A 50,914-nucleotide genomic window follows, 5' to 3' on the forward strand; every position below is an offset into this window, starting at 1 on the left:
GGAAAGTAGAAGCAAATATCCATCAGGGCCAGAGGAGTACCTCAATAACAGGCCGAATATATGGGTGCAATGAACTCTTCTCAAAGTCGATATTAAATATCTTGCAAACCGGATGGGTCCATATATGGTGAATGTCACTAATGCAGGAGCATTTAATGACCTTGCCTCAAAACCGCTAAACTCTCGCTGAGTGACTTAATGTTTATACTGATTGGTATAAGACCGCATTGGTTATTCGAAAATGCATCAAGATAAAGCTAACCCGTCTAAAGAGTTAGCTTTATTTTTCGCCCCACATTGGTTAATATTTAAACATAACTTTTAGCGGGTAATATTATGTTAGTGGTGACCAACTATCCCAACGTGCCGATTGCAACATCTAATGCTGCAACCGATTCTGCGCGCACGGATAGCCAACAGCGACCACCGATTATCCCGCCTCAGCAGCCAACCAAAGGCCACGAAGAACGTGCTTTTAATCCGCAGCATGAACGCACAGCCGATCAAACACAGACCCAAGCTAAGCTTCGCGAGTCGGTGCAAGAAAAACAGCAGGGTCAGTCTCAACAAGAGCAATCTGGCCAACAAAAGCACAAACAGAGCTCAGCACTCAACCTAAAACAGCTTCTTAGCCAGCGCGGTCCACTCAAACGCAGCGATATAAAAATCCCAGAGCAAACGGTAGCCAGCCGCGAGGTGAAAAGCGACAACAAGCCAAGCTTGCCTAATGAAACATTGCAGTTTTACCAAGATTTTGGTGTGAGGATTGAAGCTTTTTACTACCAGCGCACTGAACCGAGTAGTCCTCCGGACTTTTTAGAAACCGCATAAAAAAACCGACAAACTCAGTTGTCGGTTTTTTTGTGTCTCGATTAACGCTGATTACTTTTTAAGTTTAGCGAAAGCGTCGGCAAAGGCATTACCCATTGCGGCATTAGCCTGCTGCTTTGGTTTGTGAGTCTTTTGCTGTGGACGTTGATTAGCGCCTTTATTAGGGCTACCTTTGTTTTGGTGGTTTGCTGGACGCGGTGCGCTCTTAGGTGCATCACCAGCTTTATCATCGAGACGCATACTTAGGCCAATACGGCGACGCTCAGCATCAACTTCCATCACCTTAACTTTCACGATATCGCCGGCTTTAACCACTTTATGTGGGTCGTCGATAAACTTGTCGGTCATCGATGAGATATGCACTAAACCATCTTGATGCACACCCACATCAACAAAAGCACCGAAGTTAGTCACGTTGGTGACCACACCTTCTAAAATCATATCCAGCTTAAGATCTTTAATCTCTTCAACGCCCTCTTTAAAGGTGGCGGTCTTAAACTCACCACGAGGATCGCGTCCAGGCTTATCCAGCTCAGCAAGAATGTCGGTTACTGTAGGTAGACCAAACTCGCTAGTAATAAAGTCTTTTGCTTCAAGCGCATTAAGTAGCTCTGTATTACCGATAATTTCTGCAACTGACACACCTTTTGCCGTCGCAATAGACTCTACCAATGAATAAGCTTCTGGATGCACTGAAGAGCTATCGAGTGGGTTATCGCCCTCTGTAATACGTAAGAACCCCGCAGCCTGCTCATAGGCTTTAGGCCCTAGACGTGCCACCTTAAGCAAGGCTTTACGGTTATTGAAACGACCTTGCTCGTCGCGGTGTGTCACAATATTTCGTGCTAGAGTTTTATTAAGACCCGCAACCTGCGCAAGTAACGCAGCAGACGCCATATTCACATCAACACCTACACCGTTTACACAGTCTTCGACAACGGCCTCAAGCGAGCTTGATAACTGACTCTGGCTCACATCGTGTTGATACTGACCCACACCTATCGCCTTTGGCTCAATCTTCACTAGCTCGGCCAATGGATCTTGCAGACGACGTGCAATCGATACCGCGCCGCGGATCGAAACATCAATATTTGGAAATTCTTCAGAGGCTAGCTCAGATGCTGAATACACAGAAGCACCTGCTTCACTAACCATGATTTTGGTCAGTTTAGGTAACTCAGCCTTTACTTGGCTAATTAAGTCGGCCGCAAGTTTGTCTGTTTCACGTGAGGCTGTACCATTACCAATAGCAATCAGCTCAACCTTATGCATCTTCACTAGGTTAGCCAAGGTTCTTACCGACTTGTCCCACTGATTCTGTGGAGCATGTGGGAAAATAGTGGTGTGTGCCATCAGCTTACCGGTGTCGTTGACGATAGCCACTTTAACACCGGAGCGTAGACCCGGATCTAAACCTAGTGTCGCTTTCGCGCCAGCAGGAGCTGCCATCAACAGGTCGCCTAAGTTGCGGGCAAATACTTTAATCGCTTCTTGCTCTGCGCTATCGCGGGTACGGCCAAGAAACTCAGTTTCCATCTGCAGCGCAACCTTCACCTTCCAAGTCGCCGCCACCACGGTTTTTAACCAAGTGTCTACTGCGCCATCGCCCAAGCCTAGCTTAAAGTGATCGATAATAATCACTTCACAGTAACTCGCCTGCTTAGCTTCCTGATCAGGATCGGCGTTAATACTTAGGCTTAGCGCGCCTTCGTTGCGACCACGCAACATCGCCAACGCGCGATGAGATGGCACTCTTGCAAGCTTTTCGGAATGCTCGAAGTAATCTCTAAACTTGGCGCCCTCTTTCTCTTTACCTTTAACCATACGGCTCTCAAGCACTGCATTTTGCTCTACTTGAGTACGGATTTTTTGCAGCAATTCGGCGTCTTCAGCGAAACGCTCCATCAAGATAAAGCGCGCACCATCGAGTACCGCCTTGGCATCGGCAAAGCCAGCCTCGGCATTGATATATTCAAGAGCCGCCGCGTCGCAATCAACCTGACGGTTTGCCAGCAGATAATCGGCCAAAGGCTCGATACCGGCTTCAATGGCGATAAGACCTTTAGTACGACGTTTAGGCTTGTAAGGTAAATAAAGATCTTCTAGGCGCGTCTTGCTATCTGCAGCATTGATTGCCGCTTTCAACTCAGGAGTTAACTTACTCTGGGCTTCAATGCTCGACAAAATCACGTTACGACGATCATTTAGATCGCGCAGATAGCCTAAACGGCTGTAAAGAGTACGCAATTGCGCGTCATCTAAGCCACCAGTGGCTTCTTTACGGTAACGTGCGATAAATGGCACAGTTGCGCCATCGTCGAGTAATGAAATGGTATCGATAACTTGTTGCTGACGAACATTAAGTTCCTCAGCGATGAGCTGTGCAATATTTTGCATAAATAGAGGTCGAGCCTAGTTAATAAAGGATATTGCGCCAAAGATACCACAGCCCATGGATTTGGTTAATCCACAAATAGGGTATTTTGTCGCAGAGCCGACCAGAGAAGAAGTGAGCAGCCTAAGACTGCCGTTAAGAAAAGGGTTAAAGGCCTATTCAAAACCTTGATAGGATATACGATTGATATACCAAACCTGTTCACCTGTCGGCGTCTTAATCACGGCTTCGTCATCAACTTCTTTCTTCAGTAAACCGCGGGCCATTGGCGAGTCGATAGAGATATAGTCTTTACGTCCAAAAATCTCATCATACCCAACAATCTTAAACGCTAGCTTGTTGCCGTCATCATTTTCAATTTCAACCCAGGCGCCAAAAAAAACCTTGCCCTCTTGCGCCGGTGAATAGTCAACAACTTGTACATTTTCTAGCGTCTTACGCAAATAACGGACTCTACGGTCTATTTCACGCAGCTTTCGCTTGTTGAAGGTATAATCAGCATTCTCGCTGCGATCACCTAAACTAGCAGCCCAACTCACAATTTTAGTGATCTCAGGACGATGTTCGCGCCAAAGGTAGTTCAATTCTTTTTGCAGTTTCTCGAAACCTTCACGAGTGACGATTGCGGTTCTCATAGCTTCTACTTTTTAAAGGGGGGATAAAAATTCATGGGCAAAAATAATAGCATAAATCCAGCAAAGCTTAGCTAAAAGCTATTGCGCTTATCGAGCCGGTAGCACGCTATGCCAATTTACTTACAATTTAAGCTAACCAACAATTAAGCATTAAATTTGCTTATATTCAAAAACTTAGGTCAAAGAGTCTTATGTTCAAGATGGGGCTTAGTGGCATTAGTAAAAATGCCTGCTAGTCATTAACATATTAAAACAGCTATATTAGAATGAATCACATTCAATATCAGCTATTTGCCTACTAATAAAGAGTTGGCCGCCGAGTTAAAAGGACCTTAAGCATGGGACAAGAAACCTCAAAAATTCTCGTCGTCGACGATGATATGAGACTACGCGCATTATTAGAACGTTACCTGATGGAGCAAGGTTATCAAGTACGTAGCGCCGCCAATGCCGAACAGATGGACCGCCTACTCGAGCGTGAAAACTTTCACCTATTAGTACTCGATCTTATGCTTCCCGGTGAAGACGGCCTCTCTATCTGTCGCCGACTGCGTCAAACTGGCAACCCAATCCCTATCGTGATGCTGACAGCCAAAGGCGATGAAGTAGATAGAATTATCGGTCTTGAGTTAGGTGCTGATGACTACTTACCAAAGCCCTTTAATCCACGAGAGTTATTAGCCCGTATTAAAGCCGTTATGCGTCGTCAAACACCCGACGTGCCTGGTGCACCAACTCAGCAAGAAGAAGAGATTACTTTTGGTGAATATTCTCTAAATCTTGCCACCCGTGAAATGCATCATGGCGAAGAGAGTATCGCATTGACGAGTGGTGAATTTGCCGTGTTAAAAGTGCTTGTCAGCCACCCAAGAGAGCCTCTTTCACGTGATAAGTTGATGAATCTGGCACGTGGCCGTGATTACTCTGCGCTGGAGCGCTCGATTGACGTACAAGTTTCACGCCTACGCCGACTCATTGAAAAAGATGCCGCCAACCCACGCTATATTCAAACCGTGTGGGGATTAGGCTATGTGTTTGTGCCTGACGGCCAGTCACGTAAATAGATAAGCTTTTTAACTAGATGTCGATAAACAGACGATGGTGGCAGCGCTTACTGCCACGCAGTTCCTTCAGCCAAACCGTAATGTTGATTGGCTGTTTGCTGCTAACTAACCAGCTGGTGTCATACATCTCTGTTGCCGTTTATTTCATTAAGCCCAGCTATCAGCAAATAAACCAGTTGATAGCAAGACAAGTAAAATTGCTGTTCGTCGATGGGGTCGATATCGGCCGCGAACACCTCACCATGGTTGACGCACTTAACGCAAAAGTGCGCGATGACACCATGCAGTTTTATAACCAAAAGCAAGCTCGAATAGCGGGCATTGATCGCGCAACCTACTACAATTTTTTATCTTCGCAAATGTCTGAATACTTAGGTGGCGAAGCCGAGGTCCGAATCGCTCAAGGTGAAGAGTTTGAGATCTGGATCCGCCCACCTCAGGCACCATCAATCTGGATTAAAGTGCCATTAACAGGCCTCAACGAAAAAAATCTTTCACCGCTGACGTTATATTTAATGGTTATTGGCGCGTTAAGTGTGGCCGGTGGATGGTGGTTTGCCCGCCAGCAAAACCGCCCGCTAAGGCGATTACAAAAAGCTGCCATTGCCGTATCTCGTGGTGACTACCCTAAACCGCTGCCATTAAGTGGCTCGACAGAAATTGTCGAGGTGACCAACACCTTTAACCAGATGTCTCACAGCATGAAACAACTGGAGCAAGATAGAGCCCTGTTGATGGCCGGGATCTCCCACGATCTTCGCACCCCTCTTACACGCATCCGACTCGCATCAGAGATGATGGTCGATGAAGATCAATATCTGAAAGATGGCATAGTCAGCGATATTGAAGATATGGACGCCATCATCAATCAGTTCATCTCTTATATCAGGCAAGATCAAGAAGGCACCCGCGAACTCGAGCAGATCAACGATTTAATTCAAGACGTGATTCAAGCTGAGTCTAACCGCGAAGGCAACATTGATTCAGAGCTCACTGAATGCCCAAGCGTGCCGATGCAGGGCATCGCCGTTAAACGCGTACTCAGCAATCTAGTCGAAAATGCCTACCGCTACGGTAATGGATGGGTACGCATTAATTCACAATTTAACGGCAAGTATGTTGGTTTTAGTGTTGAAGATAATGGCCCAGGGATTGACGAAGAACAGATCCCAAAACTGTTCCAACCTTTTACCCAAGGCGATACCGCTCGCGGCAGTGTCGGTTCAGGCTTAGGGCTTGCCATTATCAAACGTATTGTCGATAGGCACCAAGGCAAGGTGATCCTCACCAATCGCAGCGAAGGTGGATTACATGCTCAAGTTTGGTTACCGATTGAATAGTTATCCCCTGAATGAGTTTTGTTCAAGTCATTTCAATTAAGGGCTTAGCTGTAATTTTAGTGTAACGAAAAAGCCATACTCTAGCGCCATCTCAAGTATTTGGCGTGTAAGATGAAAATCTCAACTCTCTCCCTTTCGGCCTCAATTACACTGTTATTGATTGCGGCGTTACTGGCCTCAGTCGTGTTCTGGAGCAACGACAAGCGCCAGACCATCGAGCAACAGACCCTACAACTGCAACAGATCCAACAGAGTTTTTTAGTCGAGATAAGGCGTGAACTCGATAGCTATTTATCCAGCGGAGACAGCAGTAAGCTTAAGGCTGCCAAAGTTAAACTTGAGCATATGCAGGAGCAAATAGCCTCACTAGCCGATTTAAAAACCAAACATCTACAGCAAGTGGTCGGAACTTTTACCCAAGCATTAGATGGTGAGTATCGAGCGGCTGGAAAGTTAGCAGGCAACCCGAGGCAGCTATTATCTCACGCCGAATCAGAGATGTTAGATTACAACGCTCGTTTAGCCGATTACGCCATTATAGGCTTAGGCGAACACCCTGCACTCGCTGATCAATACTTAAGGTTAACCAGAGTGTTACCTCCGCTAGTCTATAGCTTGTCACAGATAAGTGACGGTTACCTTGTCGGCAAAGAGCAACGGCTCAAGTCCATATTAAAGAGTCAAATAGCAGAATTAGAAGAATGGAATGCTCAGCTCGACTCCCTTGCATTAATTGGTATCTATGAGGTACTTGAAGCAGATGAGTTTGCCCTTGGCGAAGATGAACCAGAAACCATAGAGATAGGTGAAGATGCGCGAGCGGAACTCCTTAGCCTAAGTAAACGCTACAGTAAAGAGATCGATAATACTCACGCGCTGATCATTGAGAACCAACAATCACAACTATCATTAATTCAAGATGTTAGCGTTATAGAGCAACAGTTATTAGCCCTAGGTGCTCAGCAGCAAGAGCAGAATGTACTCCTGAAACAGGGATTGATGTTTGCCATCTACACCATGGTTACCATCTTAATTATTTTTGCCGCCACTTACCTCATTTTATTACAGCAATGGGTAGTTAATCCGCTCAAGCAACTTAACAGAGCATTTCATAAACTCACCGAATCAAACAGTCGTGAACGTATCCCTATTCTCAGGCGCTGCGAAACAGGGCAAATAGCCAATTATTTTAATCAGCTACTCAATCGTTTTGAAAAAGAAGATGAGTTACAACGACAACAGATGACACAAGTTTCTGACTCGCTGAGCCAACTAGTGAATCGCATTGGTCATATTTCTGCAAGCACAGAGCAAACTCAGCAAGTCGTGCTAACCGCGCAGCAGCAGACTGAGCACATCCGCTCCTTAGCCAAAGAAGTATGTGACACCTCTGAGAAAGTTGAACAAAGCGCTCTGCAAACGCAACTGCAGATGCAGCAGAGCCAACAAGAAGCCCAGGCAGTTCTCGATGCGACCGACGAGACTCGCTCTGCCGTAGACCATTGTCATCAAGCCTTAACCAGTCTATCGACCTCAGTTGCCGATGTGTCACAAATCATCGATGTTATCGGAAATATTGCCGAACAAACGAATCTACTGGCACTAAATGCAGCTATCGAAGCGGCCAGAGCGGGAGAACAGGGGCGAGGGTTTGCCGTGGTGGCAGAGGAGGTGCGCAACCTTTCACAGCGCACTCAAGTATCTCTGCAAGAGATTATGGATATACTCAATCAACTCACTCAAGCCAACAACGACTTAGACTCCAGAGTGGAAGGGATTAAAGATGCTACCCAAGTACAGAAATCCCGCGCCAACAGCCTATGGCAAGTCGCCCAAAGCGTGCAGACACAAGCCAGTGAAATGGCGATTACCGCTCAACAAGGCGCCCAACATACTCAACAGCAAGTCCGACATTTAGATGACTTTGCCACTGCGATGATAAGCCTTAAAAATCACGCCAAGGCAGCATCAGATCAAAGTGAAATCATTGCACAGGAAGTGCAACAAAGTGTTGATAGTATAGAGATAAGCTTAGGGATTAAAGCTGCTTAATAAAAAAGAGCCATGCGGCCCTCTTTTACTTAAAGCAGTCCTACTTAAAGTGCTGCTAAAATCGCTTCAGCCGTGCTCACCTCAAAAGATTTCGGCGCTTCAATATTTAGCGTCGTCACTACACCATTATCTACCACCATGGCATAACGCTGAGAGCGCACTCCACCAAATGCAGCTGTGTCCATCTCTAGTCCCAGCGCTTTAGTAAAGCTGGCATCACCGTCAGCTAACATCATTAGCTCAGCTGCATTTTGAGTTTCACCCCAAGCTTTCATCACAAAAGCGTCGTTTACCGAAACACAAGCTATCAAGTCTACGCCCTTAGCTTTAAGTTGATCAGCGAATACGATAAAACCTGGCAGATGTGCTTCAGAGCAAGTTGGTGTAAATGCACCCGGCACAGCAAACAGTACCACTTTCTTAGCGGTAAATAGCTCAGCGACATCATGGTTAACCATGCCATCTTTAGTCAGCTCAGCGAGTGTGCCTGCAGGTAGTTTTTGGCCTTGTTCAATCATCAGATTATCCCTTCTTTATATAGCTAAGTTGAAAACAGTTGCCTAATCCTAGTTGAATTAACACCAAATAAACACTGATAGGAAGCAGGGGTATAGCGACATTAACCTCCACCCTAGCCTATGAATTTGGAATAACACTAAACCATATGTTCCCTTTCAACCCAGCTCTACCACATCAACACTGCAAAATGCTATTATTGGCATTAGCTAGACTTTAGTTTTAACTCTATAAAACTCATTGCGAGTTAACGATTTAATCAATATAGTTGCGCACTTTTTAAGCCTCTGTTTAAGGTCAGATAATCATGTCATTGCCAAAAGATGAACTCCCTATCGATAACAACCAACAACCAAGCGAGTCAGAATATGAAGCGCCTGAGTTATCTATGGTTGAAGTGAGCCAATCGGTTGAGCAACTGACTAATGCAGAAGGTGAAGAGCAAGCTGAGCTTTTCGATGAGATGCTAGAAGAGGCAGAGTCTGGTACCGTCGCGCTATTGCTAGAATCATTACCGCTAGATGAGCGTTACGAGCGTTGGTTGCAGGTTGATACTGACGAGCGCATTGCTGTACTAGACTTGATGCGCGCCGATCCGCGTAACGGCATTCTAGATGAGATGCCGGAACCTGAACTCGACCTATTATTCTCGCAGATTTCACCTGAAGACTTGATTGAGTGGAGTGACACTTTATCTGACGCGATGACCGAGCGCGCACTGTCACAAATGGGCGAGCGCCAACGTCAGCACTATGATCGCTATGACCAATACTCTGAAAATGAGATTGGCCGTTATGCTGAGCATCAATTCTTAGCGCTAAATCTGACTTCTACCGTGTCACAAGCCCAGCGTTTTTTCCGCCGGATCAAACTCGACTGTAATGACCATGTATTTTTGCTCGATGATGACGATAAATATATTGGTAGTGTACGCCGCCACGATGTATTTCGCGCCGCGCCCGAAAGCACTTTAGAAAGCTTACTCTGGGAAGACAGTCGCTCAATTCTTGCTGATTCTAGCTTGATTGAAGCCGCTGAAGCGATTGAGCACAGTAACGAATTAGAAATTGCGGTTGTTGATGCCAACGGCATCATGATTGGCCGTATGACGCTGCGCACCGCCACCGCTCTGGTGCGTGAACATTATGAAGCCCAGTTAATGGCTACCGCGGGTATGGACGAGGACGACGATTTGTTCGCGCCTATTACCGTAGGTGCTCGTCGCCGTGCTGTCTGGCTGGGGATTAACTTACTCACTGCCTTTTTAGCCTCGGCCACCATTGGCTTGTTTGAAAATGTGCTTGAAAAAGTGGTCGCTCTGGCGGTTCTGATGCCAATTGTAGCGTCCATGGGTGGCATCGCAGGTAGTCAGTCACTCACCTTGATGATCCGCGGCATGGCCATGGGACAGATCTCCTCGGGTAACGTCATATCACTACTCAAGAACGAACTTGGCATAGGCATATTAAATGGCGTGTTGTGGGCTATCGTAATTGGTTTGATTGCCGGATGGTGGTTTAGTGATCCGATTATCGGCACCGTAATCGGTGCAGCCATTTTGATTAATATGGCGGTGGCGGCCATTGCCGGTGTCATGGTGCCGATGATCTTGCAAAAGATGAATCAAGACGCTGCGCTGTCAGGCTCCGTGATATTAACCACGGTTACTGACGTAGTGGGCTTCTTCTGCTTCTTAGGTTTAGCTTCAGTACTGTACTTATACTAACGACTGTTACTAGCTGCTGTATTTTACCAAGCGCAGAAACAACAAAGCCTAGCTAAACAGCTAGGCTTTCCTTAATTTTTTCGATTGAAAAACCATAAGTAAACAAAGCCTTGAGTGATCAGGCCCATAAATGTACTTGGCTACTCGACTCTTAGCTGATTATCTTGCCGTACTAATCTCACTGGCAGCCCTAGTTTCACTAAATGATTGAGAATGAATCGCCCTCCCCACGCCCAACCGCTTAATGATATGAGATTAGTATCCACTCCAATCAGCTTTATATCACCGTCGATATATAAACGCGGTGGGCCTACATCTTCCGCCCCTGCTTGAACATCAGCCCAGCTGATGTGAGCCATTTCAGCGCGTAATATCTTTCTCGAATCGTGACCATTTACGCCCGGAGTTAACAACCAAAGCTCCTCTTTAGTTACACAAACCGCCTTAAAGGAGCGAGATTTAACCTCACTATAAAAGCAAAATACATAAGCCAAACAAGGTAAAGCGAGCATGATAAACATAATGACCATCATAAAGATCACTCCCCAATCTGACATAGATTCAGTTCGATAAATGACATCACCGAATTTGCTCCGATAACGGCCTATCGGAAACATAAACTTAAACAAGCTAGGCAGCCAAAAAACGTAAACGTATAGGCCAGCAAGTCCAAAGCAAAATGACTTGATACCATCACGCCACGACTTTTTAGTCATAGTGTATCCCGGCGTCATCGGCAAATGCTTATTTAGCTGTGTAATGATAGCCTTTGCATCATCACCTTCGAATGGGTCTTCTTCTAGATAGATAGTGCCAACAAACACAAGTTCCCGCTGTTTAGCTTCGTTTTGCTCCACTTCTCCAGCTGCAGGCTGCGGTAATATTTCAGCGGGCTGTTTTACTAAATAGATATCAAACCTTTGCAGTAGCAAACACTTAGACTGCTTGTTCTCGAGCAGAAAATACTTCTCAGCCAAGGGTAAAACAAACTCATCTTGGCCATGCAACCGTCTGTAAACCAATACAGATAGGCATATTTGATATGCCACAACACCAACCATTACCATGGTGATATTCGCCAAAGCATAGATATTGCTCACAGCGGCAATCGCTATCGAAAAACCAAAGACCCATTTATCAAGGCCAGACATTCGCGCCGACTTTGATACCCGTAATGAACCATCTTTAAGGTAAATATGCTGGCGTAGCTTAGGTTTAAAAGCAAAACTGACAATAACGTAAACCGTGACTAAACCAGTCAACACTATCGAGAAAGACTGAGCATCATAAAAGCAAGAGCAAATCAGTAACCCTAAACCGATAACTAGGGATGCTTTTTGATAAATACTTCGAGTAAATGGTGTTAATACTGCGTCTTGAATACTAGCCGTTCTGTTCACTTATTCTTCTCACATTAATCCCGCCGCTTGCTGTATTGCTTCTGCTGCAGACTCAAGTGCTTTGAATATAAGCATTATTTTTTATGTTCTCATAGTGTCAGCTAAACAATAATGCTTAACTGTTATCTAGCGCATGAATGACCTGACAATAAAAAGCCCCTTATTAGCTAATCTAACAAGAGGCAATCTTTACGGAAATTGGCAGATTCGAGTGTTATCAAATGCCAAAACGTTACGCTTTATTTCATCTAAACTAAGCCGTCATCGCCGCTTTCACATATACATCGAAGCGGTTTTTCTTAGTAGCGATCACCATGCTAGGTTTTGCGCCATCTAAGTCGTCGGCATAATCAGGGCGCTTAACCACGACGCGCTTTGTGGCGAGTGCCATAGCCGGTGCTAATAGGCCGTCAGCATCAAGATCGGCGCCAACTAAAGACTGAAACACACGCATCTCTTTTTTCACTAACGCGGATTTTTCACGATGCGGATACATAGGGTCGAGATACACCACATCCACTTCGGTATTTGACGCTTTAGCAGCATCAGCTAACGAATCAATACTTGAGCCATGAAACAAACTCATACGCTCACGCATCCAATCGCCAATTTCAGCATCTTCATAGGCGCGGCGCAAGCCATCTTCTAATAGTGCAGCCACAATAGGATGACGCTCAACCATCAGCACTTTACAGCCCAAGCTTGCCAGTACAAATGCATCGCGTCCTAGACCCGCTGTACCATCAACCACGGTAGGCATAACACCTTGCTTAAGGCCGACCGCTTTAGCGATTGATTGACCACGACCACCACCAAATTTGCGCCGATGGGCCACTGCGCCAGACACAAAGTCTACCGAAATGCCTTTTAATTTAGGCTCATCACGTTTGATTAATGTCAGTACATCGTCTTCAAATACCAATTCAAATTCTGCATCGGGATCGTAAACAAGCCCCCAGCGTTCACTGGCGGATTCGATTGTTGGGTAATGGCGATTAAAGAAAATGCTGGTCACAATTAGGCTCTAGTTAGAAATACTGACACTGTGATGATACCACTACACATGCGGAAACTATATCTACCACTTTAACCTCTAACAGTGATTTCAGAGGTATTTTGAACAATTATGCACCTCAAAACTCCTCAAAACGGCTCAAATCAACTGAAAAGCACCTAAAAACCTTCAAGATAACTATAAATAGGTATTTGTTCACATCCTAGTCAATCTGCATCAGGCACACTTTTTGCGCCATTGATAAATCAACTGGCTCTAAAAAGAAAATAAGCAGGGTAAAAATGATGATGACTCCAAAAACCTTTAATAAAAAGCTGTGCTATGCCACGCTTCTTGCTGCATGCTCAATGGGCATGACAGCCTGTTCTGGTGATGATGGTAAAGACGGCGAAGATGGCCAACCAGGCGGCAATACCACCACTCAAGCTGAAGTGCTGACACTAACGCTAACAAACACCGCTATTACCGATAATGTGCTGAGTATCGACTTCAGCGCCGAGAACGAACTGGCTATTCCGGTAATCAAAATTGCCGCGATTAAAGTCAATGCTGCGCAGCTATTGCCGCAAATTGAAGGCGAGCGTTCACAATGGCAAAAGCTAGCAGGTGAAACCTGTTCTCCAGCTAAAGGCTGCGAAGGTACCTTAGTTGACAATATGGACGGTAGCTACCGCTACACCATGAATGCCCCACTATCTATGGGCGGCGTAAGCCATAACGGCGACTTTACCCAACGCGTACTATTTAGCGTACTAGCAACCGATAATGTTCCAGCAACTGAAGTTACCTCTGACTTTAAAGTTGATGGCAGCGAAGTCACTGATAACCGCGGCATCATCGACGGTAGCTCATGTTTAAGCTGTCATGATGATATCGCCTCAATTAAACACGGCGGCGCTAACATTGAAAACTGCGCAAGTTGCCACACTAGCAACAATATGGACAACCCAGCTATGGTTTGGCCTGTATTAGCACATACCGCGCATATTGGCATTACCCCACAAGCACTAGGCAACTGTGCTAGCTGTCATGCTAAAGAAGTGAGCGAAACTGAGCTGCAAGCCACGAACTGGAATTTAGTACCGACCCGTGAAACCTGCTCTAGCTGTCACGACATGACAACCAACCCAGTTTACGACCACAGTACTCAACCAGATAATGGCAGCTGTTTGACCTGTCACTCGCCAGAAAATACTTATGAGGTACATTTAAGTAAGTCAGAAAAAGCCGTTGCTGAAGATGAGCGCAACATCGTTAACGTTAGCTTAGAAACCGCCAAGCTTGTTGAGCAAGACGGTGAGCATTATGCTGAAATCAGCTTTGCACTAATCGATCGCCAAGGCGAGCGCATTAGCGTGGCTAACAACAACCCTGCCGATGCTGATTGGATTAAGAACCTACAGCTATATGTTAACTGGGGCACCTCAGTCGACTTCACCACCAGCCGTGGTTACAGCATTTTCGTTAAGAGTAACAAGAAAGACATTACTCAAGATGGCAGTGTTAACACACCAGCTGGCGAACGTGAGCGTACACCGCTACATGGCTCACAAGACAATGTGTTTACTTACCTAATGGGCCCAATTGTTACTCAAGACGCTATCTCAGGCGACTTAATTGATGATGCAGGCTTTATCACTAACCGCTTTATTTACTGCTTCGATAGCGCACAAAACTTAGTGAGCTGTGACCAAGCCGGTCACACTAAAAATGCAGAAGCGAACAAGCGTTGGTTCTTTGATAAAAATGGCCTAACCGATGCACCAGAAGCTAAGCGCCCTGTAATTGTGAGCAACAAAACTTGTGGTACATGCCACGGTTACGATGAGTTTAACGATAACACTGAGCTAGCTTGTCGTAGCTGCCATAGCCGCAAAACAGAGATCAACAAAGAGCTGGCCGATACCACTTGTTTCTCTGGTCACGACCATGATGAGTTAGGCGAACATATTCGTCCGTTTGAAGAGCGCGCTATGATGCCAGGCGGCAAGCCAGGTTTCTTAAGCTCTACCGCTGATATCGTTGACCCATGTCTGGCATGCCATAACCCGAACACGCCACCGACTCAGGCTATTCGTGAAATGCACACTAAACCAAGCGACTGGGATTATGTTGAGCAGTTAACCGTAAGTCACCCAGATCACAAGGTATGGATGCACTCACTGCACACTAATCAACGTGCCACTCAAGACCGTGAAAATGGTGTGCGTAATATCGAGTTCCCAGCAGACAAAGCAAACTGTTACCGCTGTCACGAAGGTGACACCTTTGGCGTTGACCGTTTAACCGCTGTTGGTCGCCCATTAGCACTAGACTTGGACTACGATCCAGATTCACGTGCTCACCCAGCAACCGATATCACGGTTGATGCCTACACTTCACCTGTTTCGGCAACTTGTTACGCTTGTCATGCTAAGCAAGAAGACGCTAACGGTAAGATGGTAATCAACAAAGCCGTACGCGCCCATATGGAGCAAAACGGTGGTCGATTTGGCGTTGCTGCCAACGAGCTACAAGTTGAAGCGTGCGCCGTTTGTCACTCACTAGACAACCTTAAACAGGTACATAACCTTTAAGGTACAACCCAAAAGTAATTGATGTCCCTGCAAAAGATATCAAGCAGCCCAACGTTTTACGTTGGGCTGCAACTTTTGTACCCATAAAAATTACGCCACTATTAATCCGTAAAAGAGCTTACCTAAATTAAGTGTTTTTATGAATAAATGGACTTTCTCACGCCGCAACAATAGTTGAGCTAGCCTGCAAGGTCGCCATAAATCAGGAAGTCGATCAAAGTTTACAGGCTTAGATTTCCACCACAATGAACCTCAGAATATACTCAATTTGATATCTGTTTTATTAGAGAATGCCAGTGCAACTAACGTCAACGCTAAGCTTAAACGTGGTTCAGCAACATCTATTTGATGCTGAAGACTCGTCACGTATCGAACTCAGCTTCGCCGAGACTGCGGTGCTACAACTGATGCTCAAGCATCAAGGCACCCTAATTACCCGAGAAGCCCTACTAGAAGCTGGCTGGCACGACAGAGTCGTTTCAGCATCGTCACTACAACAGTGCATTAGCGTGCTCAGAAAAAAGCTAGTTAACTATCCAGAAGTCGAGCTAAAAACCATTCCAAGGCACGGCTATGTGCTGCACCTTGCAACGCAAAACCAAAGTAACCATCGCTTTAAAAAGCCAACAGCGGCACTGCTATTTGCCATAGCGGTTATCGCCTCCGTTATCTTGCTCAGTTACGCTTATCTTAACCATCATCAAGCGCCTTATAACGAGAACTTAGTACACAGTAAACTCAGTAACGTCAGTGGCAATGTCCGAGTGTTTACAGCCGCCGACCAAGTGCAGTTGTCGGCCGACATAGCTAATAAACGCCTTGCTAACCAAATAAGTAACGAACCCAATTGGCAAGCGCCATTCACTAGTTTTAGTAGCTTTGCACTGCTTAGCGACAAGATGGACAGCTTTGCTATTTGCCCTGACTACCAACAAGATCAATGCAGCGGCAACCAGCTGATCAATATCAGTAGCGAAACCGCACATGGTAGCCAACTAGAGTTATCTGATTTTCTAACCACTAAGATCAGGATGGAGCAGAAGACCTATAACAAGTTAGACCTACCAGAGCTTAAAAAGCATCAAGGCGATTTAAAAGAGCAGATTTATCATGGCGATCTGTACTTCTCGATTGATGATCACCGCTTAGTTCGCAGCGACATACGTATTTCACTGGTTGATCTAGCACCTGATAGCGGCATATTTTACTTCGCAGCCTGCATCACAGATGAAGACTGCTACACCACACCGATCCGTTACGAGATCCGTGGTCAATTTAAGCGAACAACTGAAAAGTGGCAGCAGCGCAGAGTTGAGCGGTTTGATATTGAAGTCAGTAAAACCAGCCTTTCATCGCCTAATGCATTGTCTGATACCGCGCAAATCATCTATTTGGCCCTAAGAAAACAGCATTTAACCCAAGAACAGTTAAGCTTCTACCGCGTCTATCAAGACGATGGCACCGCCATTTGGCAACTGCCGTTAGTAAATGACAATATTATGTGGATGCAGCGGCAAACCCTTAAGTTGTAAGCGGCTATTTGCGCTAACCTGCAGTCAAATAACCGCTTTGGCTGCTTTCCCGCCTCTCGATTAGCACTGAGTTCTGCACATCCGTACGGTTTGGGTATATAATCAGCGTTCTTTCCATCTTTGGTTTTAAACGCAATGTTAAGTTATCGTCACGGCTACCACGCAGGCAATTATGCCGATGTTCTCAAGCACGCAATTTTGCTACAAGTGCTTAAACTCATGCACAAAAAAGATAAGCCAATGGCTTATATCGACACCCATGCAGGTGCTGGCGGTTATGCGTTAACTGACGAGTTTTCAAAGAAAACCGGCGAATACCTAGATGGCGTAGCCAGACTATGGGAAAGAACCGACTTACCAGAATCTTTAGTGCAGTACATTGAAGATGTAAAACACTTCAATCAGGGCAAACAAGAGTTAGAGTTCTACCCAGGCTCACCTGCTTTTGTTGATATGAACATGCGTGAGAAAGACCGCATGGTATTACACGAGCTACACGGCACCGACTTTTTAACCTTGGACGAGCAGTTTAGCGGCGATCGCGCTGTACGCGTTATCAAGGGCGATGGTCTTAAAGGCCTAATTGCAGCCGTACCACCGCTTGAGCGTCGCGGCGTGGTTTTGATTGACCCAAGTTACGAAATCAAAACAGACTACCAAGATGTAGCCAAAGCGATTATTAAAGCGCATAAGCGTTTTTCTACCGGCGTATTTATGCTGTGGTATCCGGTTGTTGATCGCGACCAAACTGAAGGCATGCTTAAATTATTAGCTGAAAGCGGCATTAAAAACCAGTTACGTATCGAGCAAGCAATCAAGCCTGATAGCAATGAATTCGGTATGACAGCAGCAGGCCTGTGGATAATCAACCCACCATGGCAGCTAGATACTACCGCCAAAGAGATGCTAGATTATTTAGAGCGCCGCATCGGCCATAACGGTGGCAAGACAACCGTTAAGCAGGAAGTGCCGGAATAAAGAAAAAGCTGAGACGAGGTCGGGCTTCGCCCTGCGAGACGTGACTTCGTCACTTCTAGGAAAAGCTAAGAAAGGTTCGAGGTCCTAGGCCGTAGGAAAAACTAAGACGGTTACAGCCGGGTAAGGCCGGAAAAGCAAAAAAGTAAAAGATAACAATGTGCCTGTTTTTGCTTGTATAGCAGGACGAAGTCCGCTCTAGCAGCGAAGCGTCCTCGCAGGTGCGTAGCACCGTCCTAGTACCTTTTTTATAAGTGAGCCTGCGAACGTCCTAGAAACGAGCTTGCGAGTGCCCTATCTTAAATGTTGGCGTCCTCGTAGGTGCGTAGCACCGTCCTAGCAGTGAGCCTGCGAACGCCCTAGTACCTGATGCCTATAAACACTCTTCATCATCGTTAACCTGACGTGTAAACACGCCCAAAATGGCATTGATGATCCCCACCTCAGTATCTCTATTATTCGCTGATGCTTCCGAACTGCCACCAATCACTTGTCGCTGTTCTCTTTGCTCCGCATTACCATGTGCGCCACTGACAAAATCACAGCCAGCATTTGCCACTGAGTTTGATGAACACCCTGCACTGTTTAACACCAGTAAAATCAACAACACAAACGAATTCCGTTTCATAGCTTCCCTTTTTAATGACTGCATTATCAAACATTAACACTTTGCAGTGATTAGATTCTAGGTTCGAATAAAAACTAAGACGAGGACGGGCTTCGCCCTGCGAGAGCGTGACTGCGTCACTTCTAGGAAAAGCTAAGATAGATTCGAGGTCCTAGGGAAAGCTAAGACGGTAAAGCAAAAAGATGTAGAGCTGTTATCTTTAAGCTTTTCCTAGTAGCCAACTTGTTGGCGTCCTCGTAGGTGCGTAGCACCGTCCTAGCAGTGAGCCTGCGAACGCCCTAGTACCTTCTTTATTATCATTGCAACACCGAATGCAACTCATCAAATAGCCAGTGCATCACTGGGCCTATTTGTTTATCGCGGCGATTCACCACGCCCATCTCCACCAGTAATGGCTCGGTAATATACTCGCTTGAAAGCTCTTTTAAATCTTCAATGTACCATTCTGATTTAGCCACATGCTCAGGCACTAATGCCCAGCCTACGCCCTGCAACACCAGAGCGACGATGTAATAGTAGCTGTCGATATACCAATAATTTGCCGACAAAGGCGGTATTTGCGACTGGCCAGTAATATCGCAAATGGCCAGCTGCCGGTATTGCATTAACTCCTCTAAGGTTGGCGCAGGGTTAGACGCTAATGCATGAGTCGGCGCTACGACTAAGCTCTGCTTGAACTGGCCTATTGACATAAAATCGAGCGAGTCAGGTAGTAATGTCGAGGTGTGGAATAAAATGCCTATATCTGCGCGCCCTGCATCCACCCATGCTGCAATATCCTCTTGGGAGCCATTGATAATAGTGAGTTTAAGCAATGGATATTGAGTCGATATACGCTGAAACAGCGCCTCAAAAGCGGTAACAGGTACCGCTTCATCCATAGCTACGGTAAGGCTTATCTCCTCACCCGAGGTTATTGTCATCGCCCGCGCATTAAGGCGTTGGCACTGAGCCAGAACTGACTGCGCCTCAATAAACATCTCTTCGCCAAGCGTAGTGAGCACTGGAAGCCTTGCGCTGCGGTCAAACAGCTCAAAGCCTAAGCCAGCCTCTAAGTTACTAATTGCAGTACTAATACGTGACTGCGCTTTACCCATTTTGCGCGCCGCCGCAGAAAACGAGCCTAGCTTTACCGAATTTACAAAGGCGTTAAGCTCATCAATTGTCCAATTCATACTCAGCCTATTTAAATACCCGCTCAACACCTATCTCAAAAACAGATATCAACCAACTTTATTCAATCTTAAATACAGAGTAACTTGCCCAGCTTTATTGTTCAATATTGATATTCCCATGTTAGATCCAAGCATCGAAAACACTCAGGCTCAGTCAATTAGCCGTACATTCTGGCGTTATACCTTGCCAGCCATTGCAGCCATGCTGGTTAACGGTTTATACCAAATCGTTGACGGTATTTTCATTGGTCATTACATAGGTTTCGAGGGGCTCGCGGCTATAAATATGGCCTGGCCAGTGATCTACTTTATGGTGGGTTTCGGCATCATGGTGGGCATGGGTAGTGGCAGCTTATTGTCGATTCAACGCGGTAAAGGTGACACCCGCGCTGCCGCGACGATTCTAACCAGTAGCTTAGTCATCATGCTTGCCTTAGCTGGCGTATCGACTGCGATTTTATCAGTATTCAGTGACTTCTTTCTTATCGCTCAAGGCGGTGCGGGCAACACCTTAGTGATGGCGCAAGATTATATCGGCGTGTTTACCTGGGGCACTGCAATTACTGTAATAGCTTCAGCTATCCCTTTGCTTATCAGAAATGATGAAAGCCCAAACATTGCCACAGGATTGATGGTACTGGGCGCATGTATCAATATTTTGCTCGATTACTTGTTAATTGGTGTATTTAACTTTGGATTATTGGGCGCTTCAATTGCCACCATTAGTGCACAGGCGGTTGTCTGTCTTTTAGGCCTTTTTTACTTTTGTTCTCGATTAAGCAGCATTAACTGGTCAGCAAAATTTAGCTGGTTTAACGCTGCCTTTGGCAAGCAAATCGTGCTGTTAGGCTCTTCAAGCTTATTTATGTATTTGTACACTAGCTTTGTATTTGCCCTGCATAACCGATTATTCACCGAATATGGTACGCCGCTTACCGTTGGCGCCTTCGCCATTGTTGGCTACTTAATGGTGCTGTATTACTTAGTTGCTGAAGGTGTGGCCGAAGGTATGCAACCACCTGTGAGCTATTACTATGGCGCAGAGCAGCATAAAAACATTAACAAGATGCTTAAGCTGTCGGTAAAGGTGACTTTGATTGCAGGGACCTGCTGGGTACTACTGCTGAATCTATTACCAGAAACCATGGTCGGACTGTTTAATAACGATGATCCCTTGCTAATTGCCACCGCAATTGATGGTATCAAAATGCATCTGTTTGCTATGCCGTTAGATGGTTTTATTGCGCTTTCGTCGGTGTACTTTATGGCGACGAATCAAGGTGTGAAGGCGCTGGTCATCGCCTGCGGCAATATGCTAATTCAGCTACCATTCCTCTATTTTCTACCTAAGGTTATGGGAGTAGAAGGTGTGTGGATGGCGATGCCACTCTCCAACATCGCACTGTGCCTTATCGTAGTGCCTATGGTATGGCTTGATGTGCAGTCGAGAAAAAAACAGTCGACAGAGCAGCAAGATAAACAGCTAACGAGCGATGCAGCCATTACTACGGCGCTCGTGAGTTAAGACTTCAAGCCTTCAAGCCTTGCGGTAACGTTTTAGCAAGATCTGCACTCGTTCTACATAGGCTTGGGTCTCTGCAAAAGGTGGGACGCCATTATATTGGTCCACCCTTGATGCTCCGGCGTTATAAGCGGCGCAGGCCAAGACAATATCGCCATTAAAACGTTTTAATAGCTGGGCTAGATATCGACTACCCGCCAGAATATTTTGCTCTGGGTGAAAAGCATCACTCACCCCCAGCTCATTAGCCGTGGCGGGCATCAGTTGCATTAACCCTTGCGCACCAGTCTTAGAAACCGCCTTAGGCTTAAAAGCTGATTCTGCATGAATAACCGCTCGAATGAGTGCCGCCTCTATGCGGTACTCTCGTGCTGCCATGGCAATTTGCTGCTGATATTGGGAGGTAAATAGCGGTATAGCGCTCCAGTTAATATTAGACTGCGGTTTACAGGCATAACAATCAAAAAGAAGTACCTGATAATGTCCTTGCTCTGGGGCTGAGTCGGAAAAAGCGAGCCCCCCGTCAGCAGTGATGTAGTGATACACCTTTTCACCTTGCCCAGAAACGACTGCAGAGCCTTGAGAAGGCTTGTGCCCTACATTATTGGAGGCCGTTTTACCCAGCACACTCTTATTTGACGGCTTGGCAACAAAATGAGGCTTCCCTGTATCTGCGGCTGCTGCCACTGAGATATATAGCAAACTGAACAACATTCCTTGCTTAATCATAATCCAGTCGAACGCTCCAATTGCAATACATCAACGATAGCAAATAACTGCTTCATCTCTTTGTTTATCTGACTAAATTCATACTCAAATGTCGCCGGCTTAAATATCGACGCCATCTCAAAGCGATTATCTTTGCTACCAAGCATGATCAGCAACTTATTACGATAGAAAGCACACTGTATCTTATTGCCAAAACTGGCTGACAGCTCCTGCAGTCGCTCCATAAAAGTCACAGTTAGCAAATAGCGCGCTTCAATTTGATCGGTAGAAAATACATCAAACTGCTTCTCAAAAATAGGATCTTCGAGCTTCACCCGCTCTAGCCCCTTAAAGGAATCCGATAAGAAGTTAACCAAGCCACCGCGGGTCTTAACGACTACAGTATGGCCACGAAAGTCTTTATGGCTACTGAGCTCAATCATCACCCCTTTAAACACGGTCACAGTGTCGGTCGACTTGTCACGCCTTACCTGTTTAGTTAGCTGCAACTCATTGATGGCAATTTCAATATTTTTGTAGGTGCCCTGCACATAATCGTCAAAGCTAGCAGATTCATAATAAGGCAGCAGCTTAGAGGCTTTCAGTGCGCTTAGGCTCATCTTATGCTCTTTGCAAAAGACAAAGTCATGACCAAAATACTTAAAAATGAGTGGATAAATCTTCTGCTTCACGTCGGTTTTATAATGCTTAATCGGCCTAAATACCCACCAAACAAAAGGCAATGCCAACAAGACTAAACCTATGAGGTAAACCATCAGAGGATCGGAAGTATTCAGATATGGCATAAACAGAAATGCCAAAGTTGCAATGGCAATATAGATGGCAGCGCACAGGTACAAGCGCTGGCGGCACGCCGTTAAACTGGCCACTCGGGCATTTTCAAACTTACTGGTGAGAGGCTCCAGATGCTGCCGATAATATTGCTTAAATTCATCTATCTCAGATGCAGGAGCAACGAGATTATTAGTGTTACGAATAGGCTTTATCGCTGCGCCAAACAGGAAGCTAAAGAAATTCATATTATGGCTAATTCACTCATTTGCAGTTTAGATACGAGTCGTTACCGCAATAACTCGTATTACGGTAATTAAGCTAATAAATTTAAGCTATTTTAGATATTCGGCAGCATCGACTGGGGCTTTAGAGCCCTCGTCAGCTTCATAGAAAGGCATCACCTTGACACTCGCCATAGAGGCAATGATAGAACCTGGGAAGATCTCTACGGCAGTATTCAGTTCAGACACTGCCGAGTTATAGAAACGACGCGCCGCAGACAGTTGAGCCTCTACTTCGTTGTAAGTCTGCATGGCTTGCAGCATGGTATTGTCAGACTTGAGTTCAGGATAGTTTTCAACCGTCACCATCAACTGTGACATTTTTTGATTCAGCTTTTCCGACGCCTCAAGGTGCGCCTTTACAGCCGTAGGATCGACATCGTTATAGCTTTTGGCTGCTAAAGCTCTTAACTCGGTGATTTCAGTCAGTAGAGACTTCTCATGATCCATGTACTTTTGTGCGATCTTAAGAATATTCGGCACTAGGTTAGCACGCTTCTTAAGCTGAACATCGATACCCGATAACGCTTCACGTCCCGCATTACGCTTCTTGATTAAACTGACATACCAAAGATAGGCAATTATCACCACTAAGCCCGATCCCAACAATAACCCTTCCATCCATGCTTCCTATTTATTATTTTTCTATAAAGCTCACTTCGTATTGGCTTACATTTCTGCGATTAAACCAGTGAAGCCATACCCTATTTACTTATCTCTCATACTGTTACTTATTTAGAAAACTAAATCCAGCCTGAACGCAGATTAAGCCGATATTATCTGCGTTACTTTTTAATCAGCGCAGCAAAGATATAGCCAAAATATTGAGAAAACCCCGGATCAAACAACAACTAATCGTACTCTAATTAAATAAAAACACTAAACAGCATATAAATACAGCCAGCGCTTACAAATCAGCCACAACAAAAATTATTAACTATATATATCAATAAATAAGTGCAGTTTTCACTGAGTGATTTTTTGAGCTAAGCAACATTCATCCTAAAGGCTTTTAGTAATAAAACCCCTAAAACAAGCAAACTTATTCACCCTTTTGATTAACTTTATCATTACTCATAAGTTTGTAGAGCTTTTAGGCTATTTCAGGCTTCTCTGCAGCCTTCTCTGGATAAATCTTGCACATTATTGATTCAGCTTAGATACAGTATTCCCTAGTTATAGTAATCACATATCTTAAGTAAGCGTTTAACCCAATCATCCCTTTTGGACTCATTTTAAATGAGTCCTTTTTTGCCTTTAAAATTGCAACTAACATTTTTATATTAGTTACTTACAGCACCTTAAAACTAGACTGAAGCAAGGTTAACAACTGTTAATCTAACTCCTTTTCTCCATTCAGCTTTGATACAGCTAACCCTAGTTATAGTAATCCCACTCCCAACGGAAACTGTTAATCAATCCCTTTTGGACTCATCCTATATGAGTCCTTTTTTTTGCCTGAAATTCATAGAAAACCTCAGTATCATTTCACCTCAAAAACCCTGCAAAGCCGCATTGGTACTCATGATGATGCTTTATCGTGTTATTAACAAATGGGCTGATTTAAGGTTTAATTAATTTTTCTTATCCATCATGCCACATTGACTTAACAAGAAGTGCTTATCAGTAGCTACTCTCGGCGTACACAAGTAGAATAAAAATAACAAAATAATAATTATAAGGAAGATCCTATGAGCTCCAACAATGGCGACAGCCTGCCCTTACCAGGTGATGTCCCTTCCGATCCTAATAATCAGCCAAGTGGTTGGTTTGTCCGCTTCCTTAACGTAGTTGAACGCCTAGGTAACTTACTGCCTCATCCTATTACGCTTTTTGCCATGTTCTGCGCTGCAGTTGTAGTGATTAGTGGAATCGCCGGTTACTTTGAATTAACCGTTGTCGATCCACGCCCAGAGGGCGCATCAGGCCGCAGTGCCGACGGACTTATTCACGTTGTCAGTTTAATGAATGCTGAAGGTTTGCGGATGATAGTCTCCAATTTGGTGACTAATTTTACCGGCTTCACTCCTCTTGGAACCGTACTTGTAGCCTTGTTAGGTGTAGGCATTGCCGATCGCTCAGGCTTATTGTCTGCTGCAATGCGTTTGCTGGTAATGGGCGCATCTAAGCGCTTAGTCACACTAACCTTGGTGTTTGCTGGTATCGTGTCGAACACCGCATCAGAGCTAGGCTATGTGGTATTAATTCCAATGGCGGCGATGATTTTTCACTCTTTAGGGCGTCATCCACTTGCAGGCCTTGCGGCGGCATTTGCCGGCGTATCGGGCGGTTACAGTGCTAACTTACTGCTGGGCACTGTCGATCCCTTACTATCAGGGATCACCGAAGCAGCAGCGCAAATGATCGATCCTGACTACTTAGTTGGCCCAGAAGTAAACTGGTACTTCATGTTCGTTTCCACCTTCTTAATTACTTTCCTAGGCGCCTTTGTTACCGAGAAAATCGTTGAGCCCAAGCTAGGTAAATATGACGCTAGCGAAGCAGCAATCGATCTTAGCGAACAGAAGATGGATACGGTTAGCGCGCTTGAAAAGAAAGGCCTAAAAATCGCAGGTCTGACGGTACTGGTGATGTCTGCAATTCTAGCATTAACCATTATTCCTGAAGGCGCACCACTTCGAAACCAAACAACTGGCTTAGTCGCTGGCTCGCCATTCCTTAAAGGAATTGTGGCGTTTATTTTTGTGTGTTTTGCCATTCCAGGTCTAGTTTACGGCCGCGTAGTTGGCAGCATGAAGCGCGATACCGATGTCATTAACGCCATGTCTAGCAGTATGAGTAGCATGGGCATGTATATCGTTTTAGTCTTCTTTGCCTCACAGTTTGTGGCTTTTTTTAAGTGGACTAACTTAGGTGCGGTATTAGCGGTATCTGGCGCAGATGCACTCAATGCCGTTGGCCTAACCGGGCCGTTAGTATTCGTGCTATTTATTATGATGTGTGGCTTTATCAACTTGATGCTAGGTAGTGCTTCAGCTCAGTGGGCTGTTAACGCACCTATCTTCGTACCTATGTTGATGCTAGTGGGTTACGCACCAGAAACCATTCAGGCGGCTTACCGAATAGGTGACTCTGTAACTAACTTGATTACGCCAATGATGAGTTACTTCGGCCTCATTTTAGCGGTAGCCTCCCAGTATAAGAAAAACCTAGGTATCGGTACGCTAGTCGCGACTATGCTGCCGTATTCAATCGTATTCTTTATCGGTTGGACCTGCTTCTTCTTTATCTGGGTATTCGTGATTGGCCTACCAGTAGGCCCAGGTGCAGCGACTTATTATACGCCTTAAAAGAAGGTCCTAGTTTCTAGGTAAAGCCAAGACGAGGTCGGGCTTCGCCCTGCGAGGCGTGACTTCGTCACTTCTAGGAAAAGATAAAAAAGATCGGTCCTAGGTGCGAGGTTCTAGGACCTAGGAAAACAACAATCAAAAGATTACAGGTGGCATAAGTCAGCTTTGGTCTTTGGTCTTTGGTCTTTGGTCTTAAGCTATTATCTTTTCCTAGTAGCCAACTTGTTGGCGTCCTCGCAGTGAGCGTGCGAACGTTCTAGAAACGAGCTTGCGAGTGCCCTATCTTTAAACGTTGGCGTCCTCGTAGGTGCGCAGCACCGTCCTAGCAGTGAGCCTGCGAACGTCCTAGTACCTATCTCCTAATAGTGAGCCCGTGAACGTCCTAGGCCCTAGCTACTAGTACCTATCTTTTACTAGCTTTATAGAAAAACAAAGCTATATTGACGATCTGACATATCACTCTAGCCATAGTCTATGAAACTCTTTATTGCCTCCGATTTACACGGTTCCCTGTCGGCAACTCAAGCCATGCTGGCTCGTTTTGACGAGTCCAACGCTAACCACCTTATTCTATTGGGTGACCTTCTAAACCATGGCCCACGTAATGCCATCCCTGACGGCTACAATCCGGTGGCGACAGCTGAGGCATTAAATGCCTACAGTAGCAAAATCATTGCCGTACGCGGTAACTGTGACAGCGAAGTCGACCAAGCATTACTACAGTTTCCGATCACAGCCAGCTACGCTCACGTATTACTAGCACAAATGCGTTTATTCTTAACTCATGGCCATATTTACAACCCAGACAACCTGCCACCACTACAAAGTGGCGATGGTTTACTCTATGGTCATAGCCATATTCCAGTGGCTGAATATCGTGATGATGTTTTGCTGTTTAACCCTGGCTCAACCACGATTCCACGCAATAATGGCCGCGCTTCATACGGCATAATGACCACGACAGAGTGTCAGGTACGCGCATTAGACAACGACGAGCTATTACTAAGCTGTTCGATATGCCTTAAAAGATAGGACCGAGGAAAGAACTAAGACGAGGACGGGCTTCGCCCTGCGAGAGCGCGACCTTGTCGCTTCTAGAAAGGCTAAGACGGAAAGGGTTAGAAGATAGGTCCTAGGTTCTAGGACCTAGGAAAAGCAACAACCAAAAGATTCCAAGCACTATGAGTAGGCTTTAGCTTTTAAGCTGTTAGCTTTTCCTCGCAGGTGCGCAGCACCGTTCTAGCAGTGAGCCTGCGAACGTCCTAGATCCTAGGCCCTAGCTCCTATCTTTTAATAACAAAAAGCCCAGCATTTGCTGGGCTTTTTAGTGTTAGCGAGTGAACTCTGTAACCTTTAGGTTATTTGTTCGCTTTAGCTGCTTTAGCTTCTGCCTTAGCAACTTTCGCTGCATCTCGCTCGCGCTTACTGAACATACGCTCAACAATCACGAAGAAGATTGGGATAAAGAAGATCCCCATAAAGGTCGAGCTCATCATACCGCCTAGTACCGCAGTACCGATGGCGTTCTGGCTACCAGAACCTACACCGCTACTAATGGCTAGTGGTACAACACCTAGACCGAATGCTAGCGACGTCATCAGGATTGGACGTAAACGCACTCGAACTGCATGTAGTGTTGCTTCTACAAGTCCCGCGCCTTTCTCGTAGAACTCTTTAGCGAATTCCACAATCAAGATGGCGTTCTTTGTTGCTAGGCCCACTGTGGTCAGTAGACCTACCTGGAAGAATACGTCGTTAGGTAAACCACGACCATTCATCGCAATCAAGGCACCGATAATACCCAGAGGTACTACAAGTACTACCGCAAATGGAACCGACCAGCTCTCGTATAGTGCAGCTAGTACTAGGAATACCACCACAATCGACAAGGCATAAAGCATTGGCGCTTGGTTCCCCGATAAACGTTCTTCATAAGAAAGACCGTTCCACTCGATACCAAATCCTGGTGGAAGCTTCTTAGCCATAGCCTCGATATCATCCATTGCCGCACCTGTACTGTAACCTGGCGCTGTACCACCTTGGATGTTCATCGCTGGTAAACCACCGAAACGTTCTAGACGTGGCGAACCATATTGCCAACTGCCGCTAGCAAATGCCGAGAAAGGTACCATTTCGCCTTTGTCGTTACGCACGTACCAAGAGTCGAGATCTTCTGGCTGCATACGGTATTCGGCTTCACCTTGTACGTAAACCTTCTTCACACGACCACGGTCGATAAAGTCGTTAACGTAATTACCACCCCAAGCTGTACCTAGTACGCTGTTTACTGAGTCAATATCAACGCCTAATGCACGTAGCTTACCGTGATCGATATGGACTTGATAAAGCGGTGCATCTTCCTGACCGTTAGGACGTACGCCCACTAGGTTCGGATTCTGTGCAGCCATACCCAGCAACATATTACGTGCTTCAACTAGCTTTTCATGACCTTGGCCATTCTTGTCCTGCAAGTAGAAGTCGAAACCGTTAGCCGTACCTAACTCAATTACCGCTGGCGGTACAAAGGCGAATACAAAGGCTTCTTTCATCCCCATAAACATGCCCATGGCGCGGTTAGCAACTGACTGTACGTCTTGACCTGGTTCACTACGTTCAGACCAGTCTTTAAGACCAACGAACGCAATACCCATGTTTTGACCATTACCCGCGAAACTGAAGCCCGATACGCTAAATACAGATTTAACGTTTGCCGCTTCTTCAGTTAGGTAAAAATCGGTAACACGCTCAAGCACAGCTTTAGTTTCTTGCTGCGTCGAGTTCACTGGCAAAATAGCCTGAGTGAACAAGATGCCTTGGTCTTCATCTGGCAAGAATGCGGTAGGCATACGCATGAAGATCCAACCTACTGCAACCGTAATTGCGAGGTAAACCATCATAGTACGGCCAGTACGCTTAATCATTGCTGCAACACTGGCTTCATAGCGAGAAGTCAATGCATCAAACTTGCGATTGAACCAACCAAAGAAACCGGTTTTTGCATGGCTTTCGCCTTTGCCAATCGGCTTTAGCATGGTCGCACAAAGTGCTGGAGTTAGGATGATCGCCACCATAACCGATAGCGCCATTGCTGACACAATCGTAATCGAGAACTGACGATAAATAACACCGGTTGAACCTGACATAAATGCCATTGGAACGAATACAGCAGAAAGCGTTAGACCAATACCCACTAGCGCACCAGTGATTTGATCCATGGATTTCTTGGTTGCCTCGATGGGACTGAGACCTTCCTCCTGCATAACACGTTCAACGTTCTCTACTACAACAATCGCGTCATCTACCAGAAGACCAATTGCCAGTACCATAGCGAACATAGTTAGCGTGTTAATCGAGAAGCCTGCAGCGGCCAAAATAGCAAATGTACCCAGTAGTACTACTGGCACCGCAATCGTTGGGATTAGCGTTGCACGGAAGTTCTGCAAGAACAGGTACATGATCAAGAATACTAAAACAACAGCTTCAAGCAGCGTGTGCACAACGCCTTCAATTGATTTCTCAACGAATGGAGTTGTATCGTATGGATAAACCACTTCCATCCCATCAGGGAAGAATGGCTTCATCTCATTGATTTTTCCACGCACACCTTCAGCAGTTGCCAATGCGTTAGCACCGGTTGCTAACTGAATACCAATACCTGCCGCAGGCTTGCCGTTAAAGTACGACTCAACTGCATAGCTTTCAGCGCCTAGCTCAACACGCGCCACGTCTTCTAGAAATACTTTCGCACCCGAAGTGTCGGCTTTAATGATGATCTTTTTAAACTGCTCAGCGTTTTGTAGACGGCTTTGCGCCGATACCGTTGCGTTTAGTTCTTGGCCTGCAACCGATGGAGCACCACCTAACTGACCTGCTGACACCTGGGCATTCTGCTCTCGAATAGAAGAGATAATGTCTTGGCTTGTCAGGTTATATTGAGTCAGTTTTAATGGGTCTAACCATATACGCATCGCATATTGCGCACCGAATAGCTCGATAGTACCTACACCAGGAACACGGCTTAGCGGATCCTGAATGTTAGAGCCTACGTAATCGGCAATATCGTTTTTATCAAGTGAACCGTCTTGTGATACGAAAGCCGCTACCATCAAGAAACCAGCACTCGATTTACTTACGTTAACACCTTGCGCCTGAACTTCTTGCGGTAACAATGGCATTGCAAGCTGTAGCTTGTTCTGCACTTGTACCTGCGCGATATCAGGATCGGCCTCAGCATTAAACGTTAAGGTAATTTGCGCATTACCAAAGCTATCACTGGTCGATGTAATATAGCGAAGGTGGTCAATACCTGTCATTCGCTGCTCAATAACCTGAGTTACTGAGTCTTCCATCGTCTTAGCCGAAGCACCAGGATAAACAGCACTGATCACTACCGACGGCGGTGCAATGCTTGGATATTGCGATACTGGTAAGCCCACAATTGAGAGCACACCCGCCAGCATCACAATAATAGCGATCACCCATGCAAAAATTGGGCGATCGATAAAGAAACGTGCCATAACTCTGCCCTATTTCTGTTGTGTTTCTGGTTTCTTATCTGCGACCAAAGGACCCGCCTTTACTGGCGCGCCTGGACGAATTTTTTGTAGGCCTTCAACGATTAGCTGATCGCCAACCTTTAAGCCGTCAATAATACGCCATTGGTTATCAATCACTTCAGCAGTTGTCACAATACGTGCAGCCACTTTGCCATCTTCGATCACCATAGCGACCGCTTGGCCTTTAGTGTTACGAGTAATGGCTTTTTGCGGCACTAGAATCGCTTTAGGGTCGGTACCCGTATTAAGCACTGCACGCACATACATGCCAGGCATTAACGTGCCATCCGGGTTAGGGAATTCAGCACGAATAATTACAGAACCCGTGTTTTCATTAACCGTCACTTCAGCAAACTGCAGCACACCGGTATGATGGTATGGAGTACCATCTTCAAGGATTAGCTCAACGTTTGCATTTGCAGCCGCTTCAATTTGACCACGCTTAAGTTGAGACTTAAGACGCAACATCTGCGCGCTCGACTGGGCGATATCAATATTGATTGGATCTAACTGCTGAATTGTCGCTAATGTTTGGCTTTGATTAGCTGTAACAAGTGCACCAGCTGTCACATCAGACTTACCAATACGGCCAGAAATCGGTGCCGTTACCTTAGTGTATTCAAGGTTAATCGACGCTGTGTTAATCGCAGCTTTTGCTACAGTTACACGTGCCATCGCCTCTTTATAAGCCGCGTCAGCTTCATCAAAGTCTTGTTGACTAATAGAGTTCAGCTTAATTAGTTTTGCAAAACGTAACGCTTTAGCTTTAGCCGAAACCAATGCTGCTTCAGCGCTGGTAAGGTCCGCTTTTGCACTAACGAGTGCAGCTTCATATGTAGATGGTTCAATCTGATATAAAGACTGACCTTGTTCAACATCTCTACCTTCAATAAAGCCGCGGGTCATAATGATACCGCTTACCTGTGGACGAACTTCGGCCTCTAGATATGCCTTACTACGACCTGGTAGCTCAACCATAATCGATTGAGGCTTAGCTGTAACCGTTATAGCACCAACTTCCATAGGGCCACGTTGCTGTGGTCCTTGCTCAGGTTTTGGTTCACAGCCAGTTATCCATAACGCCACACTTAAAACAGAGGCAATTTTCACTATTTGCCGCATGAGAACTCCTAATAAAAGCCATCTACTCGGTAATCATTTTTTTGAAAGCAGAAAATGCCGTCAATCCCACCTTTGGAAGCATAAATTTTTGTCGAATATTTAACGCACCTTTATCTCACAATGTGTATTCGTCAACAAGGAAAACTCCTAGTTTAAATTGTAAGGTAATGAAAATTTCCGCATGAAATCAGTTATGTGTGTTTAATAATTGTTACCAAACAAGCAGCAATGTGTAGCATGTTAACCCTGAGTTCAAATAACAACCACTAAACAATTGATAATTAACATCAAACTAGCATGACGGATTAATTAGCAAGTTTTTTGTGCTATTTGCACTCAATGTAAGCAACACCTTCAAACTAGTCGTTAAATACGATTGTCGCCAACGCTACAAGCCAAGATCCGACTGATATCGGCTAAGCTTCTACCCGACTCCAGCTGCCAGTGATTAAATACACTCTGCACTTGCTGTAATCCAGCCTTAGAGCTAAAACCATAATCCACCAGACCGTGACTCTTAAGGTAACCTTGCACGTCATTAGTTAATAAAAAGGTATCCTTACCCATAGAGCGTAGAAAATAAGGCCCTGTATTACCACCGAGGCGCGTCCCTTTTCGCTTAAGCTCGGCCCAAAGCCCAGTAATATCGTTACTCGGCCAGTCAGCAATAAATTGGGCAAAACTGCCGTGCTGAGATGCGAGATCGTTAACCATGTGGGCATTGTCGTAAATCGCCATGGTCTTTTTCAGGTGCCTGATCAATTTAGTGTCACTGGCGCGTTCTTGCAGCTGCTCTGGCGACAACATCAATACTTTAAAGGGCTCAAATCCAAAGAAGGCTTTCTCATACTCAGGCCACTTCGCCTCAACAATTCGCCATACGAAACCACTCTGAAACACTTTCTTGCTGATCTCGGATAACAGTTGCGCATCGGTAAACTGAGTCAGCTCCTCATCCGCCAACCCTGTTGGCAATAGACTTTCTAACCCCTTGTCGCCGCCCTTTCTCTGCGATGCTCTGGCATAGATAGCAGCAAACTTTTCAACTTGAGCCATAGTTCTCTCTCGGTACTTATTTAAACAACAATTAAATTAAGCCATCACTTATATTCATTAACCATTTGAAGCTACATCTTTTTAATCGTAGAAGCCAACATAACCCTAAACAAACGCAGCCCTCTCTACATTGAGAGACCCGGTATTAGCGACTAGAGTTAATAGTAACCTTATATTTAATGAACCTACTTTGGCTATGGATCTGTATTACCACCCTCTGGCTCGCCAGTCTCAAAAAACACTGATTGCCCTCTATGAAAAACAGGCAAGCTTTAGCCCGCATATCATTGACTTAAGCAATGCTTTTAGCAGGCGTAGCTTTGGCCAGCTTACCAGCTCAAGCAAGCTTCCCCTGTTACAGAACCGCACTGGAGAGTCATTTAACGATGCCACGATTATTATCGAGTACCTGGATAGTTATATCAGCTCTGGCACTCAGCTTATTCCTATCGAAAAGCATCAAGCCTTGCATGTTAGGCTCTACGACAGATTAAGCGACAATCAATTAGATAGAGAGATTGATGCTTGGTTATTTGCCATTAATACCAGTCATAACCAGATCCACATCAAGCAGTTAGAAAGAGCCATGCTAAGCACTCTAGGAGCTTTTGATAAGCGACTAGCCAACAATCACTGGGTTTGCGGCGACAGCTTCACCCTCGCCGATTGTGCATTTATTCCCTGTCTGCAAGCACTTGAGAGCCGACTGCAATTATTAGACTACCAACACATTGGTCGCTACTGGATCCAGGCAAAACTCAGGGGCTCGGTCAGTCAGGTCATTGAAGAGGTAGAGCTCACCCTCGCCACCGTAGGCCAAAGTGAGCTGGTTGTGCATACTTAGCTTGCCGCTTTAAACTCTATCGGCTCGCTCGATGGAATAGGTAGGTTACACTCTTTCTTAAGCTGCAAGAAACTCTTCCACTTAATCACCTCCGGTGGCAATTGTGGTGCTGGCTCATTGAAACCGACTTCCGCTAGCATAGTAGCAATTGGCACTTGTTTACGCTTACAAACAAATACTCCTCGCACATGGGCGATACAGTGCAAGCCACGCTCGCTCACAAAACGTTGCTCAATATAAAAATACTTCTCATCCCAGCCCACCAGCTTAGTTTCTATCTCAAACTTGGCAAACGGCTTAATGTCGCGAATATAGGTAAATTCAGCCGCATTAACGATAGGCATCCAACCGAGCTTAAGAAAGCGCTTTAAAAAGCCCATCTCGGCCATCATGTAGGTTCGAGCGAGATCCATAAAGGCGGGGTAGCGAGAATTGGTCAGATGAAAGTTAACATCGCAGTCGCTAGGCAGCGCGCGATAGTCCAGTCGGCTGGTATCTAAAAAGTCGATTTTCTTACAATGGCGGCTACGCCAAATAAATAACCAAAACAGCCTGAAATACAGATTCATTTACAACATCCTTGAATAACGAATCACAAAGGCTAACAAAGGTCATACCAGATAACAAGCTTGAGGCCGAACAACAAAAAAGGCGCTTAATGCGCCTTTTTAGGGATAGATATATCGACGACTTAGCCGTTAATGCCGCTATGTCTTAGCAAAGCATCAGTTTGTGGCTCACGGCCACGGAAACGTTTAAACAGTTCCATAGGCTCCTCGCTGCCACCCATTTCGAGGATGTTCTCAAGGAAGCTTTGACCCGTTGCGGCATTAAAAATCCCTTGCTCTTCAAACAGTGAGAAAGCATCTGCAGAAAGCACCTCCGCCCACTTATAGCTGTAGTAACCCGCCGCGTAACCACCTGCGAAGATATGCGCAAAACTATGCTGGAATCGGTTGAAGTCTGCAGCCTTAATCACAGCGACTAGCTCACGTACTTCATCCAACTTTTGCTGGATCTCGGCGCCCTTAGCTGGATCAAACTCTAGGTGCATTTTGAAATCAAATAGCGAAAACTCAAGCTGGCGCAACATCATCATGCCAGACTGGAAATTCTTCGCCGCGAGCATCTTGTCTAGCAGCGCTTTAGGTAAAGGCTCGCCTGTTTCATAGTGGCCAGAGATCTCGGCTAACGCTTCTTCTTCATAACACCAGTTTTCCATAAACTGGCTCGGTAGCTCTACCGCATCCCAAGGTACACCGCTAATGCCAGACACGCCGCCAACATCGATTTTAGTCAGCATATGGTGAATGCCATGGCCAAATTCATGGAATAATGTGGTCACTTCATCATGGGTAAACAATGCAGGCTTACCTGCCACTGGCGCGTTGAAGTTACACGTTAAGTAAGCCACAGGATCTTGCATCCCCTCTAGCGTCTTACGACGGGCACGGCAATCGTCCATCCATGCACCACCACGTTTACCTTCACGAGCATATAGATCCAGATAGAAGCTGCCGCGATGCTCACCGTTACTATCGGTAATATCAAAGAAGCGCACATCTTTATGGTAGGTATCAAACTCTTTACGTTCTTCAACCTTGAGGCCAAATAGGCGCGATACTGTGTAGAATAGACCCGATAACACTTTGTCTTCAGGGAAGTATGGACGCAGGATCTCTTGCGAGATCTCATATCTATGGTGTTTCAATTTTTCAGCGTAGAAAGACAGATCCCAAGGCTCAAGTTCTGTCACGCCACACTCTTTTTCAGCAAATTCTGTAAGTTCTGCCAGCTCGGCTTCGCCTTGCGACTTAGAACGTGCAGCTAGCTCAGTTAAGAAGTCCAGCACCTGCGCTGGAGACTCTGCCATTTTGGTCGCTAACGACTTATCAGCAAAGCTTGTGAAACCCAATAAGTTAGCCAGCTCATGACGCAATGCCAAAATCTCGTCCATCAAGGGACCGTTATCGAACTCGCCAGCATTAGGGCCTTGATCCGATGCACGAGTGATAAATGCACGGTAGCACTCTTCACGCAGCACACGGTTTTCGCTATACATCATCACCGGTAGGTAAGATGGAATGTCTAAGGTGAATAACCAAGCATCTAACTCTTTAGCTTCGGCCATCGCTTTAGCGGCAGCAACCGCAGACTCTGGCAAACCTGCAAGCTCAGCCTCATCGGTGATTACCTTGCTCCAGGCTTGAGTCGCATCTAATAGTTGATTAGAGAAGTTGCTGGTGAGTTCAGACAAACGCTTAACTAACTCGCCATAGCGTAGCTTGTCACCATCGCTCAAGCCGATCCCCGAAAGCTCAAAATCTCGTAGGCTATTCTCAATCAGTTTCTTCTGCGCTTGAGAATAAGTAGCAAACTCGGCTGATCCGGCAAGCGACTTATAAGCCTCATACAGCCCCTGATGCTGACCAACAAAGGTGCCGTACTCAGACAGTAAAGGTAAACAGGCATCATGAGCCTTGCGCCACTCTTCGCTGCTCACAACCGAATTCATATGCGAGATTGGTGACCACAACTTACCGAGTTGGTCGTCCACTTCCTCAAGCGGCGCAACAAGATTATCCCAAGTGAACTCACCTTGATGCTTAAGCACCTCTTCGATCTTCTGGCGACAATTGGCGATACCTTGCTCAACAGCGGGCTGAATATGTTCAGGCTTGATACTTGAAAAAGGGGGAAGCTTGTTGCTGTTTAACAAAGGATTGCTCATCGATGATTCCTTAACATTCTATGTTGATAAGTAAAGAGATAAGGGCTCTTGCCACAATATTCAATCTATAGAGCATAATTGTTTATAAAGTTAATGCGTCCTAACAGTAAAAATCTACCATCACTGCGATCTTAATCAAACTTTTTCAGAGCAAACTTTATACAGAATTGGTATTGCAAACCATGTCGCAAATACGATCTATTATCATTTACATTCATATATATAGTTCTAGTATGCGAGGTGTTAATTCTTTCGCCAATATTTCGAGTTTTATCATGAGAAAAGTCAGCCAATGCACAGCCTTAGCGGCACTATTAATGAGTTCCGCAACCTTTGCCGACGACGCGGCAAATATAGATGATTCCCACAACACTAGAGTCATCCAACAACTTCCGGCAGATGAGAGCAACCAAATCCAGGGGCTTATCGATTTGGGCTGGGATTCAGAGTACATATCTGAAGGCCGTAATAACCTAGACAAAGGTGGCATCTATTGGGCTACTGCTGCGATACAGAAAGATAATCTGACGGTTTATGCCACGGTGGGGCGTGGTGACAGTCAGCATTATACCGAATGGAATTTTGGTCTAGAGTATGGCTTGGATTTAACCGAAAACCTAAGCGCTAGCGTGGGTTATCAACGCTTAGAGTTTTATGGTGACGAGCGCGCCTATGACAACGAGCTATTTAGCACGCTCGAATACACAGCGGTAGACTGGCTAGTGCCATCAGTTAGCTACACTTACTCTACTGAAGCGGCGGGCTATTTCGTCGAAGTCAGCCTACACAGTAACTGGGAACTGGCTCAAGGTCTCACTGTCAGCCCCTATGTTACTCAAGGCTTTGATTTTAATTATGTCACCGAAGAGCATGATGGCGCCAATCACTTTCAATTTGGGGTAGAAGCCGAGTACCTACTGCCTAATAATTTTGTTGTTTCTGGCCATATCAGCCACACCATAGCGCAAGAAGATATCAAGCTTGAAGCGCGCAATGATGGCGTGACTGGCAGCCTAGATGAAACCTTTGCAGGCCTTCACCTAAGCTGGAATTTCTAATTGGCGTGTAGCCACTAGCCAAGCTTGCTCGTTAACTTATGCTTGTTAGCTATACTGATAGTTAAACACTGACAGCTAACCACTTTCGCTCCTGTTAAATCTCGCTTATTGCATCAGGAGCGAATGCTACAATACCAATCCATATCAGATTACATGGACTGTAATCTTGCTTAAGGGGAACAGGGAATGTTACTTCTACCTCGCCTATTATTAGGCACACTCATTATTTTTTATAGCCAAATTGGCTTAGCTAGTGAAGCCGATAGTCCACCACTCGCGCTAGGCAGTGTGCTTAACGATAAGGGACAGCCCATTCATGTTCCCAGCAAAACTCAGAGCCATTTTAATTATTCAGCGCCCGCAACTACCGCCTCACCGCTATCTCCCCAAACCAAGTCCCCCCAAACAAAGCCATCCCATAAAAATCAGGCTAAAAAGCCTAAACCTAAAAGTCGTAAACAACGACTCGCCAGTCGCAGCAGCGTGGCCAACGATCCAGGGTGTCGCTGGCTTAACAACCGTATGAATAACCTAGATAAGTATCTGAGTGCCGGTGTAAACTCACGCAATAGACACTATCAACAGGAACTCGATATCCGCCAGAAAGAGTGGCAGTGTATGAAATGCGGTGCCGAAGGGCCTGAGCAAAGCGATCACGCATCTTGTCAGTACAAGCGCTAATCAGCCCAGCCATCACCCACTATTAGATTCCACTCGTCATAAGTAGGGCTTGAAGCTGTCACTAAGCGTCCCCATTTAATCAGCTAACAACAGGCTTATTAACCGCGTGATTAATGTCCTCTAGCTCATAAGCTGTGGGGCTAGCTGGATCACAAAATTACCTCTACAATGGCTTGTTCTTGAACTGGCTAAAGCCAAATCGTTATTTCGTCATTGATTACTCGTCTTTTACGATAATCGACGTCTTAACCATAATTATCGCAATAGAGGCAACCTTACTTTCGGCCTTTATTGCACAGTTCGCAACCTTATTGGAGATACACATGGCTCAACATTTTGATTATATCTGTCTTGGCGCAGGTAGCGGCGGCATTGCATCGGCTAACAGAGCAGCCATGCGCGGCGCCAAGGTCTTGCTTATCGAAGCAAAAGAGCTAGGCGGCACTTGTGTCAACGTAGGTTGTGTACCGAAAAAAGTCATGTGGTACGGCGCTCAAGTTGCCGAAGCCATGCACCTGTACGCTAAAGACTATGGCTTTGACGTAACCGTTAATAAGTTCGACTGGAGCACATTAGTGGCTAGCCGCGAAGCTTATATCGACCGTATTCACGGCTCATATGACCGTGGCCTAGAAAGCAACGGCGTAACGCTAGTACGTGGCTACGGCCGTTTTGTCGACAGCCGCACAATTGAAGTTAATGGCGAACACTACACTGCCGACAACATCTTAATTGCCACTGGTGGCGCTGCAACGATTCCAAACATTCCAGGTGCTGAGCACGGTATTGATTCAGACGGATTCTTTGCCTTAAACGAACAGCCAAAGCGCGTTGCCGTAGTTGGCGCAGGTTATATCGCCGTTGAAGTCGCAGGCGTATTACAAGCTTTAGGCAGCGACACCCACCTATTTGTACGTAAGCATGCACCACTGCGTAACTTCGACCCAATGTTAAGCGAAGCGCTTATCGAGTCGATGGCTACCGATGGCCCAACGCTGCATACCCACAGCACACCGGAGTCGGTCACTAAAAATGACGATGGCAGCTTAACGCTTAAGATTGAAAATGGTGAAAGCTATGATGTTGATTGCCTTATCTGGGCTATCGGTCGTCTGCCATCGACGGGTAATATCGGTCTTGAAAACACCAAAGTTGAAGTCGATGCCAAAGGCTATGTAATCACCGACGAGCAGCAAAACACTACAGATGCTGGCATCTACTGTGTTGGCGATATCATGGCTGGCGGCGTAGAGCTAACACCTGTTGCCGTTAAAGCGGGCCGCCTGCTGTCAGAGCGCTTATTCAACGGTATGACAGATGCTAAAATGGATTACAGCGTTATTCCTACCGTAGTATTTAGCCACCCAGCTATTGGTACTATGGGCCTTACCCAGCCAGAAGCTATCGCGCAGTACGGCGAAGAAAACGTAACAGTTTACACCTCAGGTTTCACTTCGATGTACACCGCAGTCACTGCACACCGCCAAGCTTGTAAAATGAAGCTAGTCTGTGCCGGTGATGACCAAAAAGTAGTGGGCATTCACGGTATCGGTTACGGTATGGATGAGATTTTACAAGGCTTTGGCGTGGCGATGAAGATGGGCGCAACTAAGGCAGATTTTGATGCCGTGGTGGCCATTCACCCAACGGGCGCAGAAGAGTTTGTTACCATGCGTTAATCTTATGATTAATATAAAAAAAGCCGCTTATCAGCGGCTTTTTTGTATCTAGCGTTTGTCGCTTAATGCCTGAAAATCCATGTTCAAGCATTAATCGGCAATATTACTATTAGCTAGGGGTATTCAAGCGTGCCTGAATAGCCAGCTTAACTTCTTCCTGAGCTAATAATGCCTCTTCCTCTTCCTTGCTACGCATTAGTGCATCGAAGGCTACACGCGCTTCTTGTGCAAGTTCTGACGCTGCAAGCTTGGCCTCTTTAGCCTTCATTGAGTCATCAGTTAACTGGCGTAACTGCTCGATGATCTCATCAGGCGCATCGCCCAAATCAATACTCGATTCGCCGCGTGACAGTGCTTCTTTACGTAACTGCTTCTTAAGCATCCAGATAGCATCGTTAGCTTCACGCTCAAGCTCAGCAGCTTCAATCGCGTTATCACGTAGCCCTTCAAAACGAGCTAATGCCTGACCTTCTTTACTCCAAGGGTCAACATCAGGAAGATCTGAAATATTAATCACAGGATCGACGTAATCATCTTGATGCGCTAAGTCTAACGTCGCCGCCTTAACACCCGAAATCATTAGCATTACCGCAATAATCAATAATGGTAAACCACCCACAATTGCCGCTGTTTGCAATGTTGCTAAGCCGCCCATAAACATCAGTGCCGAAGGCATAAATGATAAAGTGAAAGCCCAGAACAAACGGTTCCAACGCATTGGGTCTTCGGTCACGTTAGTTTGTACAACCGATGCCAAGATATAAGAGATGGAGTCAAACGTTGTTGCGGTGAAAATCACACATAACAAGGTAAATACAGCAATAACCAAAGTACTAAACGGCAGGGTCTCTAAAATGGCGAAGATTGCGCGAGTCGCGCCCTCAGCATTAAGAATGCTCACCACATCAAGTTCGCCAGACAACTGCAGTGATAAACCGTAGTTACCCAAGATGATGAAGTACATTGAACAGCCTAGCGAACCGAAGAACACTGCACCCGATACCATCTGCTTAATTGTTCTACCGCGAGAAATACGTGCTACGAATAGACCCATACTTGGCGCAAATACTAACCACCACGCCCAGTAGAAAATAGTCCAATCTTGTGGGAAATGCGTATCTTCAAAGGTACCCATGCCGCCGAATGGCTCAGCCCAGGTCGCCATAACAAAGAAGTTAGACAACATACGACCAATTGAATCTAAGCCGGTTTCCAACATGAAGATTGTTGGGCCACAAACCAATACAAACAGCAGTAAACCTAACGCACCCCAGAAGTTAATGTTACTTAAAATCTTAATGCCTTTGTCCATACCCATATAAGATGAGTAAGCAAAGATAGCGGTACACACCATTAGTACAGCAATTTGGCTACCAGTCGATGCTGGAATACCAAACAGGTAACTAATACCTTCGTTAATCAGTGGTGCAGCCAAACCTAAGGTTGTTGCCGCGCCGCCTAAAAGACCGAAGATAAACAGTACATCAATGACTTTGCCTAGCTTACCGAAGCTATTGGCTTCGCCAATAACAGGCATAAGCGCAGCAGATACTTTAAGTACTGGCTGCTTACGTACATAAAAGAAGTAAGCAATTGGGATGGCTGGGATCATATAGATACACCAAGCGATTGGTCCCCAGTGGAACAAACCGTAAGTTGCTGCCCAACGCACCGCTTCTTCACTGCCAGCTTCTAGCTGAAATGGTGGGTTTTGGTAGTAATAAGCCCACTCAATGGTACCCCAGTAAAGAATACTGGCACCGATACCACCACAAAATAGCATAGCCGCCCAAGACGCCAGTGCGAATTCAGGCTTTTCATCAGGATCGCCCAGTTTGATTTGGCCGATATCTGAAAACACGATATAGATCATGAAGAAAAAAGCAGCCAATCCCAGACCTAAATAGGCAAAGCCTAATTTGTCTGTCATAAACGTTTTAGCTACCGCAATCCACTCAGCCCCTTCCTCTGGAAAGATCAGCAAAGGGATCACAACAGCACAAAGCAGCATTATTGCGCCGAAAAATGTCGGCTTATCGATAAGCTCGAAGTGTTTTTTCATTTTTTATTGTCCGTAACAACCTAAAAACAAATTTAATTAAGTGCACGCCACAGACTGCTCCCCGTGCTGAAAGGGCCAGACGGGTTTTCTACTAAAAGAAAGAGTATGAATAATGTGTGTGAACGGTTTTTTTTGTGAGTCTTATAACACTCGAAAGTTATCCAGATTACGATTAATATGGACTAAGGATAAAATAATGTTAATCAGCCTAACTGTCGACAAACTTATCTCTCGAATCAATCAAAATTGTGACCAAGTTCTCATATGGTTTTACCCGCCAAAAATTAGGCGTTCAGAAAACAACCAAAACACAACCAACCCCTTTATAGACAGGCTTTATGCACACGCATGAAATGGTTATAACGCCTCACGTTTTTAGGTTAAAAGTATATAAATGAGGCTTTCGGGCAAAATCGAGCCTAAACATGCATAATTCACTTTATTAGGTTGTTCCAGCACATTAAATCAACACGACAGTTCTCTCTAACAAACAAGCTGTAACGTGGATTTTTCTGTGCGATTCTGCTGATTGAAACTGGTGGGAGAGAGTGATTGATATAAAGGGAAGTTGTAAAAGTACCTGTAGAGGAGTGTGGCAGGAGCGGCTAGAACAGTGTCAAAGTAGCAGGCACGATATCATCGTGCCATACAAAACAAGAATCGCTTAACGCTAACAGCGTCAGCAAGCAATTATCGCCTCTTATACACCACACAGAAATTACCGCGCTTAGTACGGCACTTTGAACATCTTTCACAATCCACTTCTGCAGTACTCCCCTCAGACCAACGCTTAAGCAGGTGTGGCTCGGCAAGTAAAGGTCTTGAAAGAGCAAAGAACTGAATATTGGTACTCGCTGCAATCTCTTCAATGGCGCAAATATCCGCTAGGCCGCCAACGGTAATAATGGGGACGTTTACCTCCTGGCTAATCACTGCGCCATATTCACGGAAGTAACCTTCACTTTGTATGGTATAACCATCGAATGATTCACCTACCACGGCATTAGCATTACCGTGAATGTTACCGGATATAATAATTGCATCGACGCCAATCGCAGCAAGCTTTTTACAGATAGTGCGGGTTTCAGCAAAAGTTAAGCCGCCGTCAAAGAATTCAGAGGCGGTCAGCTTGACTAAAATCGGATATTCTTCACCAACCGATTTGCGGATCTCAGCGTAGATCTCCAACAAGAAGCGCATACGGTTCTCAAGACTTCCGCCGTATTCATCTTCACGCTGGTTATAGTAAGGGCTCAAGAACTGATTGATTAGGTAAGTGTGCGCCGCATGGATCTCAACACCATCGAAGCCAGACTCTTGTGCGCGGCGACTCGCCTGTGCAAACGCGTTAACTATGTAATCGATCTCAGGCTTAGTCATCGCCTTACCCATGGTTTGGGTACCGCGCTCAGCAATAGCGCTCGGGGCAAAGATCACTCGCTCACCCACATTGTAAGTGGTCTTAGTGCCACCATAAGCCAACTGCATAACAATCTTCGAGTCGTAACCATGTACCAGCTCAGTTAGCTTTTGGTATTCGGCAATGAACGAGTCGTCATACATGCCCATCATGCCAGCATTAGGCTTTTCTTCAGCCACAATGTTGGCGTAGCCCGTGACGATTAATCCCACCTCACCTTTAGCCAGCTCTTCATACACCGAGTACAGCTTGTCGGTCATATGGCCAGTTTCAGTTGCCATATTTTCCCACGTCGCACTTCTTACAAAGCGGTTTTTCAGTGTCATGTTGCCAATATGGCTGGGTGAAAACAAAATGCTCACGTGCAATCCTCTTAAATCATATTCAATGCTAGCTAGCGACGTTGCCAAACAGTAAAAACACAACAGCCACGCATAAGGCATGGCTGTTGTGTTTTTACTGTTCTCTCTCAATCAATGTATCTTGATCAATATAAGAGCGCAGCAGGCGCAGGATCCTACGCGCAAAATATAAGAAATTCCTTAAGCTAGGTTCAGCTTTTAGAAATTAATCTTGCATATGATTACCCAGAGCATCCATCTATACCCAAATGACCTCAAGATGCTCGTTTCAGAGCTCTATAGTTTAATATGTTCGAAACACTCAGCCATGGAGATTGCTACTTGTTAGCAAAGAAATCCGTCGCTTCTATCAACGCTGTTCTGATCCCGGGCTCGCTAACCGCGTGCCCTGCATCTGGGATCACTAAAAACTTTGCCTCTGGGAACGCTTTATGTAGATCCCAAGCCGCTTCAAAAGGTGTGATCACATCATAACGCCCTTGTACGATAACCGTAGGAATGTGACGAATGACATCGATATTCTCGAGTAGATAATTATCGCTTGGAAAGAAGGCACGGTTTTCAAAGTAGTGGCACTCAACACGAGCAAATGCTTCGGCAAATTCATCTGAACTAAAGTGCTCTTCACGAGCCGGATCGGGTAACACAGATAACATGCTGCCTTCCCATTTTCCCCACACTCGCGCAGCAGCGATTCTTAACGCTTTGTCGTCACTGGTAAGGCGCTTGTAATACGCATGAATCACATCATCACGCTCATCTTCAGGGATAAAACCTATGTATTGCTCAAATAAGTCAGGGAACAGTGTGTGCCCCCATTGATAGAACCATAGAATCTCTTTACGGCGCAGCAGGAATATCCCACGCAATACCAACTCATCAACAACTTGTGGATGATTAATCGCATAAGCCAGCGCTAGTGTGCTGCCCCACGAGCCACCAAAGACTTGCCATGTATCAATACCTAAGTGAGTTCTAATCTGCTCCATATCGCTGAGCAGCCCCCAGGTTGTATTATCTTCGAGGCAGCCTTTTGGGGTACTTTTACCGCAACCTCTTTGATCAAAAATAACAATACGATACAAGGCAGGGTCGAATAAACGTCGACACTGAGGATCGGTACCAGCCCCCGGCCCACCGTGCAGATACACCACAGGCTTGCCATTTGGATTACCCGACTGCTCAACATAGATTTCGTGAACATCAGATACTTTTAGCATTTCCTTGTGAAAAGGCTCTATTGGGGGATAAAGCTCGGCGATCTCATTGTTATTCATATACAGATCCTAATATTGTTATCTTGATACGCTGTGTAGCAGCAAATATTGATTACACCAAAGCGCTGCGGGCCGCATAGCGAGGCTAAGAAAGGTGGCTTTTACGAGGCATTATGGCATACGGCATCCAGCCGAAATCATGAAACCTTTTCAGCTCAAAGCTGACAAATAAAGTGAAATCACGGGGATAATATTAGGGGGAAGAGTAAGCGTTATAGCTTGCAATAAAATCAAAACACTTTCAGTTAAAGCGGCGGTTATTTATCAGCAGCGTCATCATTTAGTTTTTGATTGACCCATTTTTCAAGCAAACTTTCTTTGCCAAGAAAGAACTGAACCGTGCTAATAAGAAAGATAACCTTCACAACTAACATCAGAATTTCAAAAATTAAATACATACACTTCCTAATCACGCTCAATCACGGAGAGTCTATCCGCTCTATGCAACATGCTTAATATATAGACAACCAAAACCTAATGCGGTACAAAACCATCTTTCTTAATAGACTGTAACCACAGGGAACTCTTCGCAGAATTTGAGTCAAGGTAGTGTTTGACCACCTCTTGAGGAATTGAAATATATTTAGCGCTCGGTTTCTTGTTTGTCGCTTCATCTCGATACTGTAAATGCACATTAGTCACGCCAAGCAAACTAAGTGAGGGGATGCTGTATTGCCAATATAGAATGTCTAAATTGTTTTTCTGAGCATACAAATCACCGATTAGAACAATCAGGTTACTGACACCAATCATTTGATAAAACTGACACTCAGCTTCAATATAGCTTTCACGTAAAACAAAAATACCATCCTTTAAAAGCTGACTTTGTCGTGACCAGTCACAACTGCTAATAAACTTATTCACCTCGACCTTCAAAGCTTGTGAGTAATGTACATTTTTCTTAAGCGATAGCGCTCCACCATGCAAACCAATAATATCTGTGTTATCAATCTCTTTTCGCGGCGCAGCTGTAAATACATAATTAGCACACGATGACATACAGTAATCATCGACTTCGACAGTTATCAACTTTTCATATACAAACAGCCCCAACTCCATGCCGACATCAATCTCACCAACATAACAAAGACATCCAAGATTATTTTCAGTACTTCTAGGTAGAATCTGTCAGCTTTAATCACAAGTCAAATAGCCACTCTTTTGGACCATCCCTCAGCCTAAGCGCTGCAATCAGGAGCTAAACATGACTAACGACTCATTACCACGCCAACCTAATGAAAATCACACAGCAGAAACACCAAACATCTGTTTGGTAATTTGAGAAGTTGGGTAAGTTAAAAAAGACTAACTACAATCTAACCAGCGGTGACAATTGGCTGCACCTTGTCGCCTTTTACGTTCAAGGTGTTCACAATAACTCGTCAGTTCTTGCGTATTACCCACAGGGCCTTTGAAGATTTTAGTGAACTCAGCGGTCATTTTAAGCCAGTTTTCAGCCGGAATATTCAAACGATGCAACAGCTTCTGAGAAGAGAGACTAATAGCTCCTCTTTTATCATGGCGCTGAATACGACCGGTATCATCAATCAGTTGAAGGTAATCTTTAGCATTAAACATCAGCCCTTTAGGCATATCTTGATGTTCATTTCCCACAAAATGCAATAACGCTTTGGGTTGCTTTCCATTAACCGCTGCTTTTATACGTAATTGAATACTCGTGAAATCTGAGGTTTCTGGTGAAACTGCCATCTTTGCTCGAATAGGGTTCAAGTCGACATATGCCATACAAGCCAAGACTGCAGTCTCATCGAGCAGTGCTTGGGACTTAAACCTCCCCTCCCAAAAGCGACCTTTACACTTATCTTCTGCATTAGCCTTTCGGGCTATGGGTTCGTTCAATGCTCGCATGAACCACGAGATATCCATCAACCTTATACGATACTCTTTAACCCGTTTATTGATAATGGCTTGCTGATAAGATTCAAGTGACTCACCTTTGATAAAAGCCAGATTAAGGCTGTCACCTTTGAACAGTTGTTGCCATTGCGTGACAACCTCGATATCTGACCAAGACTTGGCTAATTCTGCATCAACCCGTAATACAAGATGCAGGTGATTGCTCATCACCGCAAACGCACAGATATCAATGGCAAACACCTTTGCAAGCTGCAACAATCGCAGCTCAACCCAGTCACGTCTATGCTCATAGGATTGACCAGTGTGCTTATCAACCCCACACAAAAAAGCCTTTCTAACACAACGTGATATACAATGATAAAACGGCGTATCCTCTAGGCTCACTAACGCTTTTCTAGGTGTTGGCATAACAAACTCCTCTCTTCAGCCTTAACCAAAGCCTAGTAGAAGAAACCAGTAAGCACAATTTTGGGTGTCTTAGTTATTATTTCCTTGTGAAAAGGCTCTATTGGGGGATAAAGCTCGGCGATCTCATTGTTATTCATATACAGATCCTAATATTGTTATCTTGATACGCTGTGTAGCAGCAAATATTGATTACACCAAAGCGCTGCGGGCCGCTTAGCGAGGCAAGAAAGGTGGCTTTGACGAGGCATTATTGCATAGGCTAATCCAGCAAAATCATGAAACCTTTTCAGCTCACAGCTGGCAAATAAAGTGAAGTCGCGGGGATAATATTAGGGGAAGAGTAAGCGCTTTAGCCTGTAATCAACGAAAGCCAACGCCACCGGTGATCCATGTTAGTTATGGCTACCTCTTACTGGTCAAAAAGATAATCGCAAAAAGGGCCGTCATCAGAATGGCAGACTGTAGCAGATGAATACCAGCAATTCCTGTCAAACCTGCGACCCAAATCCCGATTAGCGCACTGACGCTATAGCCGACAAATAGAAACTTGTTTCTCATAGCACTCCCGAGAGCAAACCAACAATTAAAAACTTTAAATCAACACCATGAATCAAGAGCGCAAATCAAAACAGTTTTAGTTAAAGCCATGGTTATTAATCAGCATCGCCATCATTGGGTTTTCGATTGACCCATTTTTCAAGCAAACTTTCTTTGCCAAGAAAAAACTGAACCGTGCTAATCAAAAAGATAGCCTTCACAACTAACATCAGTATTTCAAAAATTAAATACATACACTTCCTAATCACGCTCAATCACTAAGACTCAAAACGCACTATGCAAGATGCTTAATATATAGACACTACTAACAACATGCATTAGAGCATGAATCCATTTCAAGCCTGTCACGAAAGTCTGCAAGATAAGCAGCCAAATGCATGACATAAAAGCCAGAAAGGCGGTGATGCGGCAGGAGTTAAGCGAGGTTTACAAAACGCTACCGCTTCATTGATTGCCATAGCATGGATAGCTTTTCGCTTTGCAAAGTCACTTCACAGTAAAAAACAGTCGACACGTTGCAAGTGGAACAGATTGATTTTGAATCATAAAAAGCTATTATTGCCGCTTATCAACCCCTACAAACGATTAAACTAATTCGCCTTGCTTTGCAGGCATATATAACTTCTTTAGAGATAAGCCCTATGTACACTCGGTTGTTGCCTTGTATTTTCATCTCACTACTTTCAAGAACATAACAGAGACATCCAAGATTATTTTCCTTGATAAGAACCGCTATATATTTCTAGCCATTTTTTTAAATAAAAAATAAACAACTTCACAAAAAAAATACAGTACTGATGCTGCTATCATTAACAGTGAAATATCAGTAAGTAGATTATGAAGGTGGCAAACTAGAAAAAATGAAAATAAAGCGATAGATAGCATCAAGTGTTTACTAACTTTAACTTTCGACATAATAAAAATTGAGAATACACAAATTAACGTAACGAAAAAAAACTGTGCTGCTAAATCAAATGAGCTTCCTACATGCCTCAATGAGTAAAGTAGAGAAACGATACCAATTCCCCTAATCACCCATACCGGGATCTCGGTGTTATTGGCAAAACCATCAATCTTTCTAGTAAATTTAAACTTTATCATTAAAGACCTCTACAATATAAAATTAAAGCCATCGCTAAATGAACGATGGCTTAGGTTTAATCTAAACCTTTTTCCCCAAATAACTTATTAGCAGCCAACCACAAACTAGCAGCTCCAGCCCCGGCTAAAGCACCGCTTCCAAAGGCTTTCGCTACGCCAACAACCAAGGGCGGTATAAAAAAACCACCGCCATTAACTTTACTTAGTTCATCTATGCTTAGCTCACGGGTTAAGCTCGACGCGCCATGATTACTATCCATATTATTTATCACCTTGTTCTCCTGCTGCGATAGTTATACCTGCACCAGTTGCAGCCCCAGCACCATAAGCAATTTGAGTAGCAGAAAAGCTTCTATATACAAAAGCTGCACCTCTAATTACTCCTACTCCCACCCAGTAAAGAGCAGCTACACCACCATTAACTTCTTGGATTTCTTTCTGTGTTAACTCTTGCATAATATCTTCCTTAATTTAAACTGTTTAACGTTATGTTTGCCTAAGTGCTTAGCGACTCGATGAGAGTTTCCAAGCCTTAAGCGACTGACCAAGGGCGCGGTTTCCCGCTAAAGTTGCCGCGTCCTTGCTTTTAACCGATACAGTATTTCGCTACTTTTGAACTAGATACCCCATCGTTTAAAATTCTTTTCCCCTTTAGATGTGCTATTGCGCACCTTGCGCTAATTGCTGCATTTCTTCGGGCGTATACACCTTCCCCAGGTGCATCACGACGATTCGCTGTGCTTACTTTATGGTTTCTGGCCTATGCGCAATGATGACTCGGGTCATATTAAGCTGTTTAATTTGCTCGCTAATTTTTGCTTCATTGTCGATATCCAGATGGCTAGTCGCTTCATCCATAAACAGCAAACTCGGTTGCTGATACAAAGCTCTAGCTAGTAATAGCCGCTGCACTTGCCCACCGGAGAACTGACTGCCTAAGCACAATTCTGGGTGTCTTAGTTATTCGTCATATCCTCAAGCATCGAGTGTTTTAGGCTAAGCGTTGCAAACATATCTTTTAGCCTCCGGTTTTCTTCTTCAAGTTCTTTGAGGCGCTTTACATCTGATGCTTCCATACCACCATACTTTGAGCGCCACTTGTAAAAGCTGCTCTGACCTATGCCATGTTTACGGCACACTTCAGGAACGGGCACACCCGACTCGGCTTCTTTGATCATGCTGACAATTTGAGATTCCGTGAACTTACTTTTTCTCATCGTAAATTTTCCTATTTTAGTTAATGGAAAATTCTACTTATGAACTGTTTCATTTTATGGGGGAGTTACATTGTGGTAAGGTGAAAAATGCACAATTAGCAATGGGTGGCCAATGAGTGTGTTTTTAGTTATTTACATTCTTGATAATCTTACAAGACTATCTAGTAACATTATAATCGAGTTATGCGTAACATGTATAATTAACACCCCAAAAAAAGCTTTCGTATAATTTATTGAACGCCAAGATATAAACAATAACAAACTAATAAGAAACATAGGAAATATAGCTAAAGGGGATGCCCAGTGATTAAAGTAATGAGCAACTAAAACTAAAATAAGAATGGATGGTAATGCAATCAAAAGTGGGAAAAAAAGTTCTAATAAAAACACCCCTCCAATTAAGATTACTGTTTCAATTACTGGGATA

General features: G+C 45.0%; 40 protein-coding genes and 1 pseudogene. 15 read left to right on the plus strand and 26 right to left on the minus strand.

The features are described 5' to 3' along the window. Positions 1–336 precede the first annotated feature (336 nt). Positions 337–831 carry a hypothetical protein gene (locus K5Q73_RS18075; protein ID WP_220765474.1) on the plus strand — a complete coding sequence of 165 codons (495 nt, stop codon included), beginning with the start codon at positions 337–339 and terminating at the stop codon, positions 829–831. Between the two features lie 51 nt (positions 832–882). Here K5Q73_RS18075 and K5Q73_RS18080 read toward each other — a convergent pair whose 3' ends face one another. Together K5Q73_RS18080 and greB are read right to left on the minus strand one after the other, a co-directional pair. Beyond that, a complete protein-coding gene (locus tag K5Q73_RS18080; RefSeq protein ID WP_220765475.1) occupies positions 883–3,228 on the minus strand; it encodes a Tex family protein in 2,346 nt (781 codons plus the stop codon). 153 nt (positions 3,229–3,381) lie between these two features. After that, complete coding sequence (gene greB, locus K5Q73_RS18085; RefSeq protein ID WP_012157206.1) at positions 3,382–3,861, minus strand: transcription elongation factor GreB; 480 nt, start codon at positions 3,859–3,861, stop codon at positions 3,382–3,384. A gap of 338 nt (positions 3,862–4,199) precedes the next feature. On the opposite strand from greB, the gene ompR reads away from it, so the two are divergent. The 3 genes from ompR to K5Q73_RS18100 all read left to right on the plus strand — a co-directional run bounded on the left by ompR (position 4,200) and on the right by K5Q73_RS18100 (position 8,317). Then, complete coding sequence (ompR, locus tag K5Q73_RS18090) at positions 4,200–4,925, plus strand: two-component system response regulator OmpR (RefSeq protein ID WP_220765476.1); 726 nt, start codon at positions 4,200–4,202, stop codon at positions 4,923–4,925. A 17-nt stretch (positions 4,926–4,942) separates the two neighbouring features. After that, on the plus strand, positions 4,943–6,265 hold the full coding sequence (envZ, locus tag K5Q73_RS18095; RefSeq protein ID WP_374706883.1) for a two-component system sensor histidine kinase EnvZ: 1,323 nt from the start codon (positions 4,943–4,945) through the stop codon (positions 6,263–6,265). Between the two features lie 111 nt (positions 6,266–6,376). Beyond that, positions 6,377–8,317, plus strand: coding sequence for a methyl-accepting chemotaxis protein (locus K5Q73_RS18100; protein WP_220765477.1), 1,941 nt, complete (start codon positions 6,377–6,379; stop codon positions 8,315–8,317). Between the two features lie 44 nt (positions 8,318–8,361). Here K5Q73_RS18100 and K5Q73_RS18105 read toward each other — a convergent pair whose 3' ends face one another. Then, on the minus strand, positions 8,362–8,835 hold the full coding sequence (locus tag K5Q73_RS18105; RefSeq protein ID WP_220765478.1) for a peroxiredoxin: 474 nt from the start codon (positions 8,833–8,835) through the stop codon (positions 8,362–8,364). Between the two features lie 305 nt (positions 8,836–9,140). On the opposite strand from K5Q73_RS18105, the gene K5Q73_RS18110 reads away from it, so the two are divergent. Continuing rightward, on the plus strand, positions 9,141–10,559 hold the full coding sequence (locus K5Q73_RS18110; RefSeq protein WP_220765479.1) for a magnesium transporter: 1,419 nt from the start codon (positions 9,141–9,143) through the stop codon (positions 10,557–10,559). Between the two features lie 140 nt (positions 10,560–10,699). Here the strand turns inward: K5Q73_RS18110 and K5Q73_RS18115 are convergent, their stop codons facing one another. Then, positions 10,700–11,959, minus strand: a complete 1,260-nt coding sequence (locus K5Q73_RS18115; protein WP_220765480.1) for a hypothetical protein — start codon at positions 11,957–11,959, stop codon at positions 10,700–10,702. Between the two features lie 253 nt (positions 11,960–12,212). Continuing rightward, the gene (locus tag K5Q73_RS18120; protein ID WP_220765481.1) at positions 12,213–12,974 is read right to left on the minus strand and encodes a class I SAM-dependent methyltransferase; all 762 of its coding nucleotides are present in this window, start codon (positions 12,972–12,974) and stop codon (positions 12,213–12,215) included. A 284-nt stretch (positions 12,975–13,258) separates the two neighbouring features. On the opposite strand from K5Q73_RS18120, the gene K5Q73_RS18125 reads away from it, so the two are divergent. The 3 genes from K5Q73_RS18125 (at position 13,259) to K5Q73_RS18135 (ending at position 18,060) form a co-directional block, all read left to right on the plus strand. Then, on the plus strand, positions 13,259–15,550 hold the full coding sequence (locus tag K5Q73_RS18125; protein ID WP_259650840.1) for a cytochrome C: 2,292 nt from the start codon (positions 13,259–13,261) through the stop codon (positions 15,548–15,550). 290 nt (positions 15,551–15,840) lie between these two features. Beyond that, positions 15,841–17,082, plus strand: coding sequence for a helix-turn-helix domain-containing protein (locus K5Q73_RS18130; protein WP_220765483.1), 1,242 nt, complete (start codon positions 15,841–15,843; stop codon positions 17,080–17,082). 135 nt (positions 17,083–17,217) lie between these two features. After that, positions 17,218–18,060, plus strand: a complete 843-nt coding sequence (locus K5Q73_RS18135) for a 23S rRNA (adenine(2030)-N(6))-methyltransferase RlmJ (RefSeq protein ID WP_220765484.1) — start codon at positions 17,218–17,220, stop codon at positions 18,058–18,060. A gap of 370 nt (positions 18,061–18,430) precedes the next feature. Here K5Q73_RS18135 and K5Q73_RS18140 read toward each other — a convergent pair whose 3' ends face one another. Next, on the minus strand, positions 18,431–18,685 hold the full coding sequence (locus tag K5Q73_RS18140) for a hypothetical protein (RefSeq protein WP_220765485.1): 255 nt from the start codon (positions 18,683–18,685) through the stop codon (positions 18,431–18,433). Positions 18,686–18,981: 296 nt separating this feature from the next. Beyond that, entirely contained in the window at positions 18,982–19,860 is an 879-nt protein-coding gene (locus tag K5Q73_RS18145) for a LysR family transcriptional regulator (protein WP_220765486.1), read from the minus strand. Positions 19,861–19,978: 118 nt separating this feature from the next. Here K5Q73_RS18145 and K5Q73_RS18150 point away from each other — a divergent pair, with 118 nt between their 5' ends. After that, positions 19,979–21,385: an MATE family efflux transporter gene (locus tag K5Q73_RS18150; protein ID WP_220765487.1), complete on the plus strand. Its 1,407-nt coding sequence runs from the start codon at positions 19,979–19,981 to the stop codon at positions 21,383–21,385. 12 nt (positions 21,386–21,397) lie between these two features. Here K5Q73_RS18150 and K5Q73_RS18155 read toward each other — a convergent pair whose 3' ends face one another. From K5Q73_RS18155 to K5Q73_RS18165, 3 genes are all read right to left on the minus strand, one after another. Beyond that, entirely contained in the window at positions 21,398–22,111 is a 714-nt protein-coding gene (locus K5Q73_RS18155) for a lytic transglycosylase domain-containing protein (RefSeq protein ID WP_220765488.1), read from the minus strand. Beyond that, positions 22,108–23,130, minus strand: a complete 1,023-nt coding sequence (locus K5Q73_RS18160; protein WP_220765489.1) for a DUF3137 domain-containing protein — start codon at positions 23,128–23,130, stop codon at positions 22,108–22,110. The genes K5Q73_RS18155 and K5Q73_RS18160 overlap by 4 nt, the downstream gene beginning before the upstream one ends. An 87-nt stretch (positions 23,131–23,217) precedes the next feature. Continuing rightward, positions 23,218–23,787 (minus strand): LemA family protein, encoded by a 570-nt coding sequence (locus tag K5Q73_RS18165; RefSeq protein ID WP_220765490.1) that lies wholly within the window; start codon positions 23,785–23,787, stop codon positions 23,218–23,220. Between the two features lie 1,070 nt (positions 23,788–24,857). Here K5Q73_RS18165 and K5Q73_RS18170 point away from each other — a divergent pair. Together K5Q73_RS18170 and yfcE are read left to right on the plus strand one after the other, a co-directional pair. Beyond that, positions 24,858–26,477, plus strand: a complete 1,620-nt coding sequence (locus K5Q73_RS18170) for an AbgT family transporter (RefSeq protein WP_259650841.1) — start codon at positions 24,858–24,860, stop codon at positions 26,475–26,477. A 474-nt stretch (positions 26,478–26,951) separates the two neighbouring features. Further along, entirely contained in the window at positions 26,952–27,509 is a 558-nt protein-coding gene (yfcE, locus tag K5Q73_RS18175) for a phosphodiesterase (RefSeq protein ID WP_220765491.1), read from the plus strand. Positions 27,510–27,835: 326 nt separating this feature from the next. Here yfcE and K5Q73_RS18180 read toward each other — a convergent pair whose 3' ends face one another. From K5Q73_RS18180 to K5Q73_RS18190, 3 genes are all read right to left on the minus strand, one after another. Beyond that, positions 27,836–30,994 (minus strand): efflux RND transporter permease subunit, encoded by a 3,159-nt coding sequence (locus K5Q73_RS18180; RefSeq protein ID WP_220765492.1) that lies wholly within the window; start codon positions 30,992–30,994, stop codon positions 27,836–27,838. A gap of 9 nt (positions 30,995–31,003) precedes the next feature. Beyond that, positions 31,004–32,155 (minus strand): efflux RND transporter periplasmic adaptor subunit, encoded by a 1,152-nt coding sequence (locus K5Q73_RS18185; protein ID WP_220765493.1) that lies wholly within the window; start codon positions 32,153–32,155, stop codon positions 31,004–31,006. Between the two features lie 366 nt (positions 32,156–32,521). Next, complete coding sequence (locus tag K5Q73_RS18190) at positions 32,522–33,211, minus strand: DNA-3-methyladenine glycosylase I (protein WP_220765494.1); 690 nt, start codon at positions 33,209–33,211, stop codon at positions 32,522–32,524. A 196-nt stretch (positions 33,212–33,407) separates the two neighbouring features. Between K5Q73_RS18190 and K5Q73_RS18195 the strand changes: the two genes are divergently transcribed. Continuing rightward, positions 33,408–34,055: a glutathione S-transferase family protein gene (locus K5Q73_RS18195; protein ID WP_220765507.1), complete on the plus strand. Its 648-nt coding sequence runs from the start codon at positions 33,408–33,410 to the stop codon at positions 34,053–34,055. Here the strand turns inward: K5Q73_RS18195 and K5Q73_RS18200 are convergent. Next, on the minus strand, positions 34,052–34,624 hold the full coding sequence (locus K5Q73_RS18200) for a thioesterase family protein (protein WP_220765495.1): 573 nt from the start codon (positions 34,622–34,624) through the stop codon (positions 34,052–34,054). The two genes, K5Q73_RS18195 and K5Q73_RS18200, sit on opposite strands and share 4 nt — an antisense overlap. Positions 34,625–34,746: 122 nt before the next feature. Next, the gene (gene prlC, locus K5Q73_RS18205; protein ID WP_220765496.1) at positions 34,747–36,786 is read right to left on the minus strand and encodes an oligopeptidase A; all 2,040 of its coding nucleotides are present in this window, start codon (positions 36,784–36,786) and stop codon (positions 34,747–34,749) included. Between the two features lie 275 nt (positions 36,787–37,061). Here prlC and K5Q73_RS18210 point away from each other — a divergent pair, with 275 nt between their 5' ends. From K5Q73_RS18210 to gorA, 3 genes are all read left to right on the plus strand, one after another. Further along, on the plus strand, positions 37,062–37,844 hold the full coding sequence (locus K5Q73_RS18210) for a hypothetical protein (RefSeq protein ID WP_220765497.1): 783 nt from the start codon (positions 37,062–37,064) through the stop codon (positions 37,842–37,844). A gap of 186 nt (positions 37,845–38,030) precedes the next feature. After that, entirely contained in the window at positions 38,031–38,525 is a 495-nt protein-coding gene (locus K5Q73_RS18215; RefSeq protein ID WP_220765498.1) for a hypothetical protein, read from the plus strand. Positions 38,526–38,848: 323 nt separating this feature from the next. Continuing rightward, positions 38,849–40,204 (plus strand): glutathione-disulfide reductase, encoded by a 1,356-nt coding sequence (gene gorA / locus K5Q73_RS18220; protein ID WP_220765499.1) that lies wholly within the window; start codon positions 38,849–38,851, stop codon positions 40,202–40,204. A gap of 109 nt (positions 40,205–40,313) precedes the next feature. On the opposite strand, the gene K5Q73_RS18225 is transcribed toward gorA, so the two are convergent. The 11 genes and pseudogenes from K5Q73_RS18225 to K5Q73_RS18275 form a co-directional block, all read right to left on the minus strand. Continuing rightward, positions 40,314–42,266, minus strand: a complete 1,953-nt coding sequence (locus K5Q73_RS18225) for a BCCT family transporter (protein WP_220765500.1) — start codon at positions 42,264–42,266, stop codon at positions 40,314–40,316. Positions 42,267–42,956: 690 nt separating this feature from the next. Then, entirely contained in the window at positions 42,957–44,048 is a 1,092-nt protein-coding gene (locus K5Q73_RS18230; protein WP_220765501.1) for an NADH:flavin oxidoreductase, read from the minus strand. A gap of 317 nt (positions 44,049–44,365) precedes the next feature. After that, positions 44,366–45,325 (minus strand): prolyl aminopeptidase, encoded by a 960-nt coding sequence (gene pip / locus K5Q73_RS18235; RefSeq protein WP_259650842.1) that lies wholly within the window; start codon positions 45,323–45,325, stop codon positions 44,366–44,368. Between the two features lie 474 nt (positions 45,326–45,799). Next, on the minus strand, positions 45,800–46,384 hold the full coding sequence (locus tag K5Q73_RS18240; protein WP_220765502.1) for a hypothetical protein: 585 nt from the start codon (positions 46,382–46,384) through the stop codon (positions 45,800–45,802). Positions 46,385–46,630: 246 nt separating this feature from the next. Further along, positions 46,631–47,611, minus strand: coding sequence for a transposase (locus tag K5Q73_RS18245; protein WP_220765503.1), 981 nt, complete (start codon positions 47,609–47,611; stop codon positions 46,631–46,633). Between the two features lie 402 nt (positions 47,612–48,013). Beyond that, a complete protein-coding gene (locus tag K5Q73_RS18250; protein WP_220765504.1) occupies positions 48,014–48,169 on the minus strand; it encodes a hypothetical protein in 156 nt (51 codons plus the stop codon). Positions 48,170–49,326: 1,157 nt separating this feature from the next. After that, on the minus strand, positions 49,327–49,530 hold the full coding sequence (locus K5Q73_RS18255; RefSeq protein ID WP_220762416.1) for a hypothetical protein: 204 nt from the start codon (positions 49,528–49,530) through the stop codon (positions 49,327–49,329). Position 49,531: 1 nt separating this feature from the next. Further along, entirely contained in the window at positions 49,532–49,726 is a 195-nt protein-coding gene (locus K5Q73_RS18260; RefSeq protein WP_220762413.1) for a hypothetical protein, read from the minus strand. A gap of 204 nt (positions 49,727–49,930) precedes the next feature. Next, positions 49,931–50,209 (minus strand): annotated as a pseudogene (locus tag K5Q73_RS18265) (ATP-binding cassette domain-containing protein); the annotation flags it as partial. Between the two features lie 17 nt (positions 50,210–50,226). Next, entirely contained in the window at positions 50,227–50,487 is a 261-nt protein-coding gene (locus K5Q73_RS18270) for a transposase (RefSeq protein WP_220762411.1), read from the minus strand. Positions 50,488–50,619: 132 nt separating this feature from the next. After that, positions 50,620–50,914, minus strand: a 295-nt coding sequence (locus tag K5Q73_RS18275; protein ID WP_220766160.1) for a hypothetical protein, incomplete at its 5' end; no start/stop codon positions are given.

The organism is Shewanella sp. MBTL60-112-B2 (assembly GCF_019655055.1).
Taxonomy (GTDB): Bacteria; Pseudomonadota; Gammaproteobacteria; order Enterobacterales; family Shewanellaceae; genus Shewanella.

Coding starts and splice junctions, on each gene's coding strand:
- K5Q73_RS18075 (WP_220765474.1), top strand. CDS start 337: ATGTTAGTGGTGACCAACTATCCCAACGTGCCGATTGCAACATCTAAT.
- K5Q73_RS18080 (WP_220765475.1), bottom strand. CDS start 3,228: ATGCAAAATATTGCACAGCTCATCGCTGAGGAACTTAATGTTCGTCAG.
- greB (WP_012157206.1), bottom strand. CDS start 3,861: ATGAGAACCGCAATCGTCACTCGTGAAGGTTTCGAGAAACTGCAAAAA.
- ompR (WP_220765476.1), top strand. CDS start 4,200: ATGGGACAAGAAACCTCAAAAATTCTCGTCGTCGACGATGATATGAGA.
- envZ (WP_374706883.1), top strand. CDS start 4,943: ATGTCGATAAACAGACGATGGTGGCAGCGCTTACTGCCACGCAGTTCC.
- K5Q73_RS18100 (WP_220765477.1), top strand. CDS start 6,377: ATGAAAATCTCAACTCTCTCCCTTTCGGCCTCAATTACACTGTTATTG.
- K5Q73_RS18105 (WP_220765478.1), bottom strand. CDS start 8,835: ATGATTGAACAAGGCCAAAAACTACCTGCAGGCACACTCGCTGAGCTG.
- K5Q73_RS18110 (WP_220765479.1), top strand. CDS start 9,141: ATGTCATTGCCAAAAGATGAACTCCCTATCGATAACAACCAACAACCA.
- K5Q73_RS18125 (WP_259650840.1), top strand. CDS start 13,259: ATGATGACTCCAAAAACCTTTAATAAAAAGCTGTGCTATGCCACGCTT.
- K5Q73_RS18130 (WP_220765483.1), top strand. CDS start 15,841: ATGCCAGTGCAACTAACGTCAACGCTAAGCTTAAACGTGGTTCAGCAA.
- K5Q73_RS18135 (WP_220765484.1), top strand. CDS start 17,218: ATGTTAAGTTATCGTCACGGCTACCACGCAGGCAATTATGCCGATGTT.
- K5Q73_RS18140 (WP_220765485.1), bottom strand. CDS start 18,685: ATGAAACGGAATTCGTTTGTGTTGTTGATTTTACTGGTGTTAAACAGT.
- K5Q73_RS18145 (WP_220765486.1), bottom strand. CDS start 19,860: ATGAATTGGACAATTGATGAGCTTAACGCCTTTGTAAATTCGGTAAAG.
- K5Q73_RS18150 (WP_220765487.1), top strand. CDS start 19,979: ATGTTAGATCCAAGCATCGAAAACACTCAGGCTCAGTCAATTAGCCGT.
- K5Q73_RS18155 (WP_220765488.1), bottom strand. CDS start 22,111: ATGATTAAGCAAGGAATGTTGTTCAGTTTGCTATATATCTCAGTGGCA.
- K5Q73_RS18160 (WP_220765489.1), bottom strand. CDS start 23,130: ATGAATTTCTTTAGCTTCCTGTTTGGCGCAGCGATAAAGCCTATTCGT.
- K5Q73_RS18165 (WP_220765490.1), bottom strand. CDS start 23,787: ATGGAAGGGTTATTGTTGGGATCGGGCTTAGTGGTGATAATTGCCTAT.
- K5Q73_RS18170 (WP_259650841.1), top strand. CDS start 24,858: ATGAGCTCCAACAATGGCGACAGCCTGCCCTTACCAGGTGATGTCCCT.
- yfcE (WP_220765491.1), top strand. CDS start 26,952: ATGAAACTCTTTATTGCCTCCGATTTACACGGTTCCCTGTCGGCAACT.
- K5Q73_RS18180 (WP_220765492.1), bottom strand. CDS start 30,994: ATGGCACGTTTCTTTATCGATCGCCCAATTTTTGCATGGGTGATCGCT.
- K5Q73_RS18185 (WP_220765493.1), bottom strand. CDS start 32,155: ATGCGGCAAATAGTGAAAATTGCCTCTGTTTTAAGTGTGGCGTTATGG.
- K5Q73_RS18190 (WP_220765494.1), bottom strand. CDS start 33,211: ATGGCTCAAGTTGAAAAGTTTGCTGCTATCTATGCCAGAGCATCGCAG.
- K5Q73_RS18195 (WP_220765507.1), top strand. CDS start 33,408: ATGGATCTGTATTACCACCCTCTGGCTCGCCAGTCTCAAAAAACACTG.
- K5Q73_RS18200 (WP_220765495.1), bottom strand. CDS start 34,624: ATGAATCTGTATTTCAGGCTGTTTTGGTTATTTATTTGGCGTAGCCGC.
- prlC (WP_220765496.1), bottom strand. CDS start 36,786: ATGAGCAATCCTTTGTTAAACAGCAACAAGCTTCCCCCTTTTTCAAGT.
- K5Q73_RS18210 (WP_220765497.1), top strand. CDS start 37,062: ATGAGAAAAGTCAGCCAATGCACAGCCTTAGCGGCACTATTAATGAGT.
- K5Q73_RS18215 (WP_220765498.1), top strand. CDS start 38,031: ATGTTACTTCTACCTCGCCTATTATTAGGCACACTCATTATTTTTTAT.
- gorA (WP_220765499.1), top strand. CDS start 38,849: ATGGCTCAACATTTTGATTATATCTGTCTTGGCGCAGGTAGCGGCGGC.
- K5Q73_RS18225 (WP_220765500.1), bottom strand. CDS start 42,266: ATGAAAAAACACTTCGAGCTTATCGATAAGCCGACATTTTTCGGCGCA.
- pip (WP_259650842.1), bottom strand. CDS start 45,325: ATGAATAACAATGAGATCGCCGAGCTTTATCCCCCAATAGAGCCTTTT.
- K5Q73_RS18240 (WP_220765502.1), bottom strand. CDS start 46,384: ATGGAGTTGGGGCTGTTTGTATATGAAAAGTTGATAACTGTCGAAGTC.
- K5Q73_RS18245 (WP_220765503.1), bottom strand. CDS start 47,611: ATGCCAACACCTAGAAAAGCGTTAGTGAGCCTAGAGGATACGCCGTTT.
- K5Q73_RS18250 (WP_220765504.1), bottom strand. CDS start 48,169: ATGAGAAACAAGTTTCTATTTGTCGGCTATAGCGTCAGTGCGCTAATC.
- K5Q73_RS18255 (WP_220762416.1), bottom strand. CDS start 49,530: ATGGATAGTAATCATGGCGCGTCGAGCTTAACCCGTGAGCTAAGCATA.
- K5Q73_RS18260 (WP_220762413.1), bottom strand. CDS start 49,726: ATGCAAGAGTTAACACAGAAAGAAATCCAAGAAGTTAATGGTGGTGTA.
- K5Q73_RS18270 (WP_220762411.1), bottom strand. CDS start 50,487: ATGAGAAAAAGTAAGTTCACGGAATCTCAAATTGTCAGCATGATCAAA.